General features: G+C 71.3%; 55 protein-coding genes and 1 pseudogene (1 of these 56 cut by a window edge). 32 read left to right on the top strand and 24 right to left on the bottom strand.

All coding sequences use genetic code 11. The features are described 5' to 3' along the window. Positions 1–180: 180 nt before the first annotated feature. From ACX6XY_RS08420 to ACX6XY_RS08405, 4 genes and pseudogenes are all read left to right on the top strand, one after another. The gene (locus tag ACX6XY_RS08420) at positions 181–1350 is read left to right on the top strand and encodes a helix-turn-helix domain-containing protein (RefSeq protein WP_460327942.1); all 1170 of its coding nucleotides are present in this window, start codon (positions 181–183) and stop codon (positions 1348–1350) included. A gap of 221 nt (positions 1351–1571) precedes the next feature. Beyond that, the gene (locus tag ACX6XY_RS08415) at positions 1572–1733 is read left to right on the top strand and encodes a hypothetical protein (protein WP_460327941.1); all 162 of its coding nucleotides are present in this window, start codon (positions 1572–1574) and stop codon (positions 1731–1733) included. Then, a pseudogene (locus ACX6XY_RS08410) lies at positions 1730–1879 on the top strand (hypothetical protein); the annotation flags it as partial. The gene ACX6XY_RS08415 and the pseudogene ACX6XY_RS08410, both read left to right, overlap by 4 nt. Next, positions 1880–2032 (top strand): hypothetical protein, encoded by a 153-nt coding sequence (locus ACX6XY_RS08405; RefSeq protein ID WP_460327947.1) that lies wholly within the window; start codon positions 1880–1882, stop codon positions 2030–2032. Positions 2033–2253: 221 nt separating this feature from the next. On the opposite strand, the gene ACX6XY_RS08400 is transcribed toward ACX6XY_RS08405, so the two are convergent. After that, complete coding sequence (locus ACX6XY_RS08400; protein ID WP_460327940.1) at positions 2254–2823, bottom strand: CGNR zinc finger domain-containing protein; 570 nt, start codon at positions 2821–2823, stop codon at positions 2254–2256. A gap of 280 nt (positions 2824–3103) precedes the next feature. On the opposite strand from ACX6XY_RS08400, the gene ACX6XY_RS08395 reads away from it, so the two are divergent. Further along, positions 3104–4261: an RNA-guided endonuclease InsQ/TnpB family protein gene (locus ACX6XY_RS08395; protein WP_460327939.1), complete on the top strand. Its 1158-nt coding sequence runs from the start codon at positions 3104–3106 to the stop codon at positions 4259–4261. Between the two features lie 70 nt (positions 4262–4331). On the opposite strand, the gene ACX6XY_RS08390 is transcribed toward ACX6XY_RS08395, so the two are convergent. Both ACX6XY_RS08390 and ACX6XY_RS08385 read right to left on the bottom strand, forming a co-directional pair. Further along, entirely contained in the window at positions 4332–4694 is a 363-nt protein-coding gene (locus tag ACX6XY_RS08390) for a DUF1330 domain-containing protein (RefSeq protein WP_460327937.1), read from the bottom strand. A gap of 112 nt (positions 4695–4806) precedes the next feature. Beyond that, positions 4807–5391 (bottom strand): Uma2 family endonuclease, encoded by a 585-nt coding sequence (locus tag ACX6XY_RS08385; RefSeq protein ID WP_460327936.1) that lies wholly within the window; start codon positions 5389–5391, stop codon positions 4807–4809. A gap of 175 nt (positions 5392–5566) precedes the next feature. Here ACX6XY_RS08385 and ACX6XY_RS08380 point away from each other — a divergent pair, with 175 nt between their 5' ends. The 5 genes from ACX6XY_RS08380 to ACX6XY_RS08360 all read left to right on the top strand — a co-directional run bounded on the left by ACX6XY_RS08380 (position 5567) and on the right by ACX6XY_RS08360 (position 11391). Then, on the top strand, positions 5567–7201 hold the full coding sequence (locus tag ACX6XY_RS08380; protein ID WP_460327935.1) for a peptide ABC transporter substrate-binding protein: 1635 nt from the start codon (positions 5567–5569) through the stop codon (positions 7199–7201). A gap of 85 nt (positions 7202–7286) precedes the next feature. After that, complete coding sequence (locus tag ACX6XY_RS08375; RefSeq protein ID WP_460327934.1) at positions 7287–8210, top strand: ABC transporter permease; 924 nt, start codon at positions 7287–7289, stop codon at positions 8208–8210. Continuing rightward, the gene (locus ACX6XY_RS08370; RefSeq protein WP_460327933.1) at positions 8203–9192 is read left to right on the top strand and encodes an ABC transporter permease; all 990 of its coding nucleotides are present in this window, start codon (positions 8203–8205) and stop codon (positions 9190–9192) included. Before ACX6XY_RS08375 ends, ACX6XY_RS08370 begins: the two co-directional genes overlap by 8 nt. An 8-nt stretch (positions 9193–9200) precedes the next feature. Continuing rightward, a complete protein-coding gene (locus tag ACX6XY_RS08365; protein WP_460327932.1) occupies positions 9201–10178 on the top strand; it encodes an ABC transporter ATP-binding protein in 978 nt (325 codons plus the stop codon). Then, positions 10171–11391 carry an ABC transporter ATP-binding protein gene (locus ACX6XY_RS08360; protein WP_460327931.1) on the top strand — a complete coding sequence of 407 codons (1221 nt, stop codon included), beginning with the start codon at positions 10171–10173 and terminating at the stop codon, positions 11389–11391. The genes ACX6XY_RS08365 and ACX6XY_RS08360 overlap by 8 nt, the downstream gene beginning before the upstream one ends. A gap of 196 nt (positions 11392–11587) precedes the next feature. Here ACX6XY_RS08360 and ACX6XY_RS08355 read toward each other — a convergent pair whose 3' ends face one another. The 6 genes from ACX6XY_RS08355 to ACX6XY_RS08330 form a co-directional block, all read right to left on the bottom strand. Next, the gene (locus ACX6XY_RS08355; RefSeq protein ID WP_460327930.1) at positions 11588–12667 is read right to left on the bottom strand and encodes an ABC transporter ATP-binding protein; all 1080 of its coding nucleotides are present in this window, start codon (positions 12665–12667) and stop codon (positions 11588–11590) included. After that, positions 12660–13652 (bottom strand): ABC transporter ATP-binding protein, encoded by a 993-nt coding sequence (locus ACX6XY_RS08350; RefSeq protein WP_460327929.1) that lies wholly within the window; start codon positions 13650–13652, stop codon positions 12660–12662. Before ACX6XY_RS08350 ends, ACX6XY_RS08355 begins: the two co-directional genes overlap by 8 nt. Before the next feature lie 11 nt (positions 13653–13663). After that, positions 13664–14629 (bottom strand): ABC transporter permease, encoded by a 966-nt coding sequence (locus ACX6XY_RS08345; RefSeq protein ID WP_460327928.1) that lies wholly within the window; start codon positions 14627–14629, stop codon positions 13664–13666. After that, the gene (locus ACX6XY_RS08340; protein ID WP_460327927.1) at positions 14622–15551 is read right to left on the bottom strand and encodes an ABC transporter permease; all 930 of its coding nucleotides are present in this window, start codon (positions 15549–15551) and stop codon (positions 14622–14624) included. Before ACX6XY_RS08340 ends, ACX6XY_RS08345 begins: the two co-directional genes overlap by 8 nt. Before the next feature lie 78 nt (positions 15552–15629). Beyond that, positions 15630–17288, bottom strand: coding sequence for a peptide ABC transporter substrate-binding protein (locus ACX6XY_RS08335; RefSeq protein ID WP_460327926.1), 1659 nt, complete (start codon positions 17286–17288; stop codon positions 15630–15632). Between the two features lie 289 nt (positions 17289–17577). Next, a complete protein-coding gene (locus ACX6XY_RS08330; RefSeq protein WP_460327925.1) occupies positions 17578–19764 on the bottom strand; it encodes a S9 family peptidase in 2187 nt (728 codons plus the stop codon). A gap of 197 nt (positions 19765–19961) precedes the next feature. Between ACX6XY_RS08330 and ACX6XY_RS08325 the strand changes: the two genes are divergently transcribed. The 4 genes from ACX6XY_RS08325 to ACX6XY_RS08310 all read left to right on the top strand — a co-directional run bounded on the left by ACX6XY_RS08325 (position 19962) and on the right by ACX6XY_RS08310 (position 23838). Continuing rightward, positions 19962–20156 carry a hypothetical protein gene (locus tag ACX6XY_RS08325; protein WP_460327924.1) on the top strand — a complete coding sequence of 65 codons (195 nt, stop codon included), beginning with the start codon at positions 19962–19964 and terminating at the stop codon, positions 20154–20156. A 35-nt stretch (positions 20157–20191) separates the two neighbouring features. Further along, complete coding sequence (gene mshB, locus ACX6XY_RS08320) at positions 20192–21121, top strand: N-acetyl-1-D-myo-inositol-2-amino-2-deoxy-alpha-D-glucopyranoside deacetylase (RefSeq protein ID WP_460327923.1); 930 nt, start codon at positions 20192–20194, stop codon at positions 21119–21121. Next, positions 21118–21519 carry a DUF6113 family protein gene (locus ACX6XY_RS08315; protein WP_460327921.1) on the top strand — a complete coding sequence of 134 codons (402 nt, stop codon included), beginning with the start codon at positions 21118–21120 and terminating at the stop codon, positions 21517–21519. The genes mshB and ACX6XY_RS08315 overlap by 4 nt, the downstream gene beginning before the upstream one ends. Positions 21520–21681: 162 nt before the next feature. After that, complete coding sequence (locus tag ACX6XY_RS08310; RefSeq protein WP_460327920.1) at positions 21682–23838, top strand: hypothetical protein; 2157 nt, start codon at positions 21682–21684, stop codon at positions 23836–23838. Positions 23839–23947: 109 nt separating this feature from the next. On the opposite strand, the gene ACX6XY_RS08305 is transcribed toward ACX6XY_RS08310, so the two are convergent. Further along, a complete protein-coding gene (locus ACX6XY_RS08305) occupies positions 23948–24778 on the bottom strand; it encodes a SirB1 family protein (protein WP_460327919.1) in 831 nt (276 codons plus the stop codon). A gap of 57 nt (positions 24779–24835) precedes the next feature. Further along, on the bottom strand, positions 24836–25903 hold the full coding sequence (locus ACX6XY_RS08300; RefSeq protein ID WP_460327918.1) for a GNAT family N-acetyltransferase: 1068 nt from the start codon (positions 25901–25903) through the stop codon (positions 24836–24838). 140 nt (positions 25904–26043) lie between these two features. Between ACX6XY_RS08300 and fdxA the strand changes: the two genes are divergently transcribed. Next, the gene (gene fdxA / locus ACX6XY_RS08295) at positions 26044–26364 is read left to right on the top strand and encodes a ferredoxin (RefSeq protein WP_460327917.1); all 321 of its coding nucleotides are present in this window, start codon (positions 26044–26046) and stop codon (positions 26362–26364) included. Between the two features lie 117 nt (positions 26365–26481). Continuing rightward, positions 26482–27603 carry a bifunctional succinyldiaminopimelate transaminase/glutamate-prephenate aminotransferase gene (locus ACX6XY_RS08290; RefSeq protein WP_460327915.1) on the top strand — a complete coding sequence of 374 codons (1122 nt, stop codon included), beginning with the start codon at positions 26482–26484 and terminating at the stop codon, positions 27601–27603. 158 nt (positions 27604–27761) lie between these two features. Here the strand turns inward: ACX6XY_RS08290 and ACX6XY_RS08285 are convergent, their stop codons facing one another. Together ACX6XY_RS08285 and ACX6XY_RS08280 are read right to left on the bottom strand one after the other, a co-directional pair. Next, complete coding sequence (locus ACX6XY_RS08285; RefSeq protein ID WP_460327914.1) at positions 27762–28220, bottom strand: ATP-binding protein; 459 nt, start codon at positions 28218–28220, stop codon at positions 27762–27764. 301 nt (positions 28221–28521) lie between these two features. Further along, positions 28522–29526, bottom strand: a complete 1005-nt coding sequence (locus ACX6XY_RS08280) for a heavy metal transporter (RefSeq protein WP_460327913.1) — start codon at positions 29524–29526, stop codon at positions 28522–28524. Positions 29527–29628: 102 nt separating this feature from the next. On the opposite strand from ACX6XY_RS08280, the gene dapE reads away from it, so the two are divergent. Both dapE and ACX6XY_RS08270 read left to right on the top strand, forming a co-directional pair. Continuing rightward, positions 29629–30732 carry a succinyl-diaminopimelate desuccinylase gene (dapE, locus tag ACX6XY_RS08275; RefSeq protein ID WP_460327912.1) on the top strand — a complete coding sequence of 368 codons (1104 nt, stop codon included), beginning with the start codon at positions 29629–29631 and terminating at the stop codon, positions 30730–30732. Positions 30733–30851: 119 nt separating this feature from the next. Then, positions 30852–31601, top strand: coding sequence for an LOG family protein (locus ACX6XY_RS08270; RefSeq protein WP_460327911.1), 750 nt, complete (start codon positions 30852–30854; stop codon positions 31599–31601). A 109-nt stretch (positions 31602–31710) separates the two neighbouring features. On the opposite strand, the gene folP is transcribed toward ACX6XY_RS08270, so the two are convergent. Next, entirely contained in the window at positions 31711–32595 is an 885-nt protein-coding gene (gene folP / locus ACX6XY_RS08265; protein WP_460327910.1) for a dihydropteroate synthase, read from the bottom strand. A gap of 96 nt (positions 32596–32691) precedes the next feature. On the opposite strand from folP, the gene ACX6XY_RS08260 reads away from it, so the two are divergent. Further along, entirely contained in the window at positions 32692–33141 is a 450-nt protein-coding gene (locus tag ACX6XY_RS08260; RefSeq protein ID WP_460327946.1) for a DivIVA domain-containing protein, read from the top strand. Then, complete coding sequence (locus tag ACX6XY_RS08255; RefSeq protein ID WP_460327909.1) at positions 33138–33755, top strand: DNA-3-methyladenine glycosylase I; 618 nt, start codon at positions 33138–33140, stop codon at positions 33753–33755. Before ACX6XY_RS08260 ends, ACX6XY_RS08255 begins: the two co-directional genes overlap by 4 nt. A 171-nt stretch (positions 33756–33926) precedes the next feature. On the opposite strand, the gene chcB is transcribed toward ACX6XY_RS08255, so the two are convergent. Continuing rightward, entirely contained in the window at positions 33927–34727 is an 801-nt protein-coding gene (gene chcB / locus ACX6XY_RS08250; protein ID WP_460327908.1) for a 2-cyclohexenylcarbonyl CoA isomerase, read from the bottom strand. 353 nt (positions 34728–35080) lie between these two features. Between chcB and ACX6XY_RS08245 the strand changes: the two genes are divergently transcribed. After that, positions 35081–35248: a DUF3117 domain-containing protein gene (locus ACX6XY_RS08245; RefSeq protein ID WP_460327907.1), complete on the top strand. Its 168-nt coding sequence runs from the start codon at positions 35081–35083 to the stop codon at positions 35246–35248. Positions 35249–35344: 96 nt separating this feature from the next. Here the strand turns inward: ACX6XY_RS08245 and ACX6XY_RS08240 are convergent, their stop codons facing one another. Next, positions 35345–36049, bottom strand: a complete 705-nt coding sequence (locus ACX6XY_RS08240) for an O-methyltransferase (RefSeq protein WP_460327945.1) — start codon at positions 36047–36049, stop codon at positions 35345–35347. 142 nt (positions 36050–36191) lie between these two features. Between ACX6XY_RS08240 and sigE the strand changes: the two genes are divergently transcribed. From sigE to ACX6XY_RS08215, 5 genes are all read left to right on the top strand, one after another. Then, positions 36192–36974: an RNA polymerase sigma factor SigE gene (gene sigE, locus ACX6XY_RS08235; RefSeq protein WP_460327906.1), complete on the top strand. Its 783-nt coding sequence runs from the start codon at positions 36192–36194 to the stop codon at positions 36972–36974. Beyond that, entirely contained in the window at positions 36971–37972 is a 1002-nt protein-coding gene (locus ACX6XY_RS08230) for a zf-HC2 domain-containing protein (protein ID WP_460327905.1), read from the top strand. Before sigE ends, ACX6XY_RS08230 begins: the two co-directional genes overlap by 4 nt. 108 nt (positions 37973–38080) lie before the next feature. Next, positions 38081–39742, top strand: coding sequence for a S1C family serine protease (locus tag ACX6XY_RS08225; RefSeq protein WP_460327904.1), 1662 nt, complete (start codon positions 38081–38083; stop codon positions 39740–39742). 172 nt (positions 39743–39914) lie between these two features. Further along, positions 39915–40445 (top strand): sec-independent translocase, encoded by a 531-nt coding sequence (locus ACX6XY_RS08220; RefSeq protein WP_460327903.1) that lies wholly within the window; start codon positions 39915–39917, stop codon positions 40443–40445. Positions 40446–40704: 259 nt separating this feature from the next. Further along, positions 40705–41316: a hypothetical protein gene (locus ACX6XY_RS08215; RefSeq protein ID WP_460327902.1), complete on the top strand. Its 612-nt coding sequence runs from the start codon at positions 40705–40707 to the stop codon at positions 41314–41316. A 134-nt stretch (positions 41317–41450) separates the two neighbouring features. On the opposite strand, the gene ACX6XY_RS08210 is transcribed toward ACX6XY_RS08215, so the two are convergent. Genes ACX6XY_RS08210 through ACX6XY_RS08200 form a run of 3 tightly spaced genes read right to left on the bottom strand, consistent with a single transcriptional unit; the run spans position 41451 to position 44511 of the window. Beyond that, on the bottom strand, positions 41451–42599 hold the full coding sequence (locus ACX6XY_RS08210; protein ID WP_460327901.1) for an Mrp/NBP35 family ATP-binding protein: 1149 nt from the start codon (positions 42597–42599) through the stop codon (positions 41451–41453). A gap of 42 nt (positions 42600–42641) precedes the next feature. After that, positions 42642–43235, bottom strand: a complete 594-nt coding sequence (locus ACX6XY_RS08205; RefSeq protein ID WP_460327900.1) for a DUF1003 domain-containing protein — start codon at positions 43233–43235, stop codon at positions 42642–42644. Then, entirely contained in the window at positions 43225–44511 is a 1287-nt protein-coding gene (locus tag ACX6XY_RS08200; protein WP_460327899.1) for a magnesium transporter MgtE N-terminal domain-containing protein, read from the bottom strand. The genes ACX6XY_RS08205 and ACX6XY_RS08200 overlap by 11 nt, the downstream gene beginning before the upstream one ends. A gap of 195 nt (positions 44512–44706) precedes the next feature. On the opposite strand from ACX6XY_RS08200, the gene ACX6XY_RS08195 reads away from it, so the two are divergent. Continuing rightward, a complete protein-coding gene (locus ACX6XY_RS08195) occupies positions 44707–45498 on the top strand; it encodes a hypothetical protein (protein ID WP_460327898.1) in 792 nt (263 codons plus the stop codon). 6 nt (positions 45499–45504) lie between these two features. Here the strand turns inward: ACX6XY_RS08195 and ACX6XY_RS08190 are convergent, their stop codons facing one another. Both ACX6XY_RS08190 and ACX6XY_RS08185 read right to left on the bottom strand, forming a co-directional pair. Continuing rightward, entirely contained in the window at positions 45505–46059 is a 555-nt protein-coding gene (locus tag ACX6XY_RS08190; RefSeq protein ID WP_460327897.1) for a hypothetical protein, read from the bottom strand. Positions 46060–46156: 97 nt separating this feature from the next. After that, positions 46157–47284 (bottom strand): magnesium and cobalt transport protein CorA, encoded by a 1128-nt coding sequence (locus ACX6XY_RS08185; protein WP_460327896.1) that lies wholly within the window; start codon positions 47282–47284, stop codon positions 46157–46159. 403 nt (positions 47285–47687) lie between these two features. On the opposite strand from ACX6XY_RS08185, the gene ACX6XY_RS08180 reads away from it, so the two are divergent. From ACX6XY_RS08180 to ACX6XY_RS08165, 4 genes are all read left to right on the top strand, one after another. Then, a complete protein-coding gene (locus ACX6XY_RS08180; protein ID WP_460327895.1) occupies positions 47688–48290 on the top strand; it encodes a suppressor of fused domain protein in 603 nt (200 codons plus the stop codon). Positions 48291–48510: 220 nt separating this feature from the next. Continuing rightward, positions 48511–49152, top strand: a complete 642-nt coding sequence (locus ACX6XY_RS08175; RefSeq protein WP_460327894.1) for a DUF6758 family protein — start codon at positions 48511–48513, stop codon at positions 49150–49152. Between the two features lie 203 nt (positions 49153–49355). After that, positions 49356–50219, top strand: a complete 864-nt coding sequence (locus tag ACX6XY_RS08170) for a PHP domain-containing protein (protein ID WP_460327893.1) — start codon at positions 49356–49358, stop codon at positions 50217–50219. 163 nt (positions 50220–50382) lie between these two features. Further along, positions 50383–50988, top strand: coding sequence for a MarC family protein (locus ACX6XY_RS08165; protein ID WP_460327892.1), 606 nt, complete (start codon positions 50383–50385; stop codon positions 50986–50988). A 123-nt stretch (positions 50989–51111) separates the two neighbouring features. Here the strand turns inward: ACX6XY_RS08165 and ACX6XY_RS08160 are convergent, their stop codons facing one another. Further along, positions 51112–51261 (bottom strand): hypothetical protein, encoded by a 150-nt coding sequence (locus ACX6XY_RS08160; protein WP_460327891.1) that lies wholly within the window; start codon positions 51259–51261, stop codon positions 51112–51114. A gap of 163 nt (positions 51262–51424) precedes the next feature. Between ACX6XY_RS08160 and ACX6XY_RS08155 the strand changes: the two genes are divergently transcribed. Continuing rightward, complete coding sequence (locus tag ACX6XY_RS08155; protein WP_460327890.1) at positions 51425–52348, top strand: NYN domain-containing protein; 924 nt, start codon at positions 51425–51427, stop codon at positions 52346–52348. Between the two features lie 40 nt (positions 52349–52388). Here the strand turns inward: ACX6XY_RS08155 and ACX6XY_RS08150 are convergent, their stop codons facing one another. Both ACX6XY_RS08150 and ACX6XY_RS08145 read right to left on the bottom strand, forming a co-directional pair. Beyond that, positions 52389–53246: an alpha/beta fold hydrolase gene (locus tag ACX6XY_RS08150; protein WP_460327888.1), complete on the bottom strand. Its 858-nt coding sequence runs from the start codon at positions 53244–53246 to the stop codon at positions 52389–52391. A gap of 139 nt (positions 53247–53385) precedes the next feature. After that, positions 53386–55086, bottom strand: the 3' portion of a protein-coding gene (locus ACX6XY_RS08145) for a DEAD/DEAH box helicase (protein WP_460327887.1). Its footprint extends 411 nt past the window's final position; 1701 of the gene's 2112 nt are visible here — the last part of the coding sequence; the start codon falls outside the window, past its right edge — the gene reads right to left on this strand; it ends in the stop codon at positions 53386–53388.

Below are 55086 nucleotides of genomic sequence, written 5' to 3'. Positions count from 1 at the left end.
TAGCCGCAAACGGAACGCCCGTGCCCAGACAGGTGATCTCTGTCTGGGCACGGGCGTTATGCGGACTCAGTTTCGCCGCGGTCGACTCTCGACGGCGCGCCCCGTGGCCGCTCCCGTGCTGGGGCTGCCTGCGGGGCCGTCGCCGTATCCGGGGCTGCCTGTCGGGCGTACGCTCGACCCATGAGCACTGCGGGGCAGAGGGTCAAGGAAGTCCGCAAGCGTCGCGGACTGTCTCAGCGGGAGTTGGCGGACGCGTCGGGGGTGTCGCTCTCAGCTATCCGGAAGCTCGAACAGGGCGAGCGGGAGACAGCGCGGCTGGAGACGCTGCGCAAGTTGGCGCACGCACTCAGGGTGCCCACCATGCGGCTTGCTGGTGGACCGAATCCGGAGGACGCCGACGCGGGGACGGTGGACCGCTGGGCGGCCGTCAGGAGTGCGTTGGAGTGCCCCCCGGTTGTGGCGGGCTTGGACGACGAGCCACCGAGTGTCAGGGGCGTACGGGCGGCACTGCGCGAGGCAGAGCCCCTGTTTTCGGGTGATCGGTTCGCTGCCCTGTCCGTGATGCTGCCGTCCCTGCTGCGAGACGCCGAAGCACTCGGCCCCGAAGGACGTAGCGTCCGCGTGCGGCTCTTGCAGCTCGCCGGATGGCTCATGGTCCAGACGCGCCAGTTCAAAGCCGCAGAGACAGCCCTGGAGCGCGCCCTAGACGACTCTGCGGACCGCATGGAGGGCGCAGCCACGGTCAACACGCTGTGCTGGCTGTTGCTGCGTCAGGGGGAGTTGGGCAAGGCGTACGACCTGGCGGTGAAGTGGGCCGACGAGATCGAGCCCCGCATGTCCCGCGCGACCCCGGCCGAGTTGTCCTCGTGGGGTTGGATGCTGCTCCGGGTATCCGCTGCGGCCGTCCGGAACTCCCAGCCCGGAGAGGCTGAGGACGCATTGAAGTTGGCCACGGCGGCAGCCGTCGCCCTGGGCCGGGAGTACGCACCGGAGAACGATTTCCTGCGGACGTTCGGGCCAACCACGGTTAAGTTCAAGGCGGCGGAGAACGCTGGGGTTATCGAGCGGCCCGACATGGTGTTGCGCATCGCTGAGCGCGTTCCCGTGTTCGCCCTCAAGCCCACCAGCAACAACCGCAACCGTCACTTGCTGGACGTGGCCGACGCGTACGCGAAGACAAGCAACTACGCCGATGCCTTCGGGAAGTTGGAACAGATCAACGCCGACTCTCCCGAGTGGCTGCCGAACCAGCGATACGCCCGTGACATTCTCGGGCGGTTGATCAGCGGACGGCGGACGTTGACAGCGGAGATGCGGGCCATGGCCGACGTGGTGGGTCTGCCTCTGTAGGCGCTGTGGCACTTCTCGCTATCGGTTATCCAAAGTGCCACAGACGAACGGTAGTTGGCGTTCCAAGGTGGTTGCATTGGACCACTGAGGGGACGCCGACTATGGCTCGCAGAGCAGACGCAGGCCGACAATGCGGGTGGGGTCTTACCGACGCGTCGTCAGGGATAGAACGCGTATGGGTCCCTGGCCTTGGCATGCTGGTCAAGGACACCCATCGGGGCATGGTCGGTACGGCTGTCGGCTGGGACGGCCCCACGGGCACGGTGACACTCTCCCCGTTGGACGGCGACGGGGAGCAGTGGGAGACCGCCGAGTACAAGCCCCCGAACGAGGTTGACCGGCTTTGCGCCCGCATGATCATGGCCAAGGCTGGCAAGCGATGACCGCCCGCGCTGTGATCCGGCATGTTCAGCACAGCATCGGCACGCACCCGCGAGGAGAGATCACGGTCACGGCCCGCTGTCTGGACGGGGGTTGCGGTTGGACGTTGGCAGCGACGGCGGACCTCAAGGCGGCTGATCTTGCACAGATGACCCACACCGGTCGGACGGGTCACCCGACGTTCGCCCGGACCTTCCAGGACGTGGCCCTTGTGCGCCGCCTGGACCTGAACGAGGGGAAGCGGGAGATCCCGCGCCTTCCGGCCGCTGAGGAGTCACAGCACGAGCGCGCAGCCCATTGACCCCTCGTCCGGATGGGGCGCAAGCGCCCGCCTCGGTGGTGGAAATCCTGGACAGGTCGAGCGGCCGGGGCGGGCCGTCGGCTTCCCTGTGCCCGTTCTCGGCCCAGGCCTTTTCGCAGTCTCAGCTCTGTTCCCCTCGAACTCCCCGTTCGTACCTGAGCGGCGCTCGTCCTCAAGCGCCGGACGGGCTGCATTGACTGGGCCCCTTCGCCTTGCGCTCCTCAGTTTCTGTGGCGTGCGTAGTGCCGCTGGGCCTTCGCCCTGTTGCCGCAGCCGGCCATCGAGCACCAGCGGCGGGTGCCGTTCTTGGACACGTCGTAGAAGTGCAGGATGCAGTCCTGGTTTCCGCAGGCCCGGATGCGGTCCGGGCGGTCCGCGAGGAGCCGCAGGTAGTCCGCGACCGCCGCCCAGCCGGGCAGTCGGCCGGGTGTGTCCATCTCCACGGCGGTGCCGGGGCCGTCCGCGTCGAGGACATGGCGTACCCAGCCGTGCGTGAGGACGGCGTTGACGGCCTTGACCGCCGCCGCGGTCGGCCGGCCTGGGCTCGCGACGGCCTCGTCCAGTGCCGCGCGGGCCTGGAGCACCTGGTCCAGCGTGCCCTGGTCGACGGGCACGGGCCGGTCGCCCAGGGACTCCCGTACCGCCTCCCCGGCGAGCCAGACGGCGAGTCCGTCCACGGAGTCCAGCAGGTCATGGCGGCCCGTGCCGTCGATCCAGCGGGTGTTCAGCAGGTCGATGGCGAGGGGCTCGCCAGTCAGCGGCCTGGGGTCGGCCTCGGGGGGTGGCGACACGGTTCAGGTCCTTCCTGCGCGGCGGGCTGTGCGGCTCTCCATCCACGATAACCGGTCACTCATTGATCACCGGTTATAGGTCGAGGTTCTCACCTCGAAAGTAAGTTTCACCTGTCTCCTTCGAGGGTGCCCCGTCCTTTAGGGCGGGAGGAATCGAAGCCCCTGCGGAGCAGGGCAAGGGGCGGGGTTTCGCCCTCGGGGCGGAAGGCCGTTGAATCCGGACTGCCCGCAGGAGCCCATGAGTTGACTTGCCGATCAAGGGACTACTAGTGTCACTTGCGTGAAGATCACCGCGCGGGTGAAGTTGTTGCCTGCGTCCGCTCACGACGCGGACGCACTGGCGGCGACCCTGCGCGCCTGCAACCGGGCCGCGAACGCAGCCTCCGAGGTGGCGTTCGCCAAAGACCTCAAGCGCCGCAACGTCCTCCAGGACGCGGTGTACCACCGGATCAAGGCTGACTTCGATCTCGGGGCGCAGGCGGCGGTGCGCACGGTCAAGAAGGTGTGCGACGCCTACGCCACGCTCAAGGCCAGCCTGCGGGCCGGGAACCACGGTCCGGAAGGCTCCAAGCGCCGGGCCAAGACCGAGTCGAAGCCGATCCGTTTCCGAGAGGCGTCGGCGCAGCCGTACGACGACCGGATTCTGACCTGGAACCTCGACACCCGCACCGTCAGCATCTGGACGGTGGCCGGGCGGCTCAAGGGCATCCCGTTCGTCTGCTCCGGGGAAGCCATGCGGCTTCTCGCGCAGCGCAAGGGCGAATCCGACCTGGTGATGCGGGACGGCATGTTCTTCCTCATCGCGACCATCGACGTCCCCGAACCCGAAGCGTTCGAGCCGAAGGGCTTCCTCGGCGTGGATCTCGGGATCGTCAACATCGCCACCACCAGCGACGGCCGGATCATGTCCGGCCGTCAGGTCAACAGGTACCGGCAGCGCAAGCGTGACCTGCGCTCGAAGTTGCAGAAGAAGCGCACCAAGTCCGCGGCACGTGTCCTCAAGCGCCAGCGGCGCAAGGAGGCCCGGTACGCGACCCAGCGCAACCACATCATCGCCAAGAAGCTCGTCGCCACCGCTGAACGCACCTCCCGCGGTATCGGTCTGGAAGACCTGACCGGTATCCGCCAGAGGGTTACGGCCAAGAAGGACCAGCGGGCACGGCTTTCCTCGTGGGCGTTCGCCCAGCTCGGCTCCTTCGTGGAGTACAAAGCACGGCGGGCCGGTGTGCCCGTGGTCCATGTGGACCCGCGCAACACCTCCCGCCAGTGCTCCGAGTGCTGGCACACCCACCGGTCCAACCGGATCGACCAGGCACGGTTCGTATGCAAGTCCTGCGGGACGACCCTGCACGCGGACCACAACGGCTCCCGCAACATCGCCCATCGGGCCGATGCCGCGTGGCAGCGGGGCGCAGTCAACCGCCCCAGAACGTCATAGGCGTTCCGGACGCAGGGTTCCATAGTGGGACATCAGCTTTCCGTCTCACTCTGCCTGCAAACCTCCCCCCTCAGGGGGAGGTAGTTGACGTGGTTGGCAGCGCGTCCCGGACCGCCTGCGCGGCCGGGGCCGGGTCGTAGTCCTCGGGGACGCCTTCGACCAGGATGATGTCGCCAGCGATGTGCCGTGACCGCAGCGGCGCGATCTCCTGGTACGCGGGGGAGTCCCACCAGGCCCGCGCCTCGGCGATGCCGGGGAAGCCGATCATCACGACATGCCCCGGCCAGTGGCCCTCCTTCACCTCGTGCGGCGTGGCGTGCACCAGGAAGCGGCCGCCGTACGGCGCGAAGGTGCTGGTGATGCGCTCCATGTACTCGGCGACCTCCGCGTGCGGCGCGGCGTCCTGGAGTTGGGCTATGGCGTAGGCGGGCATGGCGGTCCTTCCGCTCGGTCGGCTCCGTGCACCGGCGATCATGGCAGGCGGCCGGGAGCGGGGTCGATGACCTCGGAGGTAAGAGCCAGGGCCCTACGCGCTGGGGAGCACCTCAGCGCGGGGCGCTCCCCGGTTTCCCGTAGCGGCGGAACTCGTCGGTCGCCACCGCCCAGGGCCCGAATGGCACCGTGTCGCCGAAGATGTACGCGTCCTTGCGCAGGTAGCGGTCATGGCAGGGCTCTGAATGCACCTCGATGGTGCCGGTGCGCGGGTCCACGATCAGGTAGTGGCCGATGCCCATCGCGGGGTACTCGGTGAGCTTCTCGCCGTAGTCGTTGTTCGGGTTCGACGGGGAGACGATCTCGATCACGGCCAGCACCTGGGTGGCGTCGACGGTGAGGCCTTCTTCGTCGAGTACGGCCTCGGGGATCACGATGGCGTCGGGGCGGCGCATGCGGCCGATGGAGGGGTGCTCTATCTCGGGACCGTTTGCGCAGATGTAGCCAGGATGGGTGGCGGCGAGCTGCTCATCGAGCTGTTTGCAGATGCGGCGGACCGTGCCCTCGTGCCGTTTGGAGGGGCACATCATGGCGAGAAACGGCCCCGAAGGCCCGATCTCGACGCTCCACGCCCCCTCAAGGCGCTCGGCGTAAGCCGAGAGGTCCTCGGCGATCGCGCGCATCTTCGCGTAGTCCATACGTCGAGGGTATCGGGAGCGGGCTGCGTCCAAGGTGCTTCGTCGGTGTGCGCTCGGGTGTCCGGGCGGTTCTGCGGAGCAGAGCACGCGAACGGCGGCGTCCGGCGTGCGCAGGGGAGACCTGTGGGGTGTATTGGGGCCTAAGTCGGACTTAGGGACCTGAGGAGGCACCCCCATGCGTGGAGCCACGCACGCCAAGTGGGCCGCATGCGCGGTCGCCGTAGCCCTGGCCGCGACAGCCTGCGGCGGTGACGACGGCGGCGGCAGTGTCGGCGGTGACGGCTCCGGGATCGTGCGGTCTTCCTGGGGTGACCCGCAGAACCCGCTGGAGCCCGCGAACACCAACGAGGTGCAGGGCGGCAAGGTCCTGGACATGATCTTCCGGGGCCTGAAGCGGTACGACCCGGAGACCGGCGAGGCCAAGGACATGGTCGCCGAGAGCATCGAGTCCGACGACGCGCAGAACTTCACCGTCACCCTGAAGGAAGGGTGGAAGTTCAGCAACGGCGAGGACGTCACCGCCAAGTCGTTCGTCGACGCCTGGAACTACGGCGCCCACATCGACAACACCCAGAACAACGCGCCGTTCTTCTCGAACATCGTCGGGTACGACGACGTCCACCCGGAGTCCGGCGCGGCCAAGGCCGAGACGATGTCCGGGCTGAAGGTCACGGACGACCTCACCTTCACCGTGGAACTGAAGGAGAAGTTCTCGACCTGGCCGGAGACCCTCGGCTACCAGGCGTTCGTGCCGCTGCCCGAGGCCTTCTTCAGCGACCACGACGCCTGGCTGGCCAAACCCGTCGGCAACGGGCCGTACGTCGTGGACTCGTACGCCAGGGGCTCCGAGATGAAGCTCCGGAAGTGGGACGGCTACACCGGGGACGACGAGGCGCAGAACGGCGGGGTCGACCTCGTCGTCTACACCGACAACAACACCGCCTACACCGACCTGATGGCGGGAAACCTCGACCTCGTCGACGACATCCCGGCCCAGCAGCTGAAGAACGTCGAGGGCGACCTCGGGGACCGGTACATCAACCAGCCCGCGCTCATCATCCAGACCCTGGCCTTCCCGCTCTACCAGGACGACTGGAACAAGGACGGCATGGAGAAGGTGCGGACCGGGCTCTCCAGGGCGATCAACCGCGAGGAGATCACCAAGCAGATCTTCCAGGACACCCGCACCCCGGCCAAGGACTGGACCTCCCCGGCGCTCGGCGAGGAGGGCGGGTACGACGACGGCATCTGCGGCGACGCCTGCGAGTTCGACCCAGACGAGGCGAAGAAGCTGATCGAGGAGGGCGGCGGACTGCCCGGCGGGAAGGTCACCCTCACCTCCAACGTCGACACCGGGTCGCACCGCCAGTGGATGGACGCCGTCTGCAACAGCATCAACAACGCCCTGGACGAGGGGACCGTCTGCACCGTCAACCCGGTCGGGACGTTCGCCGACTACCGCAACCAGGTGACCACCGACAAGATGACCGGGCCGTTCCGCGCCGGATGGCAGGCGGACTACCCGCTCATCCAGAACTTCCTGCAGCCGCTCTACTACACCGGCGCCTCGTCCAACGACGGGAAGTTCAGCAGCAAGGAGTTCGACGACCTCGTCGACAAGGCCAACCAGGAGTCCGACGAGAAGGCCGCCGTCGAGACCTTCCAGGAGGCCGAGAAGGTACTCGCCGAGCAGATGCCCGTCATCCCGCTCTGGTACCAGAACGGCAGCGCCGGCTACTCGGACCAGGTCTCGGACGTGGCCCTGAACCAGTTCAGCGTCCCGGTGTACGAGGAGATCAAGGTCAAGTGACGCCGTATCGGCCGCGTATCAGCCACTGATGACGGTATGTCACGCCCACTGACCGCACTCACTCGGTCCTAGCTCCGGAGCCCTCATGGGACGCTATGTGATCCGGCGGCTGCTCCAGATGATCCCGGTGTTCATCGGCAGCACGTTCCTGATCTTCTTCATGGTGTACGCGCTCGGCGACCCGGTCGCGGCCCTCTTCGGCGACAAGGCGCCCGACCCCGCCACCGCCGCCCGCATCCGCCAGGAACTCAACCTCGATGAGCCGCTGTGGAAGCAGTACTTCCTCTACATGGGGCAGATCTTCCAGGGGGACTTCGGCACCGCCTTCAACGGCCAGAAGGTCACCGAACTCATGGCCAGCGCCTACCCGGTGACCGTGCGGCTGACCCTGGTGGCCATCCTGATCGAGCTGATCGTCGGCATCGCGCTCGGCGTCGCCAGCGGACTGCGGCGCGGGCGGGTCGTGGACAACTCGGTGCTGCTGATGACGCTGCTCGTCATCTCGATCCCGACCTTCGTCACCGGGTATGTCCTCCAGTTCCTGCTGGGCGTGAAGTGGGGGGTCATCCGGCCCTCGGTGTCGTCGGACGCGCCGTTCAGCGAGCTGCTGCTGCCCGGCGTCGTCCTCGCCCTGGTCTCCCTCGCCTATGTCACCCGGCTCACCCGCACCTCCATCGCCGAGAACGTACGCGCCGACTATGTGCGCACCGCCATCGCCAAGGGGCTGCCCAGACGCCGGGTGATCAGCCGCCATCTGCTGCGGAACTCACTGATCCCGGTGGTCACCTTCATCGGCGCGGACATCGGGTTCCTGATGGGCGGCGCCATCGTCACCGAGAAGATCTTCAACATCCACGGCGTCGGCTTCCAGATCTACCAGGGCATCCTGCGCAACAACGCCCCCACCGTCGTCGGCTTCGTGACGATCCTGGTGATCGTCTTCCTGGTGGCGAACCTGCTCGTCGACCTGCTGTACGCGGTCCTGGACCCGAGGATTCGCTATGCCTGAGGCGTACGACCCGGAAGAGATCAACCGGCAGGCCGTCTCACCGGCCGGAGCCGGAGGACCTATGGACCTCGCCATGGACGAGGCCGAGACCCTGGAGAAGACCCCCGGAGGCCCCGAAGGCACCGGACCCGCGGGCAAGCCGCGCAGCCTGTGGTCCGACGCCTGGCACCAACTGCGCCGCAGCCCGATCTTCATCATCTCCGGGCTGCTGATCCTCTTCCTCATCGTCATCGCGATCTGGCCGGGGCTCATCGCCAGCGGCGACCCCAACTTCTGCCAGCTGTCCCGCTCCCAGGAGGGTGCGTCGCCAGGCCACCCCTTCGGGTTCAACACCCAGGGGTGCGACGTCTACACCCGTACGGTGTACGGGGCGCGCGCCTCGATCACCGTCGGCATCTGCGCCACGCTCGGCGCGGCCCTGCTCGGCTCGCTGCTCGGCGGCCTGGCCGGGTTCTTCGGCGGCTGGTGGGACGCGCTGCTCTCCCGTATCGCGGACATCTTCTTCGGCATCCCGGTGATCCTCGGCGGCCTGGTCTTTCTGTCGGTGGTCACCAGCTCCACGGTCTGGCCGGTGGTCGGGTTCATCGTGCTGCTCGGCTGGCCGCAGCTCGCGCGCATCGCCCGCGGCTCGGTGATCACCGCGAAGCAGAACGACTACGTCCAGGCCGCCCGCGCGCTCGGCGCGGGCAGCGGCCGGATGCTGCTGCGGCATGTCGCGCCCAACGCCGTCGCCCCGGTGATCGTCGTGGCGACCATCGCGCTCGGTACGTACATCTCGCTGGAGGCCACCCTGTCGTTCCTCGGCGTCGGGCTCAGGCCGCCCACCGTCTCCTGGGGCATCGACATCTCCAACGCCGCCCCGCAGATCCGCAACGCCCCGCACATGCTGCTGTGGCCCGCGGGCGCGCTGAGTATCACGGTGCTCGCCTTCATCATGCTCGGCGACGCGGTGCGCGACGCCCTCGACCCGAAGCTGAGGTGACCGGGGCCATGCTGCTCGACGTACGCGACCTGTATGTGGAATTCCGTACGAGGGACGGGGTCGCCAAGGCCGTCAACGGCGTCAACTACTCGGTGGACGCGGGCGAGACGCTGGCCGTGCTCGGCGAGTCGGGCTCCGGCAAGTCGGTGACCGCGCAGGCCATCATGGGCATCCTGGATATTCCGCCCGGACGGATCGCCGGTGGCGAGATCGTGTTCCAGGGGCGGGACCTGCTGACTCTCAAGGAGGAGGAGCGGCGGAAGGTCAGGGGCGCCGAGATGGCCATGATCTTCCAGGACGCGCTGTCCGCGCTGAACCCGGTGCTCTCGGTGGGCGACCAGCTCGGCGAGATGTTCATCGTGCACCGGGGGATGTCCAAGAAGGACGCGCGGGCCAAGGCGATCGAGCTGATGGACCGGGTACGCATCCCGGCCGCCAGGGAACGGGTCGGCCAGTACCCGCACCAGTTCTCCGGCGGCATGCGCCAGCGCATCATGATCGCCATGGCGCTGGCCCTGGAGCCCGCGCTGATCATCGCCGACGAGCCGACCACCGCGCTCGACGTCACCGTGCAGGCCCAGGTGATGGATCTGCTCGCGGAGTTGCAGCGCGAGCTGAACATGGGGCTGATCCTGATCACCCACGACCTGGGCGTGGTCGCGGACGTCGCGGACAAGATCGCGGTGATGTACGCGGGGCGGATCGTGGAGCAGGCGCCCGTCCACGAGATCTACAAGGCCCCCGCGCACCCGTACACGCGCGGTCTGCTCGACTCGATCCCGCGCCTGGACCAGAAGGGCCAGGAGCTGTACGCGATCAAGGGGTTGCCGCCGAACCTGACCGCGATCCCGCCCGGCTGCCCCTTCAACCCCCGCTGTCCACGGGCCCAGGACGTGTGCCGCACCGACGACCCGCCGCTGGCCGATGTGGCCAAGGACCGGCAGAGCGCGTGCCACTTCTGGAAGGAGACGCTGCGAGATGCCTGAGCTCACCAAGGAGGCCGAGCAGGCCGCCCCGGTCGGCGACGGCGAGCCGATCCTCGAAGTACGCGGCCTGGTCAAGCACTTCCCGCTCACCCGCGGCATCCTCTTCAAGAGGCAGATCGGCGCGGTCAAGGCGGTCGACGGCGTCGACTTCTCGCTCTACCAGGGCGAGACGCTCGGCATCGTCGGCGAGTCCGGCTGCGGCAAGTCGACGGTGGCCAAGCTTCTGGTGAATCTGGAGCGGCCGACGGCGGGTGAGATCCGCTACAAGGGCGAGGACATCACCCGGCTGTCGGGGCGGGCGCTGAAGGCGGTGCGGCGCAACATCCAGATGGTGTTCCAGGACCCGTACACGTCCCTGAATCCGAGGATGACGGTCGGGGACATCATCGGGGAGCCGTACGAGATTCACCCCGAGGTCGCCCCGAAAGGCGACCGGCGGCGCAAGGTCCAGGACCTCCTGGACGTGGTGGGGCTCAACCCGGAGTACATCAACCGGTATCCGCACCAGTTCTCCGGCGGGCAGCGCCAACGCATCGGCATCGCCCGCGGCCTGGCGCTGAATCCGGAGATCATCGTCGCCGACGAGCCGGTCTCGGCGCTTGACGTGTCGGTGCAGGCGCAGGTCATCAACCTCCTGGACACGCTCCAGAAGGAGTTCAATCTGTCGTATCTCTTCATCGCCCACGACCTGTCGATCGTGCGGCACATCTCCGACCGGGTCGGCGTGATGTACCTCGGCCGGATCGTGGAGATCGGCACCGACGAGCAGATCTACGACCATCCGACGCACCCGTACACGCAGGCGCTGCTCTCGGCCGTACCGGTGCCGGACCCGGCGGCGCGTGAGCACCGGGAGCGCATCATTCTGGCCGGGGACGTGCCGTCCCCGGCGAACATCCCCTCCGGCTGCCGCTTCCGCACCCGCTGCTGGAAGGCCCAGCAGCGGTGCGAGCTGGAGGTGCCGCTGCTGGCGGTCCCGGCGGAGTTCCGGCTCACGGAGGGGCCCGCCGCGCATCCGTCGGCCTGCCATTTCGCGGAGGAGAAGCAGGTCGTACCCCCCGAGGGGCAGACACGGGCCGAGACGGAGACGCGAGTCGAGGAGCAGACCCTGCCCGAGGAGGGGCAGGGCCGAGAGGGCCAGGCTGGGGGGCGGCCGGGCCAGGAGGGCTCGGCCGGGGAGGGGACCGGCGACCGAGGTCCGGGCGGCGGCTGAGGCCGCCGCAGGCAACGGCGGCCTGCCCCGCGACGCCCGGCCCGCACGCTCGCCGCACCGGGTGAAGACCCGAGTACGTCCCGTACGAGGGCCTTCGCCCGGCACACCGAGAGCACGCACCGCGAGACGTCAGCTGCTTCGCGGCGGGCGCGGGGCCGCCCTCGGGCGACGACGGGACTTCCGGAACCCGCCCTGGTCAGGCCGGGGTCGAGGCCGGATCCGGGGCCGGGCCCCCGGACCGGGTCGGCACGGCCTCCGGGAAGTGGCAGGCGGTCAGGTGGCCCTCGCGGCTGCCGCTGACCCGGACCAGCGGCGGCGCCTCGTCCGCGCACCGCTGCTGGGCCTTCCAGCAGCGGGTGCGGAAGCGGCAGCCGGACGGCGGGTTGGCCGGGGAGGGGACGTCACCGGTCAGGATGATCCGCTCGCGGCGTTCGCGCAGCGCCGGGTCGGGCACGGGGACGGCCGACAGGAGGGCCTTGGTGTACGGGTGGCGCGGGCGGTCGTAGATCTGCTCGTCCGTGCCGATCTCGGCCAGCTTCCCGAGGTACATCACGCCGACCCGGTCGGAGATGTGCCGCACGATCGACAGGTCGTGGGCGATGAAGAGATACGACAGCTGGAACTCCTGCTGGAGCTTCTCCATCAGGTTGATGACCTGCGCCTGCACGGAGACGTCGAGGGCGGAGACCGGCTCGTCGCAGATGATGATCTCGGGGTTGAGGGCGAGTCCGCGGGCGATGCCGATGCGCTGGCGCTGCCCGCCGGAGAACTGGTGCGGATACCGGTTGATGTACTCCGGGTTGAGCCCCACCACGTCCAGGAGGTCCTGGACCTTGCGCCGCCGGTCGCCTTTCGGGGCGACCTCGGGGTGGATCTCGTACGGCTCCCCGATGATGTCCCCGACCGTCATCCTCGGATTCAAGGACGTGTACGGGTCCTGGAACACCATCTGGATGTTGCGCCGCACGGCCTTCAGCGCCCGCCCGGACAGGCGGGTGATGTCCTCGCCTTTGAAGAAGACCTGACCGGCCGTCGCCTTCTCCAGGGTCATCAGCAGGCGTGCCACGGTGGACTTGCCGCAGCCGGACTCGCCGACGATGCCGAGCGTCTCGCCCTGGTAGAGCGAGAAGTCGACGCCGTCGACCGCCTTGACCGCGCCGACCTGGCGTTTGAACACGATGCCCAGGGTGAGCGGGAAGTGCTTGACCAGGCCGTGTACCTGGAGGATCGGTTCGGCGGCGCGTGGCCCGCCACCGGTCTTGGTGAGCTCAGGCATCTCGCAGCGTCTCCTTCCAGAAGTGGCACGCGCTCTGCCGGTCCTTGGCCGCGTCGGCCAGCGGCGGCACCTCCGTACGGCAGCGGTCCTGGGCCCTGGGGCAGCGTGGATGGAACGCGCAACCCGTCGGCACCCGAGCCATGTTGGGCGGCAGGCCCTTGATCGCGTACAGCTCCCGGCCCTTCTGGTCCAGGCGCGGGATCGAGTCGAGCAGGCCGCGCGTGTACGGGTGCGCGGGGCGCGCGTACAGCTCGTGCACCGGGGCGGTCTCCACGATCCGGCCCGCGTACATCACCGCGATCTTGTCCGCGACGTCCGCGACCACGCCCAGGTCATGGGTGATCAGGATCAGGCCCATGTGGTATTCGCGCTGCAACTCCGCGAGCAGGTTCATGACTTGGGCCTGCACGGTGACGTCGAGGGCGGTGGTCGGCTCGTCGGCGATGATCAGGTCCGGTTCGAGCGCCAGCGCCATGGCGATCATGATGCGCTGGCGCATGCCGCCGGAGAACTGGTGCGGGTAGTCGTTCACTCGCTGCCTGGCCGCCGGGATGCGTACCCGCTCCATCAGCTCGACGGTCCTGGCCTTGGCCTCCCGGCGGGTCGCGCCCTGGTGGACGCGGTACATCTCGCCGAGCTGGTAGCCCACGGAGAGCACCGGGTTGAGGGCGGACAGCGCGTCCTGGAAGATCATCGCGATCTTGCGGCCCCGGATCGACCGGCGCTCCTCGCCGGACATGGTGAGCATGTCCTCGCCTCGGAAGGCGATCCGGCCCCGCGGGATGTGTCCGGGAGGCATGTCGAGGATGCCCATGACCGCCTGCGCGGTCACCGACTTGCCGGAGCCCGACTCGCCGAGCACGGCCAGCGTCTCGCCCGCGTCCACCGAGTAGTGCACGCCGTTGACGGCCTTGATCACCGCGTCTCGGGTGCGGAACTCGACGTGCAGGTCCCGGACTTCGAGCAACGGGGGGTGCGTCGTCACGTAGGTCTCCCTCAGCGCAGCTTGGGGTCGAGTGCTTCGCGGACCGCGTCGCCGAGCATGATGAACGCCAGGATCGTGAAGCTGAGGATGACGCCGGGCCACAGCAGCACATGCGGGGCGGTACGGATCTGGTCCTTGCCCGCGCTGATGTCGACGCCCCAGGACACGGTCGGCGGCTGGAGCCCGATGCCGAGGTAGGTGAGCGTCGCCTCCGCCGCGATATAGCCGCCGAGCGCGATGGTCGCCACGACGATCACCGGGGCGACCGCGTTCGGCAGGATGTGCCGCAGCAGGATCCGCCAGGTGCCCGCGCCCAGCGCCCGTGCGGCCTGCACGTAGTCGGACTGCTTCACGGTGATCACCGAGCCGCGCATCACCCGCGCCACCATCGTCCAGCCGAAGATCACCAGGGCGGTGACCACGACGTAGACCGTACGGGTCTGCAGCGCGACCAGCACGACCATGGCGCCGAGCAGGAACGGGATGCCCAGGAAGACGTCGATGAACCGGGAGATCAGGGCGTCCGCCCAGCCGCCGAAGTACCCGGCCAGCATGCCCGTCACCCCGCCGAGCAGGGTGACGATCAGGGTGGTGAGGACGCCGACCGTGATGGAGGCGCGGGCGCCGTAGATCATCCGGGTGTAGATGCTGTAGCCCTGGCCGTCGTAGCCGAGCCACTCCGGCTGGAAGACGGCCCCGAACTCCGGTTCCTTGAGGAACTTGTCCAGGTCGGCGGCGCGCGGGTCCCCGCTGGTGAACAGCGCGGGGAAGAACGCCATGAGCAGCAGCAGGAGGATCATTCCCGCGGATATCAGGAACACCGGCTTGCGGCGCAGGTCGCGCCAGGCGTCCGACCACAGGCTGTGCGGCCTGCCCGGCGCGGGTTCGGCGGCGTCGCCGCCGGCGTCGGCGCCGGTGGACCCGAGGGGGGTCCGGGTCCCGGCGGTCCGCGGGCCGCGCTTCGTCAGGTCAGGCATAGCGAATCCTCGGGTCCAGGACCGCGTACAGCAGGTCGACGGCCAGACTCACCACCAGATAGATGATGACGATCAACGTGACGATGCCGACGACCGTGGAGCCCTCGCGCCGGAACAGCGCCTCGAACATCTCACTGCCGATCCCGTTGACGTTGAAGATGCCCTCGGTGACCACCGCGCCCGCGAGCAGCCCGCCGATGTCCACACCGAGGAAGGTGACCACCGGGATCATCGAGTTCCGCAGCAGGTGCATGCGCAGGATCCGCGTCCGGGGCAGGCCCTTGGCGACCGCGGTGCGCATATAGTCCGCGCGCAGGTTCTCGGCGACCGAGGTCCGGGTCAGCCGGGCCACGTACGCCAGTGACAGCGAGCCGAGCACCAGCGCGGGCAGCACCAACTGGCCCCAGTCACCCGAGTCGTTGACGACCGGAGTGACCCAGCCGAGCCGGTGCCCGAAGAAGAACTGGGCGAGATAGCCGAGCACGAACACCGGCACCGAGATGAACAGCAGGGTGAGAAACAGCACGAGGGTGTCCACGGCCGTTCCGGCCCGCAGCCCGGCGAGCGTGCCGAGCGCGACGCCGATCACCACGGTGAACGTGAACGCGAGGAGCGCCAGGCGCGCGGTGGTCGGCAGCGCGTCCGCGATGATCTCCGAGACGGGTATCTGGTTGGCGATCGACTCGCCGAAGTCGCCCTGCGGAAGCCCGGCCAGATAGTCGAGGTACTGCTTCCACAGTGGCTGGTCGAGGCCGAGATCGCGGCGCATCGCCTCGATCTGGGCCGGGTCGAAGGACTGGTCTCCCCACAGCGCCCGCACCGGATCGCCGGGCAGGGCGTACATCATGAGGAAGACCAGCAGGGTGACCCCGATGAACACCGGGATCATCTGGAGCAGGCGGCGTGCGACATAGCGCCCCATCCGTCCTCCCTGACAGACTCCGGGGACGCCCCGGCGGCCGGGGCGTCCCAGCTGGGACCGAGCCTCAGGCTCCGACGGCTACTTCTTGACCTCGACGTCCTGCACGATGGCGAAGTTCGCCAGGTCGAACGTCACGTTCTGCACCTTGGTGCCGTGCGCGGCGTTGGTCTGGTAGTAGAAGAGCGGAATGGCGGGCAGCACGCCCTCCTCGAACATGGTCTTCTCGGCGTCCTGGTAGGCCTTGACGGTCTCCTCCAGGCTCGCGGCCCGGTCGCCCGCCTTGAACAGGTCGTCGACCTTCTTGGAGTTGAACTTGCCGTAGTTGGCGCTGGCCTTGGAGTGGTAGAGCTCCTTGAGGAAGTTCACGTTGATCGGGTAGTCGAGCACCCAGCCGCCGCGGTAGAAGGTCTTGACGTTTCCGGCCTCCCGGACGTTCAGGTCGGTCTGGAAGTCCGGCTTGGAGTCGCCCTTGCACTCCACGTCGATGGCCTGGCGGATGCTGTTGCAGACCGCCTCGACCCACTCCTTGTGGCCGCCGTCCGCGTTGTACTGGATGAAGATCTCGTTGTTCGGGACGCCGCCGCCGTCCGCGATCAGCTTCTTCGCCGCGGCCGGGTCGTACGTGGTGAAGTCGCCCGCGGCGCCCTCCACATAGCCCTTGACGTTCGGCCCCACCAGGCTGCTGGCCGGGACGCGGGAGCCGCGCAGCACGGTCTTGGAGATCTGCTCGCGGTTGATGGCCTGCGAGATGCCCTGGATGATCCTCGGGTCGACGTTCTCCCAGCCCTTGGCCTTGAAGTTCAGCTGGAGGCTCATGATCCCGGCCATCGGGGCGTCGACGGGCGTGACGCCCTGGTCGTCGTGGTACTTGGGCAGGTCGCGCGGCGGGACCGTGGTGATGATGTCCACGTTCCCGGACTTGACGGCGTCGTACTCCGCTTCCAGCGTCTGGTAGTTGACGTACTCGACGCCGCCGTTCTTGGCCTTGTCCGGGCCCGTGTAGTCGTCGAAGCGCTTGACCACGATCTTCTTCTTGCGGTCCCAGCTGACGAACTCGTACGGGCCGTTGCCGACCGGCTTGGTGCCGTACGCCTTGGGGTCGTCGTAGAACGCGCTGGGCAGCGGCGAGAACGCGTTGTACGCCAGCTTGTAAGCGAAGTAACTGACGGGGCCGTTGAGTTCGACGGTGAAGGTGTGATCGTCGACGACCTTCAGCCCGGCCATCTTGTCGGTCTTCGGCTTGCCCTTCTCCGGGTGGACGTCCTCGTAGCCCTTGATGTCGGAGAACCAGAAGCTGTTCTTCTGGTCGTTCTCGATGTTGGCGCTCCAGTTCCAGGCGTCGACGTACGACTGCGCGGTGACGTCCGAGCCGTCGTGGAACTTCCAGCCCTTCTTGAGCTTCACGGTCCAGGTGGCGGCGTCGTCGGACTCCACCGACTCCGCGTTGACCATGACCAGTTCGCTCTTCTCGTCGTAGTCGACGAGCGGCGAGAACAGACCCTTGATGACCTGGCCGCCCGCCGTGTCCTGGGAGTTGGCCGGGTGCAGGGTGGCCTGCGGCTCGCTGTTGGCGAGCCGGACGATCCCGTTCGGGTCGACCGCGCCGCCCTTGTTCCCCGTGTTGCCGTCGTTGTCGCCCGGATCGTCGCCCCCGCCGCCGCTGCTACAGGCGGCGGTCGCGGCCAGGGCCACGACGATCGCGCTCGCCACCCACCTGGTGCTCGTCTTACCGCGCATGGATTCCTCCTCGTGAGAGTCGATCCGCACTTTCGGTATATCCTAGAGATCCAGTTCCCGAAGATCCTGCCCCGGAGATCCGATTCCGGAGGTTCAGTTCCTGGAGAACCGTTTTCGGAGTGAGCTGACCGGACTCTGACGCCGCGTCGATGACCCAGTCAAGGGGTGGGTGGGGGCGTGGCGGAAATCAACGAGTTCTTGAGCAAAGGGATTTCCGATCGACGCGGCGGCGTGATTGACGACGGCGGACAGCCGTGTCCTCAGGCCTTCAGGCTTCGCCCCGCAGGCCTCAGACCCGCAGGCCCAACGACCGCTTCAGGAAGTCCACCTGAAGCAGCAGCAGGTTCTCCGCGACCTGTTCCTGTGGAGTCATATGGGTCACCCCGGACAGCGGCAGCACCTCGTGCGGACGCCCCGCGGCCAGCAGCGCCGACGACAGCCGCAGGCTGTGCGCCATCACCACGTTGTCGTCGGCGAGTCCGTGTACGAGCATCAGCGGGCGGGCCGGTTCCACGGCGCCCGACAGGCCCTCGTCGGTGACCAGCGAGTTCGCGGCGTACACCGCGGGACGCTCCCGCGGATCGCCCAGATAGCGCTCGGTGTAGTGGGTGTCGTACAGCCGCTGGTCGGTGACCGGGGCGCCCACGATGCCCGCGTGGAACACATCGGGCCTGCGCAGCACCGCGAGCCCCGCCAGATAGCCCCCGAACGACCAGCCGCGGATCGCGACCCGCGACAGGTCGAAGGGGAAGGCGTCCGCCAGCGCCCTGAGCGCCGCCACCTGGTCGTCGACCACCACGGCGGCGAGATCGCCCTGAATCGCCTTCTCCCAGGCGGGGGTGCGGCCCGGAGTGCCGCGGCCGTCCGCGATGAGCACCGCGAACCCCTGGTCGGCGAACCACTGCGAGGTCAGATACGGATGGTGCGCGGCGACCACGCGCGCGTGCCGCGGACCGCCGTACGGGTCGAGCAGCACCGGCAGCGGGCCGTCCGACGCGCGGTACCCGGTGGGCAGCAGCACGGCGCACGGGATGCGCCGCTCGCCCGCCTCGGTGAGCGTCACGCGCGGGGTGAGGCCCGGCCGCTCAGCGTGCGACGCGACGACGGCCGCCTGCTTGCCGCCGGAGAGCACCCGCACCTGTGCGCCGGGGTACTCGGGGCGCGCGGACACCAGGACAGTCACCTTGCCGGACCGCACGGCCGAGTGCACTCCGGGCTCCGGTGAGATCCGCTCGACGCCCAGCTCGTTGACCCGGTAGACATGGGTCTCGCCGATCTCGGAGGCGGGCGCCTCGCCGCCGGCGGACGCGGCGATCAGCACGTCGTCGTCCGCCACGTCCAGCACCGCGCGTACCTGCAAGCGCGGCCCGGTCAGCGGCCGTTCGCCGACCGCCAGCACCCGCGCGCCGCCCTCGTCCGCGATCCGCACCAACTGTCCCGACGGCGTCCAGGCCGGTACGCCGGGCGACAGCTCCAGCCAGTCCCGGTCGCCGGACGCCACGTCGGCGTGCACCATCCGGGTCTCGCCGGAGTCCGGGTCGACGGCCAGATACAGCTGCCCGCGCTGGTCCCTGGACTGCACCAGGAGCAGCGGCGCGCCCGCGGCCGACCAGTGCGCACGGGCCAGGTACGGATAGCGCGCCCGGTCCCACCCGACCTCCCGGCGGGAGCCGTCGAGACCGAGCACGAACAGCCGCACCTCGGCGTTGGGCGTCCCCGCCGACGGATAGGCGACCGGCACGGGCTCGCGGTCCGGATGCGCGGGATCGGCGATCCACCAGCGTTGCACGGGGGTGTCGTCGACTCGGGCGACCAGCAGCCGGTCCGAGTCGGGCGACCACCAGTAGCCGCGCGTACGGTGCATCGACTCGGCCGCGACGAACTCCGCGAGGCCGTAGGTCACACGCCCGGCCGCGGCCCCCGCCTCTGACTCTGCCTCTGACTCCGGCTCCGGCTCCGCGAGAGCGCGGTCCGCCTCGCCCTCCGCGCCGACCACCCGCAGCGCGCCCTGGGCGACGTACGCGACATGGCGCCCGTCCGGCGAGGGGCGCGGGTCGATCACCGGCCCCGGCACGGACAGCTCGCGGACGGTCCCGTTCCGCAGCTGAGCCGTGAACAGCCGCCCCGAGAGCGTGAACGCGGCCAGCTCCACGGCCGCGTCCGTGGCGTATCCGACGATTCCCGCGCCGCCCTCGCGGCTCCGCTCCCGGCGTGCCAGCTCCTCGGCCGACAACTCCTCGGCCCGCCCGCCCAGCAGCACCGCCGGGTCGGCCACGACCCGCTCCCCGCCGCCGCTCGAGTCCGGCGCGTCAACGTCCAGTACCCACAGCCGGTGGGACCGATCGGTACCGGACCCGGAGCGGAGGAACGCCACCCGAGCACCGTCGGGTGACACCGTGAACGCGTGCGGGGCGCCCAGCGTGAAGCGCTGGGTGCGGGCCTGACGGCGTGGGAAGGAGTGCTCTCCGGAGGTCATTCCCCGAGGCTACTGATCCGGAGACGGTCATGCGCCCCTCGTGCTGCGATGCACCGATCCATGCGTACACACGGAAAGTTATGATCGATAGCGTTCGGTGGGTATACCTCTGCCGGCGCGTGTGTTGACGTACGACCCTTTGTCGCTCGGGCTGTTGTCGTTACCGGATGTTCCGGCTGTGTTGGAGGTGGGCTGCCGTGGCGCTCTCGATCTCGGCGGTGGTGCTGTTCCTGATCCTCGTCGTCGTACTGATCAAGAAGTCCGGCCTGAAGGCGGGGCACGCGATCGTCTGCGTCCTGCTCGGCTTCTATCTGGCCAGTTCCTCGGTGGCCCCCACTATCAACGAGTTGACGACCAACGTGGCGGGCATGATCGGGGACATCAAGTTCTGACCCGCTTCGAGCCGGCGGGCTCGTAGGCTGGGGGCATGACCGAACTGCCCGAGCGGCGTCTGCTCCTGGTGCACGCCCACCCCGACGACGAGTCGATCAACAACGGCGCCACCATGGCCGCGTATGCCGCGGACGGCGCCCAGGTCACCCTGGTGACCTGCACACTCGGCGAGGAGGGCGAGATCATCCCGCCCTCGCTCGCGCATCTCGCGGCCGACCGGGACGACGCGCTGGGCGCCCACCGGGCCGCCGAGCTCGCCGCCGCGATGAAGGAGCTCGGGGTCACCGACCACCGCTTCCTCGGCGGCCAGGGCCGGTACCGGGACTCCGGGATGCTGGGCGCCGAGCAGAACCACCGCGAGGGCGCGTTCTGGGCCGCCGACGTGGACGAGGCGGCCGCGCCGCTCGTCGGGATCGTCCGCGAGGTACGCCCCCAGGTCCTGGTCACCTACGACCCCGACGGCGGGTACGGCCACCCCGACCACATCAAGGCGCACCGGGTGGCGACCCGCGCCGTCGAGCTCGCCGCCGAACGGGCCTTCCGGCGCGATCTGGGCGACCCGCACACCGTCGCCAAGGTCTACTGGAACCGCGCGCCGCGCTCGGCGGTCGAAGGGGCCTTCGCGCGGCTGCCCGAGCGACTGGCGGCGTCACCGTTCACGCGGGCGGCGAGCGTCGGTGACGTACCGGGCGTGGTGGACGACGTACGGGTGACCGCCGAGATCGACGGACGCGGGTTCGCGGCGGCCAAGGCGGCGGCGATGCGCGCGCACGCCACCCAGATCGAGGTGGCGGGACCGCTGTTCGCGCTCTCGAACGAGCTGGCCCAGCCGCTTTTCGCGACCGAGTACTACGAACTGGTGCGGGGCGAGCGGGGGTCGGCGCCCGGCGAACGGGAGACGGACCTGTTCGCGGGCCTCGGGCTCGGCCCCGGCCTGGGCTCGGGAACGGAGGCGTCGTCATGAGTGCGCCCGGTGGGTTTCTGACCCAGCCGCCCAAAGCGGGACGTATCGCGGCATACGTGATGTTGGCGGTGCTCGGGGTGCTGGCGGGCGTCGCGGGTGCGCTGGTGCAGGCCGCCTGGTTCCCTGGAGGGCTGCTGCTCGCGCTGGTTGGCGCGACCGGGGTGTTCCTGGGCGGGGCGCGCTCGCTCGGCGGCCAGGGCGGTGTGCTCGCGCCCGCGGTGGGCTGGCTGCTCGCGGTGGTCCTGCTGACGACCAGCAGGCCCGAAGGCGACTTCGTGTTCGCCGCCGGACTGGGCACGTACCTCTACCTCCTGGGCGGGATCGCGATCGCTGTGATGTGCGCCACGGTCTGGCTGCCGCGGCGACCAGCGGAGCCCACGGCCCGACTTGGGAAGTGACCTACCGCTTCGGCCCCCGCGCGGTACGGGTTTGGCGGCGGTCAGGGCGAGAGGGCCGGGCGCGGCCAGTATGGTGGTGCGCGCCGCCGAGCTGCCCGCGCAGGGTGTTGTGACCTGAAACTTGGAATTGGCGGGCGGCGGAGCCGATCGGGAGAACCTGCCTTGAGTCGTGAAACTGACAGTTCGTCCTCCGGGCCGCAGAGGCGCGGGGGTGCCGCGTACCCGTCCGGGACACCGCCGTACGGATCGCCCGCGGGCGCCCGCGAGCCGGGGACGGGGGTGGACGCGGACCAGCGGGCCGCCGAGACGCGGCCCGACGAGTCCTCAGAGACGCAGACGACGCTGACTACACGCGTCCGGATCAACATCCCCGGTTCGCGGCCGATTCCGCCCGTGGTGATGCGTACACCGGTGAACGAGGGCGACAAGTCGGGCTCGGGGGCCGGGGACACGGGCGCGCCCGCTCCGGCCGGCTCGGCGGGCGGCGCGGGGCGCGCTTCGGGGGGTGCCTCAGGGGGCGTCTCGGGGGGTGCGTCCGCGGGCTCCGCGCGGAGCGACCAGACGGCGGGCGGCTCGGGCGGCGTGAGCGCGGCTGGCGCCGGGGCGGCTTCGGCTTCGGCGTCGGCTGACGGTCCGGCCGAGGGGAAGGCGAGCGACTGGTTCTCGCCTCGCAAGCCGCCTGCCCCCGCGCGGGGCTCCGGCGGCGCGCCGGGCGGTCCGGGCGGTCCGGGCGGCTCAGGTGGTGGCCCCGGCGGCCCTGGCGCGGGTGCGCCGGGGAGCGGCGTACCTGGGGCTGGCGGTCCGGGTGCTGACGGTCTGGGCGGCCCTGGCCCCGGCGGTCCGGGTGGCCCCGGCGGTTCCGGCGGTCCGGGTGCTGGCGGTCCGGGTGGTCCGGGTGCTGGCAGTCCGGGCGGTCCGGGTGCTGGCGGTCCGGGTGGTCCGGGCGGTCCGAGCGGTCCGGGTGTTGACACGCGTGGCTTCGATACGCACGGCTCCGGCGGCGCCTCCCAGCACGGCGGTCCCCCTTACGGCCCCGGCAACGGCCAGCCCACGGGCCCGACCACGGGTCCCGTCACCGGCGAAGGCCCCGGCTTCCGGCAGGACGGCGGCACGCCCGCTGGCGGTACGCCCGCGGGCGTACCGCCCCGGATGAGCGACGACACCGCACAGCTCACCCCGCAGCCCCCGGCCCCGGTACCGGCCCCCGGCCCCGGTGGCCAGGTCTCCGGCGACACCCTGAACAGCGGCATCCCCACGGCCCTGCCCGCCCAGGGCGCGTTCCCGCCCGGTCCGCAGGACGGACCTCCGGCGCGTCCGGGCCTGGACGCGCCGCGGCCGTCCGCCCCCGCCAGCCGGGCCCCCAAGAAGAAGGGCCGCAGCAAGCTGATGCTCGCCGGGGTCGGCGTGGTCGTCATCGCCGGCGGCCTGTACGGCGCCGGGCTGCTGATGAACCACTCGGACGTGCCCAAGGGCACCACCGTGCTCGGCGTCGACATCGGCGGCGGCACCCGCGACGACGCCGTCAAGAAGCTGGACGCCGCGCTCGGCGAGCGGGCGACCCAGCCCATCGAGCTGTCCGTGAACGGCGAGAAGGCCGAGCTGACGCCCGCACAGGCGGGGCTCAGCCTCGACGACCAGGCCACCGTGCGCGCGGCCGCGGTCAGCGACTACAACCCCGTGTCGGTGGTCGGCTCCCTGTTCGGCGGCGAACGGACCGTGGACCCGGTCATGCCGACCGACGAGGAGAAGCTGGCCGACGCGCTGGAGCGGGTCGTCGGCGGCCAGAACCCGGCGAACGAGGGCGGCATCAAACTCGAGGCGGGCAAGGCGGTCCCCGTCTACGGCAAGCCCGCCAACAAGGTGAACATCCAGGGCGCCGTCACCGCCGTGCGCGCGGCCTACCGGGCCCAGGTGGAGACCGGCCAGCGGCGGCCGGTCGAGCTCCCCGTGGCGACCACCGACCCCAAGGTCACCAAGGCCGAGGTCGACCGCATGATGAAGGAGTTCGCCGAGCCCGCGATGTCCGGACTGATCACGGTGCGCGCGGAGACCGGCCAGACGGTGTCGTTCAGCCCGGAGAGGTCGATTCCCAAGTTCGTGAGCGTGGTCGCCGACAAGGACGGCAAGCTCACGCAGAAGTACGACCTGGAGGCGCTCCAGGACCTGTACGGCACGATCTTCGACGGCGTGCTGATCACCAAGGCCGACGGCAGCAAGAAGCAGCTCAGCCCGCAGGAGGTGGCCGCCGCCGCCGGGCAGGCCATGCTCGGCAAGACGCCTCAGGAACGGATCGTCACCATCCCGACGAACCCGAACTGAGCCGCCGCGCGTACGCCGCCGCACCGCGCTGCCCGTACCCGCCCCCCGTGTCGCCGCCCCTTCGGCACCCTCCTGCCGAAGGGGCGGTCCGCCGCGTGCCGTGGGGAGATCAGTTGAGCATCGCGCGCGCCTCCCGAGCCTGCCGCCGGACGCGTTCGGCCGCCTGAGCGTCGACCGCGTCCACCACCTCGGCGTACGCGTCCAACTCGGCCGCGCCGGTACGGAACTCGCCGCGCCGCACCAGCAACTGGGCCCGCTCATAGCGCAGTCTGGCCGGATGCGAGGGCAGCAACAGCGACAGGTCCACCGCCCACAGCGCCACGTCGGAGTGCTCGGGACGGGCCGCGGCCCAGGCACGGATGTTGTTCAGCACGCGCAGCACGATGTCCAACGGGTCGGCGGGCCCCAGCGCCGACGGGTCGAGCGACGCCCCGGTGGCCCCCGCGACCAGCAGCTCCGCGTCGCTCCCCGACAGCACCCGCCCCCGGTCGAAGGGGTCGGCGAGCACCTGGTCGTCGGCGGGCCCGAACCCGACCACGAAGTGTCCGGGCAGCGCCACCCCGTACACCGGCGCGCCCGCCCGCCGCGCGACCTCCAGCCACACCACGGACAGCAGGATCGGCAGCCCGCGCCGCCGCCGCAGCACCGTGTGCAGCAGCGAGGACTCCAGGCGCCGGTAGTCGGCCGGTGAGCCCCCGAAGCCGCAGCGCTCGCCGAGCAGCTCGGCGAGCACCCGCGCCCACGCGCGGGGACCGCCGGGCCGGAACGGCAGCAGCCCGGCGAGCCGGTCCAGCTCGATCTGCGCCGCGTCGATGCCCGCCTCGTCGAGCGCCGGGTCCGCCTCCGCGCCCACCAGCAGACAGAGCAGCGCCAGATCGGGACGCTCGGACCTGGCTTCGTCGGCGAACCGCTGCCGCCGGTCGGGCGTGGGAGTGCGCATACGTGTCGGTTCCTTCTCTCTGTGCCTGTCCGTCTCTCCGCGCCAGTCCGTGTCTGCCTAGTCCGTCGTGTAGTGGTGGTAGCGGTGGTGGGGCGCGAAGCCCATGCCGTCGTACAGCCGCAGGGCGCCCTCGTTGTCCGTCTCGACCTGGAGCCAGGCCGCCGACGCGCCCTCCTCCAGGGCGCGTCGGGCGAGCGCCGCCATGACCGCCGTGGCCAGCCCCTGGCGGCGCTGCTCGGGCGCCACCTCGACCGCCATGAACCCGGCCCACCGGCCGTCCACCACACACCGCCCGATCGCCGCGGGGACGTCCCCGGTCTCGCCCGGCACGGACGCGAACCACACCGACGGGCCGCTCGTCAGCACCTTGGTCACCACAGCCTCAGGAGCTCCGGACACTCCGAACCGCTGGTAACGGCGCAACCACCCCGCGTCGACCGACCGCGACAGCCGCACCCGCGCCGCGTCCGGGCTGTCCAGGTCGCCGATCGCCGCGAGCGCGCCGACCAGGACCTCGGCGCTCACCGCGCGCGTCCAGCCGCGCCGCTCCAGCTCCGCGCCGAGCAGCTCCTGCGTACTGTCGTCGGCGCCCGTGGCGATCTGGAAGTACGAGGGCAGCCCGCGCGCCCCGTACCAGTCGCGTACGAGGCCCAGCGCCTCGTCCAGCTCCCGGCCCGGATCACCGAGCGGCAGCACCGAGTTGGCCCGCCGGGTGAAGCCCTCCCGTCGCCCGGCCACCGCCCCTCCAGGACGCGCCTCGCGCGGCGCCTCCTGGACCGCGGCCCGCAGCTCCCACCCGCCGAGCCACTCGTGCTCCACCGGCTGCCACGCGCGCGCGGTCACCCGCGTGAGCTCCGTGAAGGAGGCGGCGGGGCCCCGCCGCCGCGCGGGGGCGGCGGGCACCGTTTTTCCGGCCACCAGCGCGGATTCCGCGATCTGGACACGCCCCCCGGACTTTCGTGTGAGGAACAGCACACCGTCGTCCCAGGATGTGAGCACCCCTACCGCGTCAGTGAACTTCCCGCCCGTCTCCCCAGAGTTGGTCAGGTAGCGAACGGACACGCGTTTGCCCACGTCAGCGGCGGTAATGTGGACTTCAAGGCGGCCGCCTCCGATGATTTCCACAGCTCGGTCCACCCCTCCTGTTCGGATCTTGGCCAGGAACGGAGATACTAGGTGCGGGCATCGACGACGCCGCGCTCCCGCGCGCCAGGCGGCGGAGCCTGAGGAGGCCCGCCGGCGCCCTATCGAGGAGGAACGACAGCGTGACCTACGTCATCGCGCAGCCTTGTGTCGACGTCAAGGACAAGGCGTGCATCGAGGAGTGCCCGGTCGACTGCATTTACGAGGGCAACCGGTCCTTGTACATCCACCCGGACGAATGCGTCGACTGTGGAGCCTGTGAGCCGGTTTGCCCGGTCGAGGCGATCTTCTACGAAGACGACACTCCTGAAGAGTGGAAGGACTACTACAAGGCGAACGTGGAGTTCTTCGACGAGCTCGGTTCGCCTGGTGGTGCCAGCAAGCTCGGCCTGATCGAGCGGGATCACCCGTTCATCGCCGGGCTTCCGCCGCAGAACCAGTAACACGGCCGCTCGCGCCGCCTCGGTCCCGTACGGCACCCACCGCCGTACGGGACCGAGGCGTTTGCGCATCGAGCTCCGGCACCCGTACGCCCGTCCGATACAAGAAAGTTGCCCCCTGTGTCTCCTGGCTCTCCTGCCTCTCCCGCCTTCGCGGTGTCCGGCCGCCTGCCGGTCTTCCCCTGGGACAAACTGGAGCCCTACAAGGCCACCGCCGCCGCGCACCCGCGGGGCATCGTGGACCTGTCGGTCGGCACGCCCGTCGACCCGGTGCCCGAGCTGATCCAGCGGGCCCTGGTCGCCGCCGCGGACTCGCCGGGCTATCCGACGGTGTGGGGCACCGCGGAGCTGCGGGACGCGATCACGGGCTGGTGCGGGCGGCGGCTCGGGGCGCGCGGGCTCACGCATCGGAACGTGCTGCCCGTGGTCGGCTCCAAGGAGCTGGTGGCCTGGCTGCCGACCCAGCTCGGCCTCGGTCCGGGCGACCGGGTCGGCTATCCGCGGCTGGCCTACCCCACGTACGAGGTGGGCGCCCGGCTCGCACGGGCCGAGTACGTCTCGTACGAGGACCCGACCGAGCTCGACCCGGACGGCCTGAAGCTCCTCTGGCTCAACTCGCCCGCCAACCCCACCGGCCGGGTGCTGGCCAAGGACGAGCTGATCCGGATCGTGGCCTGGGCGCGCGAGCACGGCGTCCTGCTCGTGTCGGACGAGTGCTATCTGGAGCTGGGCTGGGAGGCCGAGCCGGTCTCGGTGCTGCACCCGGACGTCTGCGGCGGCTCGTACGAGGGCCTGGTGGCCGTCCACTCGCTCTCCAAGCGCTCCAACCTGGCCGGGTACCGCGCCGCGTTCCTCGCGGGCGACGCGGCGGTGCTCGGGGAACTGCTCCAGATCCGCAAGCACGGCGGGATGATCACGCCCGCGCCGGTGCAGGCCGCCACGATCGCCGCGCTCGGGGACGACGCCCATGTCGCCGAGCAGCGCGCCCGGTATGCGGCCCGCCGCGAGGCGCTCCGGGACGCCCTGCTGAAGCACGGCTTCCGTATCGAGCACAGCGAGGCGAGCCTGTATCTGTGGGCGACCCGCGACGAGTCCTGCTGGGACACGGTGGCCCAGCTCGCCGAGCGGGGCGTGCTGGTCGCTCCGGGCGACTTCTACGGACCGGCGGGGGAGCGGTTCGTGCGGGTGGCGTTCACGGCCACGGACGAGCGGGTCGCCCAGGCGGTCGAACGCCTGAGGTAGCCGAGCGCCTGGGGTAGCCGAACGCCTGACGCCTGGGATTAGGGGCGTGGCGTGGCAGCACGCATGGAGCGGGCCCGGAAGCCGCGACTTCCGGGCCCGCTCCATGGGGGCGTATCGGCACGTACCGGGGCGTACCAGGGCGCACCGGGGCGTACGGCTCAGCCGAGCGGGAGGCCGCCGCCCACCGCGTCGGTGGGCACGCCGCCGGTCAGCGCGTCCGTGGGCAGCCCGCCGGTGGGCAGACCGCCCATGAGGCCGCCCTCGGCCGCGGTCTGACCGGTCTCGCCGAGCGTCTCGGCGGCGCTGCCCGCGACGTCGCCGGCCGCGCGCTCCGCGACCGGCGCGGCGGTCGTCACGGCCTTGCCGCCGGTCCTGCCCGCGGCGGGCGTGGCCTTGCTGACGGCGTTGCCGCCGGCCTCGCCCGCCATCTCGCTGACGCTCTGCGCGGTGCCGTCCACGGCCTCGACGGCGTTGTCCAGCTGGGTCAGTCCGCCCAGGTTGGAGGTGTCCGGGAGTTCCGCGGCACTCGCCGAGCCGGCCGCACCGACCGCGGGCACCGCTCCCGCTGCGACGAGCAGCGCGGCCTGGGCGATCCGGCGGGTCAGGGGGAGAGACATGATGCTCCTTAGGACGGAGGAAACATTGGCGTACGGACGCCGTGACTACCGCCCGAAGCCGGGGAAGGTTGCGGCGAGGCAACGTAAAGAGTTGGTAATGCATCGCATTATCACTTGCGGATAAAGGTGGACAAGCGGGACGGAGCGCGAGGGTCCCGCTGAGGCCCTGAGGGGGCTCACAGGCCGGTGTTTCCAAGGGTTCTGCCCGCTGAGGGCAGGGGCGCGGCGCTGGTGTCGCACGGATGTCGCGGAAACGTCGCCTTCGCGTGCTCGGCGTCCCTCTGCCGGGTGAACGCCGGTACTACCGGGCCATGACGATCAGGACCTCGTCGGCCTCGGCGCGACCGTTCGTCTTGCGCCACTTCCGGCCGGATTCCTCGCCGGTCCACTCCCGGCCCGCGTAGGCGACCCGCTCGATGTGCAGGACGGACGACTGCGCCACCGCCCACTGCGCCACCTCCCAGCCGCGCCGCGCGTCCGCGCCGTCGCCGCCGTCCGCCGCGGGCACCGGGACCGCCACGGTGCGCGACGGGTCGGCGGCCCCGGCGGCCCGGCCCGCGTCACCCGCGTCACCCGCGGCGCTCGCGTCACCCGCATCGCCCGCGCCGCCGCCCTTGGCGTCGGCCTTGGCGTCGTCCGCCGCCCCGGTGCGCGGCAGCACGTCGCGCCCGAAGTCGCGGACCAGCGCCTCACGCACCCGCGTCGCGTCGCCGCTGGCCGAGCCCACGCTCACGCCGCAGGTCAGCGACGCGGCGGCGCGGCCGGTCAGGGCCGCGGCCAGCAGCGTCGCGTCCGGCTCGTGCTTGGCGTACGCCTGCGGGAAACCGCTGCGCTGCACCCGCTGCGCGGCGTCCGTCAGCGGCAGCCGCGTGTACCCCGGAATCTCCGCCAGGTGCTCGTAGAACTCCCCGGCCGCGTACGCCGGGTCCATGATCTGCTTCCTGGTGCCCCACCCCTGCGAGGGGCGCTGCTGGAACAGGCCGAGCGAGTCCCGGTCGCCGTAGTCGATGTTCCGCAGTCCGGACTCCTGCAGCGCGGTCGCCAGCGCGATCGTCACGGCGCGCTCCGGCATCCCGCGCGAGGTGCCGACCGCCGAGATCGTCGCGGCGTTCACCGCCTGGTCGACCCCGAACTCGTAGGTCGCGCCGTCACCGGCGGCGGACACGACGACACACCGGGGGGAGGGCCTGCCGCCGCCCGCGTAGTGGGCCGCCAGATAGCCCGCGAGCGCCAGCAGCACGGCGACGGCGGCCCCGGTTCGCAGGAGGCGGCCGCGCCCGAAGGAAGAGGAGGGCTGCTCGGACACCGGCCTACCGTACTGGAGTCCGGGATACGGCCAAAGCTCGGCACTGGAGTCCGGGATATGGCTGAAAGCTCGGCGAACTGGCGGGAACGCTAGGGTCGACGCATGCCAGACACGCCGCTTGACACCTCGCCTGACACGCCGCTCGACCTCACCCAGGACGCCGCGCGACTCACCGCGCGGCTGGTCGACTTCCCCTCCGTGAGCGGCCAGGAGAAGTCACTCGCCGACGCGATCGAGGCCGCGCTGCGCACCCTGCCGCACCTCACGGTCGACCGCTACGGCAACAACGTGGTGGCCCGTACGCACCTGGGCCGCGCCGAGCGGGTGGTGCTCGCCGGGCACATCGACACCGTGCCGATCGCCGACAACGTCCCGTCCCGGCTCGACGAGGACGGCGTGCTCTGGGGCTGCGGCACCTGCGACATGAAGTCCGGCGTCGCCGTCCAGCTGCGGATCGCCGCCACCGTCCCCGAACCCAACCGCGACCTCACCTTCGTCTTCTACGACAACGAAGAGGTCGCCGCGCACCTCAACGGCCTGGGCCATGTCGCCGCGGCACACCCCGACTGGCTGGCGGGCGACTTCGCGGTCCTGCTGGAGCCGACGAACGGCGAGGTCGAGGGCGGCTGCCAGGGCACCCTGCGGGTGCTGCTGCGCACCAAGGGGGAGCGCGCGCACTCCGCGCGCGCCTGGATGGGCTCCAACGCCGTCCACGCGGCCGCGCCGATCCTGGCGAAGCTCGCGGCGTACGAACCGCGCACACCGGTCGTGGACGGACTCCGGTACCACGAGGGGCTCAACGCCGTGGGCATCGAGGGCGGCGTCGCCACCAACGTCATCCCGGACGCCTGCACCGTGACCGTCAACTTCCGTTACGCCCCCGACCGCAGCGAGGACGAGGCGCTCGCCTTCGTCCGGGACTACTTCGCGGACTGCGAGATCGACGAGTTCGTCGTCGACGACCACACGGGCGGCGCCAGGCCCGGACTCACCCACCCGGCCGCCGCGGCGTTCATGGCGGCCGTCGGCGGCGAGGCACGGCCCAAGTTCGGCTGGACGGACGTCTCCCGGTTCAGCGCGCTCGGCGTGCCCGCGGTGAACTACGGGCCGGGGGAGCCGCTGCTCGCGCACAAGGCGGACGAGCGGGTACGGGCCGCGGACATCCCGGTCGTCGAGGAGCGACTGCGCGGCTGGCTGACGGCCTGAGGGACGCGCCGCCCAAGGGCCCGCACCCCGGCCGTCACCAGCGCGTTTCCGGTAATTCCGCCCCTGATCACCTTTGGCGACCTACGCTGAACCAACACCGTCAGCGGAAGGGGATCTTCATGGGCAGTCCGGAAGCGCAAGGGCCGCCGGAGGAGCAGTACATGGGCCCTGTGGTGCGACGGCGCGAGCAAGTCATGCCCGGCACCACGGACCAGCGGCTGCTCGACTCCATGGGCGACTCGGCGTGGTTGCACACCGACCCCTGGCGGGTGATGCGGATCCAGTCGGAGTTCGTCGAGGGCTTCGGCGCGCTCGCCGAACTCCCCAGCGCGATCAGCGTCTTCGGCTCCGCGCGCACCCAGCCGGGATCGGACGAGTACGAGACCGGGGTGCGCCTCGGCAAGGCGCTCGTGGAGGCCGGGTTCGCGGTGATCACCGGCGGCGGTCCCGGCGCGATGGAGGCCGCGAACAAGGGGGCGCGGGAAGCCCGCGGGATCTCGGTCGGGCTCGGCATCGAGCTCCCCTTCGAGCAGGGTCTCAACCCGCACGTCGACATCGGGGTGAACTTCCGCTACTTCTTCGTCCGCAAGACGATGTTCGTGAAGTACGCGCAGGGGTTCGTGGTGCTGCCGGGCGGACTCGGCACCCTGGACGAACTCTTCGAGGCGCTCACCCTGGTCCAGACCCGCAAGGTCACCCGCTTCCCGATCGTGCTGTTCGGCTCGGCGTACTGGGGTGGTCTGGTCGACTGGCTCCGCGACTCGGTGGTCGCCCAGGGCAAGGCGTCGCCGAAGGACCTCCTGCTGTTCCACGTCACGGACGACGTGGACGAGGCGGTGACCCTGGTGACCAAGGAGGTCGCTCGCTGAGCCCGGTCGCCCGCTGAGCCGCCATTCGAGACCGGAAGAAAAAGAACAAGCTGAGAGCCTGTCTTTGAGCCCAGGGAATCCGGGGCCCTACCGCCCCGCCCCGCTCCGGTCAGGCCAGCCCGCGCCGGGCCACGGCCGGTGCGCGGTGGCCCTGGATGGACGCCACCATGTCCAGCACCTGCCGGGTCTCGGCGACCTCGTGTACGCGGTACACCTGCGCCCCGAGCCACGCCGAGACGGCCGTGGTGGCGAGCGTCCCCAGGACCCGCTCCTTCACGGGCCGGTCCAGCGACTCGCCCACGAAGTCCTTGTTGGACAGCGAGACCAGCACGGGCCAGCCGGTGTCCGCCATCTCCCCGAGCCGCCGCGTCGCCTCCAGCGAATGCCGGGTGTTCTTGCCGAAGTCATGCCCCGGATCGATCAGCACGGACTCCCGCGGCACACCGAGCGACACGGCACGCTCGGCCAGCCCGAGCGTCACCCGCAGGATGTCGGCCATCACGTCGTCGTAGGCGACCCGATGCGGCCGGGTCCGCGGCCGCGCGCCGCCCGCGTGGGTGCACACCAGACCCACGCCGTGCCGGGCCGCCACCTCGGCGAGCCGCGGATCGACCCCGCCCCACGCGTCGTTCAGCAGATCGGCCCCGGCCGCGCAGACCGCGTCGCCGACGTCGTGCCGCCAGGTGTCGACGCTGATCACCACGTCCGGGTGCCGCCTGCGCACCTCGGCGACGAACCCGACCGTGCGCCGTGCCTCCTCCTCGGCGGTCACCTCCTCCCCCGGACCGGCCTTCACCCCGCCGATGTCGATGATGGCAGCGCCCTCTGACACCGCCTGCTCCACTCGGGCGAGCGCGGGCTCGTCACGGAAGGTGGCGCCCTGGTCGTAGAAGGAGTCCGGGGTCCGGTTGACGATCGCCATGATCACGGGCTCGTGCGCGCCGAACTCGCGCCGCCCGAGCCGCAGCGGACTGTGCGTTCCCGCGCTCTGCATCCCCTGGTTCCTCCTCGCATCGGTCGCCTGACCCTAACTGTCGGTGCCGCGTGGCACGATCGGACCCGAACTGTCGAAATGGCGCGCTCCAGGGAGATGCACGTGTTCTGGTTCCTGCTCATCGCGCTCGTGGTGGTGATCGCCGCGGTCACCCTGGCCGTGCTGGGCGGCGGCGAGTCCGCGCCGCTCCCCGAGGCGCAGCCCGAGCTTGTCGCGAGCCCGCTGCCCGCGGACCGCCCGGTCGGCTGGGCCGACGTACAGGCGCTGCGCCTGCCGATGGTGCTGCGCGGCTACCGCATGGCGGACGTGGACGACGCGCTCGCCCGCCTCGGCGCCGAGCTGGCCGAGCGGGACGCCAGGATCGCCGAGCTGGAGGCCGCGCTGGCCGGGTCCCAGGCCGCGGCGGTCAGCGGCCCCGGCCTCTTCGACGGCTACCGGCCGCAGGACGCCGTCCCCGGCCCCGCCACCTCGACCGCCGCCCCCGCGCCGTCCGCCCTGTCCGGCCCCGCAGACCCGGCCGCCCCGTCCGAGGAGCCCCGGTCATGAGCGCCGCGCTCGCGGGGCCCGACGGCACACCCCGCTGCCCCTGGGCCCTCTCGGCGGACGACTACATCGCGTACCACGACGACGAGTGGGGCCGTCCGGTCCACGGCGACGACGCGCTCTTCGAGCGGCTGTGCCTGGAGGCCTTCCAGTCGGGCCTGTCCTGGATCACGATCCTGCGCCGCCGCGAGGGCTTCCGCCGCGCCTTCGCCGACTTCGCGATCGGCTCCGTCGCGGCCTTCACGGAGCGGGACGCGGAGCGGCTGCTCGCCGACCCCGGCATCATCCGCAACCGCGCCAAGATCGAGGCGGCACTCGCCAACGCGAAGGTGCTGGCCCAGTGGCCCGCGGGCGAGCTCGACGCGCTCATCTGGTCGCATGCCCCCGATCCGGCGACCCGGCGGGCCCCGCGCACGCTCGCGGACGTACCGGCGATCACCGACGAGTCGAAGGCCCTGGCCAAGGCGCTGAAGGCACGCGGCATACGGTTCGTCGGCCCCACGACGGCGTACGCCCTGATGCAGGCGTGCGGCCTGGTGAACGACCACGTCGCCGACTGCGCCTGGCGCACCGCCCCGAAACCCGCCCCCGCGACCAGCGCCAAGGCCACGCCCTAGGTCCTGTCTTCAAACTCCCGTCGTCGCCCGGAGGGCGGCCTCGCGGCGTCAGGTGCGTGCTCTCGGCGTGCCGGGTGCGGGCCCTCGTACTGGACGTACTTGGGTCTGCGCCCGGTGCGGCGAGAGTGCGTGCATGGCGTCGCGAGGCAGACGGGAGTTTGAAGACAGGGCCTAGCGGCCCAGGTACTTCGGGCGTTCCTTGGCGATGAACGCCTGTACCGCGATCGTGTGGTCGGCGGACGCCCCGGCCCGGCTCTGCAGCTCGTCCTCCTTCTCCAGGGTCTCGGCCAGCGTGTGGCCCGCCCCGTACGCGAGCGACTCCTTGATCGCCGCGTAGGCGAGCGTCGGCCCCTCGGCGAGCTCACGGGCCGTCTTCGCGGCCTCGGCGGCCACGTCGGCCGCGGGTACCAGCCGGTTGGCGATGCCCAACTCGTACGCCTCCTGGGCCTTGACGGAGCGCGGGAACAGCAGGAGGTCGGCCGCCCGGCCGGGACCCACCACGCGCGGCAGCGTCCAGGAGATCCCGGAGTCCGCGGTCAGCGCGACCCCGGCGAACGAGGTGTTGAAGGAGGCGGTGTCCGCGACGACGCGATAGTCGGCGGCCAGGGCGAAGCCGAAGCCCGCGCCCGCGGCGACGCCGTTCACCCCGGCGACCACCGGCTTGGGCATCTCGGTGAGCGCCCGGACCACGGGGTTGTAGTGCTCGCGTACGGTGCTCATCGTGTCGTCGCCGCCGGACTCCTGGGCGGCGGTCAGCGTCCCGATGTGCTCCTTGAGGTCCTGCCCGACGCAGAAGGCCCTCCCGGTCGCGGTCAGCAGCACCGCGCGCACCGCGGGATCCGCCGCGGCCGCCTGGGCCGCGTCCCGCAGGGCGACCTTGGCCTCCGTGTTCATGGCGTTCATGGCGTCGGGGCGGTTGAGCGTGATCGTCGCGAGCCCGTCGGTCACCTCGTAGAGCACGGTGTCGGCCATGGAAGGGGTCCCCTTTGTCATGTGTGTCGAGTGCGTCTGGTTCGTCGAGATCAAGTGTGTGCAGAGCACAGCATGACCGACACCGGATGCCTCGGGCAGACGCTGGAGGGTGTGACCTGCGTCAAACGGCGTGTGCCGGTACCGGTGGGCGCGGGGGCGCGGTATCGCGACCGCATCGCCGAATTGAGTGGTTTTGGTCAGGTGCGTTGCGCAAGCGATACGGACCGATGTTGTTCATCGGGTCCGGCGATGCGGGATAATGACCTGGAAGCAATGTGTTCGATGCCGGTGTCAGAGCACCTTTTCATGGGGCCGCCGGCTGCGATGAGCTGGTTTCAGGAAGGGGAACGAGCATGGCGGCCATGAAGCCGCGGACGGGCGACGGCCCGCTCGAGGTGACCAAGGAGGGGCGGGGCATCGTCATGCGCGTTCCGCTCGAAGGCGGCGGTCGGCTTGTCGTCGAGCTGACCCCGAATGAAGCCGAGGAGCTCGGTGAGGCCCTGAAGAAGGTCGTCGGCTAGCGGCAGCGCCCTTCAACCTGCCACTGCCCCGGCACGCTGACAGCGTGCCGGGGCAGTGGCACGTCTGGGGCGGCCTGGCCCGCTCGGGGCGTGCGGTCAGCGCCGTACGGCGCAGAGCAGCCCGTCGCCGACCGGCAGCAGCGAGGACACCAGGTCGGGGCTCTCCCGCACGGCGCGCAGCAGCTCCCGCACCCTGAGCACCTCGGCCGGCTGCGGCCCCGAGTCCACCGTGCGGTCGTCCGCGAAGACGCCCTCGAAGCAGACCAGACCGCCAGGTCGCAGCAGGCGCAACGATTCAGCGAGATAGTCCGGGAACTCGAACCGGTCGCCGTCGCAGAACACGAGGTCGTAGCCGCTGTCCGCGAGCCGGGGCAGCACCTCCAGGGCGCGGCCCGGAATGAACCGCGCGCGGTTGCTGGCGAACCCGGCGTCACGGAAGGCCTGGCGGGCGAACTGCTGGCGCTGGGGCTCGACGTCGACCGTGGTCAGTACGCCGTCGGGGCGCATGCCGTGCAGCAGATGGATGCCGGACACGCCGACCCCCGTCCCGATCTCGGCCACCGCCTTGGCGTCCGTGGTCGCCGCGAGCATCCGCAGCGCGGCGCCGGTGCCGGGCGACACCGCGCGCAGCCCTGCCTCCACGGCCTGGTCCCTGGCCCGGAGCAGCGCTTCGTCCTCGGCGACAAAGGCGTCGGCGAACGCCCAGCTCGTCTGCCGGTTGGCGGTAATGAGCCTCTCCTGTCCCCGTGTTCGGCGGTGATGCGGCGGTGTGCGGCGGCCTTGACCTGCCCGTGACTGTATCCGTTGGCGCTGGGAACCCGCAGATGGGACCGGGCGTTATGGAGAGGTGAGGGAGAAGCGCACCGTCAGCGGTGCCGAGCCACAGCGAGAACTTCCAAATTCACGTAAAAACGCTTATCCGGAGCTAACGGGCGAGGTGGTTATGGTAGGGGCTCCACTGGACACCACCAGAGCCGACAGGGGAGGTGCGGCTGCGACCGGTGACCGGGGCGGAGCGCCGCGCTGGCGGCGCCTTCTCAGGTCGGCGGGCGAGCCGAAATCCGTGACTGACAACGCTGACGTCCGTTCCCGCTTTCCCGACTCCGCACAGACCGCGACCTTCGCCGCAGCCGCGGATTCGCAGGCGTGGACTCCGCCCACCTGGGAGGAGATCGTCAGCACGCACAGCGCACGGGTCTATCGCCTCGCCTACCGCCTGACGGGCAACCAGCACGACGCCGAGGACCTCACCCAGGAGGTCTTCGTCCGCGTCTTCCGCTCGCTGTCGACCTACACGCCCGGCACCTTCGAGGGCTGGCTGCACCGCATCACCACCAACCTCTTCCTGGACATGGTCCGGCGCAAGCAGCGCATCCGCTTCGACGCGCTCGGGGACGACGCCGCCGAGCGGCTGCCCAGCCGGGAGCCGTCCCCGCAGCAGGTCTTCCAGGACACCCACTTCGACGCGGACGTGCAGCAGGCGCTGGACACCCTGGCGCCCGAGTTCCGCGCCGCCGTGGTGCTCTGCGACATCGAGGGGCTGTCGTACGAGGAGATCGCGGCGACCCTGGGCGTCAAGCTCGGCACGGTCCGCAGCCGTATCCACCGCGGCCGCTCCCAGCTGCGCAAGGCCCTGCAGCACCGTTCGCCCCAGGCCCGCGCCGAGCGCCGCTCGCTCGCGGTCGCGGGCGCCGGGGTGTTGGAGGGAGGGGGCGCGACCGCGTGAACGGCTCCTGTCCGACACCTGCCGAGCAGCACCTCGGGGACCGCCTCGCCGCCCTGGTGGACGGCGAGCTGGGCCATGACAGCCGCGAGCGGGTCCTCGCGCACCTCGCGACCTGCCCCAAGTGCAAGGACGAGGCCGACGCTCAGCGTCGTCTGAAGACCTATTTCGCCTCCACCGCGCCGCCGGGCCCGTCCGCGAGCTTCCTGGCACGCCTCCAGGGACTCCCCGCCGACGGCGACGACGAAGACCGGGGCGAACCCGGCGCGCCGCCCCTAGGCGGCCTGCTCGCCGACCGCGCCTTCACGGCGCGGGCCGACGGCGTCTTCGGCCTGCGCCAGGACCGGTTCGGATACGACCACTCCGACGCGCACGGCGAGATACTGCCCGGCGCGGCGCATGCGCGGGGCTTCCGCATCCACGAGGTCGGCCGGTCCGCCTCGCCCGAGCGCTCCGGCGGTTCGCGCGGTCGCCGGTTCGCCTTCGCGGCCGCAGGGGCGATGTCGCTGGCCGCGATCGCGCTCGGCGGGGTGTCCACGGGCGTTCCGACCGCGGCCGAACCAGTCGAGCCGCGGGGCGCCAAGGCCAGTCCGCAGCAGCGGGCGCCCAGCGGCGTCTCCGCCGCCAGCAGCGGCGAGACCCAGCGCCGCCGGGGCGGCGGCCTCTCGTCCGTGTCGCAGGGGCAGCGGTCCGGCGCGCTCGCCGCACCGGTCGCCTCGCCGGGCATCGGGGGCCCCGCGGTACCGGGAACGCAGCAGCAGCGACAGCCGCGCACGCTGACGGGCCCGTATGCCGCACCCTCCCTCGCGGACGGCGGATACGCGCTGCCCGCCACGGACACCGCGCTCTGGCCGCTGATACGCACGGCCGCCGAGACTCCGCTGTATCCGAGGCATCCGCTGCATCCGACCACCGTGCCGGGTTCCCCGCCCGCTCCCGGCGGCACACCGTCACCCTCGGCGTCGGCGTCGGCCGGAGATGCGCGGGCGGCCGGCCGCTGACCGGCGCTGACCGCGGCCTCGTAAACCTGATTGAATTCTCGGTGGGCGTGCCCGCCGACGCGGGGGTGAGGCCCGAAGGCCGCGCCGTGCACCAGCTGTGGGGAGAAGATGGACGAGGGGAAGCCCGCCAGGGCGAAAGCGGATTGGTGGAGCCGACCCCGGCAAGGGCAGCCGGGCGCCGCCGCTGAGCCGTCCACGGACCAGCCGACGGACCAGCCGACCGCAGCGACGGAGGGCGTGACGGACGCCCCCGCCGCCGAGGAACCCGCCACGGACGCCGCCACGGACGCCGGAGACGAGGCCCCCGCACCGGGGGCCGAGCGCCGTCCGCTGCACGCCCCCGACCGGTACGGCACCCCGCCCTACGGCGAGCCGGGCCCCTGGGCCCCCGCGCCGCCCGTCCAGCATCCGCGGGCCACCCCGGCGCACGGCACCCCCGTACCGCCGCACGCGGGCCAGCCGGAGGCGGGACACCCCCCGGCCGACGGCCTGGGGCCGCACGGCCACCCCGCGCCGCCCCCGGACCCGGCACACCCCGCCAGCACGCCCACCGGGGGTGCCGGCATGCCCGGCGCGCCCTGGCAGCAGTACGACCCGTGGAGCACCCCGCGGCCGCAGCCGCTGCTGCCCCCGGCGGGCGCCGGATCCGGGGCCCCCGCCCGCAAGCGACGTCCCGGCGCGCTGCTGGTCGGCGCCCTCGCCATCGCCCTGCTCGCGGGCGCCGTCGGCGGCGGGGTCGGCGCGTATGTGGAGCGCAACGGCGGCATCACCGACGTACGCCTCCCGCAGGCCGACGCCGAGGACGTCAAGCGCCCCCCGGAGAGCGTCGCGGGCATCGCCGCGAGCGCCGTGCCCAGCGTGGTCACCCTGCATGTCAGCGGCGGCGGCGCGCAGGGCACCGGCACCGGCTTCGTGCTGGACGACAAGGGGCACATCCTCACCAACAACCACGTCGTCGACCCGGCGGGGTCGGACGGCCGGATAACGGTCACCTTCAGCGGCGGCGAGAGCGCCAAGGCCCGGCTCATCGGCAAGGACGCGGGCTATGACCTCGCCGTCGTCCGCGTCACCGGAGTCTCGGGCCTCAAGCCGCTGCCCCTGGGCAACTCCGACAGCGTCCAGGTCGGCGACCCCGTGGTGGCCATCGGCGCCCCCTTCGACCTGTCGAACACCGTCACCTCGGGGATCATCAGCGCCAAGGGCCGCCCGATCACCGCGGGCGGCGACGGCAGCGACATGTCCTATGTCGACGCCCTGCAGACCGACGCCCCGATCAACCCCGGAAACTCCGGTGGCCCGCTGGTCGACTCCAAGGCGCGGGTGATCGGCATCAACAGCGCCATCCGCTCCGCGGGCGGCGGCTCCGACCCGGAGGGCGGCGGCGCGCCGGCCGGTTCCATCGGCCTGGGCTTCGCGATCCCCGTCAACCTCGCCAAGCGGGTCGCCGAAGAGCTGATCAACACCGGCAAGGCCACCCACCCGGTGATCAAGGTCACCCTGGACACCCGGTTCACCGGCGACGGCGCACGGGTCGCCGACGAGACACGGGACGGCGGCCCCGCGGTCGAACCAGGCGGCCCCGCCGACCAGGCCGGGGTCAGGGCGGGCGACGTCATCACCGCCGTGAACGGCCAGCGCATCCACACCGGGCAGGAGCTGATCGTCAAGATCCGCGCGCACCGTCCGGGCGACAAGCTGGAGCTGACCCTGGAGCGGGACGGCGACAAGCGGACCCTGTCCCTGGAGCTCGGCTCCGCCGACGCCGGGTGAACGGCCAGGACAGTACCGGCCGGGCAGCGCCGCCCGGTACTGTGGACCAGCCCGTGTCTCACCGACTCGGGACCGATCGACTTGAGACCGATCGACTTGAGACCGGGCGACTCGGGACCGGGCGACTCGGGGCCAGCTGCCCACGGCCGCGGACATCGAAAGGGGCCACCAGGTGTTCAGTGACATAGGCGGACTTGAGGTACTGACGCTGCTGGTCCTCGCCGTGCTGCTGTTCGGCCCGGAGAAGCTGCCCAAGGTCATCCAGGACGTCGCGGGTTTCATCCGTAAGATCCGCGCCTTCTCAGACAGCGCCAAGCAGGACATCCGCAGTGAACTGGGTCCGGAGTTCAAGGACTTCGAGTTCGAGGACCTGAACCCCAAGACGTTCATCCGCAAGCAGCTGGACAGCGACGAGCTGGGGCTCAAGGAGATCCGCAACGGCTTCGACCTGAAGAAGGAGATGGCCGAGGTCACGGACGCCGCACACAGCCTCGACCCGAACCGGCCGCACCCGTCCGCGGGCTCGGGCGGCACCCCGGACCTGACCAAGCCCGGCGCCCCGGAGCCCGCCGGGCCCAGCGGCCCCGACCTGCGCAAGAGCGAAGGCCCCGACCTCCGCAAGAGCGAAGGCCCCGACCTCCGCAAGGATGGCGCGAAACCAGCCCCGGTCGAGCCCCCGCCGTTCGACTCGGACGCCACCTGAGCCCCGCGCACGGTGGTACATGGGCCCAGCGCACGGTGGCGCACGGGCCCGGCGCACGGTGGCGTGAGCCTCTCGCGCGGTGGCCGGTGAGTGACCCCGCTGTGACCCCGCCGGTGGCCGGTGAGCGACCCGCACAAGACGGGAAGCTCCGCCCCCGGCGGCTGGTGTGGCTATTCTGCTCTGTTGTCGTCCGGACTCAGGACGCCCGAGGGGGGCGGGCCGCTCCGGACCGACGGACACCGAGGAGGCGGCCGGGTTGATGGAGACGAAGAGTCAGACAGGAGCGAGCGCGGTCGACGGCTACTTGCTGGCGCCCTTCCCGTGGTACGGCCTGGACGAGGCCTTCACGGGCCCGCGCTGGCTGATGCAGGTCGGCAGCGCCGCCGACGGCTCCGTGGCGCACGGCTCGACCGGACACGGCGACGAGCCCGCGCTGCGCACCGAAGGGAGCTCCCAGCGGGACCGCTTCGCGGTCGTGGTGACCGTGCCGGTCAGCCCGGTGCGGCGCAGCACCGACGGCACCGGCGTGGTGGACGCCACCTCGGTCTCGTCGGCGGCCTGGCTGGCCGGAGTCGGCCTGCTCAGCTTCACCTGGCCGGGCCAGATGGACCACGCGCTGCGTGACGACTGGCTCGACCAGCAGACCGAGACCGCGTGGGTGCTGGCGGACGATCTGCTCAGCGCCGACTGGACGACCCTCTCGCTGCCCGTGGACGGCGTCCCGACGCCGTTCCACTACCGGGAGTCGGAGTTCGGCTGGGTGCTCGCCGGGTCCACCGAGTCCGGCGTCCACCTGGGCGCGTACGGGCGCGGCATGAGCGCGTACGGTCTGGGCTTCTCGGCGGTCAAGGACATCACCGACTACGCGTGAGCGGGCGGTACGCGCCCGTACGGCACCGGGGCCGTCCCTCACGGAGAGGGACGGCCCCGGCCGCGTACCACCGGCCCGGAACCCGCGCGATCAGAACGGGTTCAGAAAGGGTTCAGAGCGTGGTCCGGGCGTGCTCAGAACTTGTTGCGCGGGGTGACCCCGAGCGACATGCCCGCAAGACCGCGCTGCCGCCCGCCCAGCTTCCCCGCGATCGTCCGCAGCGCGGAGCCCGCCGGAGAGTCCGGGTCGCTCAGCACGACCGGCTTGCCCTCGTCGCCGCCCTCGCGCAGCCGTACGTCGATCGGGATGGCGCCGAGCACCGGAACCGTGGCGCCGGTGGTCTTGGTCAGCCCCTCGGCGACCTTCGCGCCCCCGCCGGTGCCGAACACGTCCACCATCTCGTCGCAGTGCGGGCAGGGCAGGCCCGACATGTTCTCCACCACGCCCACGATCTTCTGGTGGGTCTGCACGGCGATCGCCCCGGCCCGCTCGGCGACCTCGGCCGCGGCCTGCTGCGGGGTGGTGACCACCAGGATCTCGGCGTTCGGCACCAGCTGGGCCACCGAGATCGCGATGTCGCCGGTACCCGGCGGCAGGTCGAGCAGCAGCACGTCCAGATCGCCCCAGTAGACGTCCGCGAGGAACTGCTGGAGCGCGCGGTGCAGCATCGGGCCGCGCCACACCACCGGGGCGTTGCCCGGCGTGAACATGCCGATCGAGATCACCTTCACGCCGTGCGCCGACGGCGGCATGATCATGTTCTCGACCTGGGTCGGGCGGCCGTCCGCGCCCAGCATGCGGGGCACCGAGTGACCGTAGATGTCGGCGTCCACGACGCCCACCTTCAGCCCGTCGTCGGCCATCGCCGCGGCCAGGTTCACCGTCACCGACGACTTGCCGACCCCGCCCTTGCCGGAGGCGACCGCGTACACCCTGGTCAGCGAGCCAGGCTTGGCGAACGGCACCTCGCGCTCGGCGGTGCCGCCGCGCAGCGAGCTGGCGAGCTCGCGCCGCTGCTCGTCGCTCATCACGTCCAGCGTGACGTCCACGCGCGCGACGCCCTCGACGGCCGCGACGGCGTCGGTGACGTTCTTGGTGATGGTCTCGCGCATCGGGCAGCCGGAGACCGTGAGGTAGACCGTGACGGCCACCGCGCCATCGGCGCCGATCTCCACCGATTTGACCATGCCGAGTTCGGTGATCGGCCGGTGGATCTCGGGATCGTTGACCGTCGCGAGTGCCTCGCGCACCGCTTCTTCGGTCGGATACGTGTCGGTAGCCATACAGAAATAGTACGGCGGTGTCCCGGCCGCGCTTAAGGTCCGTCAGCGGTCGCCTTCGTCACGCCGCACCGCCGCCTCGGACGGGAACCGTGTGCGCCGCTCGTCCAGGTCCCTGACCAGGTCCTGGAGTTCGGAGCGGATCCAGTCACGGGTCGCGACCTCGCCGAGGCCCGCCCGCAGCGCGGCGATCTCCCGCGTCAGATACTCGGTGTCCGCGATGGACCGCTCGTTCTGCCTGCGGTCCTGCTCCAGGTTGACCCGGTCCCGGTCGTCCTGCCGGTTCTGCGCGAGCAGGATCAGCGGGGCGGCGTACGAGGCCTGGAGCGACAGCGCCAGAGTCAGGAAGATGAACGGGAACTCGTCGAAGCGCAGCGCCTGGGGCGCCCAGATGTTCCAGGCGATCCACACGATGATGACGGCCGTCATCCAGACGATGAACGTCCCGGTGCCCAGGAACCGCGCGATCTGCTCCGACATCCGCCCGAACGCGTCCGGGTCCCACTCGGGCAGCACCCGGAACCGGCGCTGGGGCAGCGGCTGGTCGAGCCGCACCCGCGAGCGGTGCCGCGCGCCCGCGGGCCCGGCGGCGCGCTCCCGCTGCTCGCCGCGGTCGCCGTACCCGTACTCACCGCTCATGCGGGGCCCCCTGAGTTCCGTGCGCCGACTCCTCGAACTCGGTCTCACGCCAGTCGTCGGGCAGCAGATGGTCGAGTACGTCGTCGACCGTCACCGCGCCGAGCAGCGACCCGCTCTCGTCCACGACCGGCGCCGCCACCATGTCGTACGCGGCGAAGAAGCTGGTCAGCGAGGTCAGCGGGGTATCCGGCGCCAGGGTCTGCAGATCCTTGTCGAGCATCGAGCCGACCAGCGTGAACGGCGGGTCGCGCAGCAGCCGCTGGAAGTGCACGGTGCCCAGGAACTTGCCCGTAGGCGTCTGGTCGGGCGGTCGGCACACGTACACCTGCGCGGCCAGCGCGGGGGACAGGTCGGGGTTGCGCACCCGCGCCAGCGCGTCGGCGACCGTGGCGTCCGGCGGCAGCACGATCGGCTCGGTGGTCATCAGCCCGCCCGCCGTGCGCTCCTCGTACGCCATCAGCCGCCGTACGTCGGTGGCCTCCTCGGGGCGCATCAGCGTGAGCAGCCGCTCGGTGTCCTCCTCGGGCAGCTCGGAGAGCAGGTCGGCCGCGTCGTCCGGGTCCATCGCCTCCAGAACGTCGGCGGCGCGCTCCTCCTTGAGCTTGCCGAGGATCTCGACCTGGTCGTCCTCGGGCAGCTCTTCGAGCACGTCGGCGAGCCGCTCGTCGTCCAGAGCGGCGGCCACCTCGGCGCGGCGCTTGGGGGAGAGGTGGTGCAGCACGTTGGCGAGGTCGGCCGGGCGCAGCTGCTCGAAGGTGGCCAGCAGGCTCTCCGCGCCCTGCCCCTGCTCCTCCAGCGAGAACCCGGTGACCGCCGACCACTCGACGGTCACCGTCTCCCCCTTCCGCCGCAGCGCACCCCCCTTCCCCTTCCGGACGAAGACCCGGTCGATCTCCCAGTCCCGGCGCGCGGGCAGCTGCTGTACGGAGACGTCCAGGACGGTGACCTCCTCGCCGGAGTCGAGCAGCCGTACCCGGCGGTCCAGGAGCTCGCCCAGCACCAGCCGTTCGGTGGGGCGCTGCTCGAAGCGCCGTACGTTCAGCACGCCGGTGGTGATGACCTGGCCGGACTCGATGCCGGTCACGCGGGTCATGGGCAGAAAGATCCGGTGCCGGGTGGAGAGCTCGACGACGAGCCCGAGCAGCCGGGGCGGACGCCGCCCCACCCGGAGCATGGCGACCAGATCGCGCACCCGGCCCACATAGTCGCCGCCCGGATCGAAGGCCGCGGTACCGGCGAGATGCGACACGAAGACCCGAGGGGCGCCCGCCGCCATGCCGCGCTCCTCCCTGCTTCCGGTTTCCGGCCTGTTTCTGCCGTTATGTTCTCTAATCCGGGATTCAGGCTAGCCCGTCCCGGTCGGATGCGCCCCGGTGGAGCGTCTGGACGGCTCTCTGCCGAGTGGCGTAGGCGGCACGGGTACGCTGCCGTACTGCCGCCCCGGACACCCCCATGAGAGGCAGTGCCGCACGTGATCGCTATCCCGCAGCGCCGTTCCCGACGCAGCGCCGTTGTGCGCGCGGTGTGTGTGGGGCTGGTCGCCGGGCTCACGGGGCTCACGGGGCTCGTGGGGTGCAGCAGCAGCGCCCCGCCGCCACCGAGAGCCGATCCGGACGAGGGGACCAACGGCATCGGCAGGCTCTCCGCGACGAAGATCCAGAGCAGGACGCTCAGCGCGGCCGCCGCTGCGGACTCGGTCCGGCTGTCGGGTGCGCTGGTCACCAAGGGGCAGACCTACAAACTGGAGATGTCGCTGACCAGCGAGGGCGGCAGCGGTGAGGTCACGTCCAAGGACCGGACGTTCAGCCTGCTGCGGGTGGGCGAGCACCTCTACCTGAAGGCCGACGCCGCGTTCTGGACCGCCGTCGGCAAGGACGGCGACACGGGCAAGAGCGCGGGCGGCGCGTCGGACAAGCTCGACGGCAAGTATGTGAAGGTGCCGCAGGGCGACCCCGCGTATCAGCGGCTGAGCGGGTTCACGGACAAGAAGACCCTGCTCAAGGGCCTGCTCACGCTGCACGGCAAGCTGGCGACGGGCGAGCGCTCCGAGGTCGACGGCCAGCGCGCCATCAGGATCAGCGGAGACGCCGGGGCGGGCGGAACGCTCGCCGTGTCCCTGGAAGGCACGCCGTATCCGCTGCTCTTGGAGCGGGCCGGAGGCGCGGGCTCACTGCGCCTCACGGACTGGGGCGAGGACTTCGCCCTGAAGGAGCCGAGCAAGGACGAGACGGTCGACTACGGCCAACAGCTGCCGACGTCCTGACACGCCTTAGGTCCTGCGGCGCTTGGCGCGCTTCGCCAGGAGCCGGGGGAGCGCCTCCGGCGCCGGCTGGCGAGTGGTCGCGGGGGTGGCCGCCGGGGGCTCCGCCAGCGACCCGGACGGCAGGTCCGTCGATACGGCCTCCGGCTCCAGGCGCAGCACCCGGCAGTCGCGGGCCCAGCGCTCGGTGAGCTGGTCGGCGTCCACCGCGTTCAGCCGCTTGCCCTGGAGCTCGGCGACGGCCGCGTCCCAGGCGTCCGACCGGGGCGCCAACTCGACCGCCCGCGCGGTCCAGGCGACGATCCGGCCGCCCTTGTCCTTGCTGCGCACGGTGACCGCCACGGTCGCCCCGTCGGCGATGCCCGGCAGCGGCTGCTCGCCGGGCCCGTCGCCCACCACATGCGCCGCGCCGCCGTGCCACACGTGCCACAGCGCACGCTCCCGCCCGGCGCCCCGCACCCAGATCAGGCCGGACTTCTTGGTCGCCTCCTCGGCCAGCGCCCGGTCCAGGAGCGGCGCGGGAGTCGGCGCGGGAGTCGGCTCGGCGTCCGGTACGGCAGTCATGCGCGCAGCTTAGCCACCGGCCGGGCCGCACGGCAGGCGGGAGTACGACGCTCAGGCGGGAGTCCGACGGCAGGGCGTCTCGGGAGACGCCCCCGGCTCAGAGCCAGCCGTTGCGCTTGAGGGTGCGGTGGATGACCAGGCAGGTGCCGATGATCCCGGCGAGCACCATCGGGTAGCCGTACTTCCAGTGCAGCTCGGGCATGTGGTCGAAGTTCATCCCGTACACCCCGCAGATCGCCGTGGGCACCGCGATGATCGCCGCCCAGGACGTGATCTTGCGCATGTCCTCGTTCTGGGCGACCGTCGCCTGCGCCAGGTTCGCCTGGAGGATCGAGTTGAGCAGCTCGTCGAAGCCGAGCACCTGCTCCTGCACCCGCGCCAGGTGGTCGGCGACGTTGCGGAAGTAGTTCTGGATCTCGGGGTCGATCAGCCGCATCGGCCGCTCGCTCAGCAGCTGCATCGGGCGCAGCAGCGGGGTGACCGCCCGCTTGAACTCCAGTATCTCCCGCTTGAGCTGGTAGATCCGCCCCGCGTCCGCGCTGCGCGAGCTGCCCTTGCGGTGCGCGGAGAAGACGTCGATCTCGACCTCGTCGATGTCGTCCTGGAGCGCGTCGGCGACCGCGAGGTAGCCGTCCACGACATGGTCGGCGACGGCGTGCAGCACCGCGGACGGCCCCTTGCCGAGCAGCTCGGCGTCGTCCTGGAGCCGGTGCCGCAGTGCCCGCAGCGAGCCCTGGCCGCCGTGTCGCACGGTGATGAAGAAGTCCCGTCCGGTGAAGCACATCACCTCGCCGGACTCCACCACCTCGCTGGTGGCGGTGAGTTCGTCGTGCTCGACGTAGTGGATGGTCTTGAAGACCGTGAAGAGCGTGTCGTCGTACCGCTCCAGCTTGGGCCGCTGGTGGGCGTGTACGGCGTCCTCGACGGCGAGCGGGTGCAGCCCGAACTCCGCGGCGATACCGGCGAACTCGGCCTCGGTGGGCTCGTGCAGCCCGATCCAGGCGAAGCCGCCGTCGCGGCGCACCCGCAGCATCGCCTCGTGCGGCGTGAGCGCGGACTCGCTCTCCAGGCGGCGGCCGTCGCGGTACACGGCGCAGTCGACGACGGCCGTGCCGCCGCCGAGGTCGCGGGCGGGGTCATACGGACTGCCGTACGGGCTGTACGGGGTGCGGCTCTTGCGCAGGGACGGGCGGACGGCGGCACGCAGGTCGCGGATCATCGACATGGCGGTTTCCTTCGCACGCAGCGCGCTGCCCGCGGGGTGGCGCGGCCCGGAGCGGGGACGTACGGCTCACGGCCACGTCGCGGCGGCTTCGCTGCTGACAGAGGTCAAGCACGGAGATCAAGCGGAGACGAGACGCTCTTCCGTCATGCGACGCCTGGCTGCTTCAGGTGTTTACCCAGCTGCGGGCCGGGTAAGGAAAGCCCCGGTGAAAAGAAGCGGTCACCTGGCGGAAGAACGGGTGGTACTGCACGGTCGACTTCGATCCATCAGCCCCACCTCCTCCGGCCGGTCCCCTGTAGGGGAGATCCTCAGCGCGCTGCCCTGACCAGCCGCCAACACTATCAGCCGACCGGCGCGTCAAGGCACCGCTTGGCGGGTTCTGTACGCGTTCTATGCTCGCCGTATGGCTGATGTTCTCGCGCTGGTGGAAGCCCGGCTGCGTACCGCACTCGGTGAGCCCGACGCGCGGGCCGCGGTGACGTTCCTCGGGACCGACCGTATCGAGGTGCTGCGCTTCGCCGGCCGGGACGTCGACTCCGGCGCCGCGCTGGTCAGGTACGCCACGCTGGGGATGTCCGGGCAGCCGATGACCGACCCCGCGGCGGCGCTCGCCGACCCGGTGCGCGGCCCGCGCGCCGAGCTGATCCTGTCGGTGCGGGGCGGCGTCGCCGACACCGACAAGGTGCTTCGGACGCTGGCCGTGCTCGCCGCTTCGCCGCAGGTCGAGGGCCTGGTGCTGGCGCCCGGCGCCTCGCTTGACGTGGGGGAGCCGCTGTGGCCGGGCGCGCGGTTCAGCTCCGTACTGGTCGCGGAGCCCGGCGGCCTGGTCGAGGACCTGGAGCTGCCGGAGCCGATGGACCCGGTGGCCTTCCTGCCGCTGCTGCCGATGACGTCCAACGAGGCGGCGTGGAAGCGGGTGCACGGAGCGGCGGCGCTACAGGAGCGCTGGCTGGCCCACGCGACGGACCTGCGCGACCCGGCACGCGGCTCGGTGTCACTCGACTGACGACCCAGGGCCGGGGCCTGACTCCGGGCGCGCTCGGGCGTCCGGTGCCCGACGGCACCCGGACGGTGGTCGCGGTCTTGACCGGGCGGGCCGGTCAGGCGACCGTGGAAGAGGCGTGGAAGACGCCGGGTCGGCCGGTCGCGGCGGCCCGGAAACGACGGGCCCCCGGACGGGTGATCGTCCTTGACGCGGCGACGGCCGGGGAGGACTGTTGGGCGGTATGAGGGGCGAACCCAGTTGCCCGAAGTGCGGTGGCCGGGTCAGGGCTCCCGGCCTCTTCGCCGACGCCTGGCAGTGTGACGTGCACGGGATCGTGCATCCCCTACAGCCCGTGGTCCCGCCCAGCGTCGAGGCGCTCGGCGTCGTCGTGCACCGTACCCAGGTCCCCGTGTGGATGCCGTGGCCGCTGCCCGTCGGCTGGCTGTTCACCGGAGTCGCCTGCGCGGGCGACGACCGAAGCGGCGGGCGCGCCACCGCCGTCGCCTGCTCGGGGCCGGGGCCGCTCGGCGGGATCGGCGAGTTGGTACTGGTCGCCGAGGAGATCGGCGTAGGCCTGGGCGCGCGGTACGCGGGCATCGAGGGCCCCGACCCCGGCCCGTATCTGAGCGTCGAGAAGCCACCCCAGGCGAAGGTGCTGGCCGCCGGGCGGCCGACTCCGCTGTGGCATGTGTCGGGCGCGCCCGACGACCGGGCGGTCTTCGCCGGTGAGGCGTGCGGGCTCTGGCTGTGGGCGGTGGTCTGGCCCGAGCAGTCGGGCCTGCTGATGTACGACGAGCTGGTTCTGACGGACCTGCGGGACGCGGGCGCGGAGGTGGAACTGGTCCCCTGCGGCGCCCTGTCCCCACGCCTGCTGCACACCTGACGGACCCGCCCGCACCTGGCGGACCCGCCCGCACCTGACGGACCGCCCTCGCGCGCTCGTCCGTCTCCTCTCGTGCCGCCCCCGTCCGGCCCGTGCAGGGCCCGTGTGGGGCTCGGGCGGCGCTGAGGGCTCCGCGCGGACGTTATCCTTGAGCGTTCCCCGTACGTCCCGCCGTACGTCCCGTCAGAGTCTGGAGTAGCCGCGTGCGCGTCGATCTGCACACCCACTCCACGGCGTCCGACGGTACGGACACCCCGGCCGAGCTGGTGCGCAACGCCGCCGCCGCCGGTCTCGACGTGGTCGCGCTGACCGACCACGACACCACCCGCGGCCACGCCGGGGCCGTCGCCGCTCTGCCCCCCGGCCTCACCCTGGTCACCGGCGCCGAGCTGTCCTGCCGCCTCGGCGGCGTGGGGCTGCACATGCTGGCGTACCTCTTCGACGCCGACGAGCCCGAGCTGCTCCGCGAGCGTGAGCTGGTACGGGACGACCGGGTACCGCGCGCCCAGGCGATGATCGGCAAGCTCCAGGAGCTCGGCGTGCCGGTGACCTGGGAGCAGGTCGCGCGGATCGCCGGGGACGGCTCGGTCGGACGGCCGCACATCGCCGAGGCGCTGGTCGAGCTCGGCACCGTACGCTCGGTGTCCGACGCCTTCACGCCCGACTGGCTCGCCGACGGCGGCCGGGCCTACGTCGAGAAGCACGAGCTCGACCCCTTCGACGCGATCCGCCTGGTCAAGGCCGCGGGCGGGGTCACCGTCTTCGCGCACCCGCTCGCCGTCAAGCGCGGCGAGGTGATCCCCGAGTCGGCGATAGCCGAGCTGGCCGCCGCGGGCCTCGACGGGATCGAGGTCGACCACATGGACCACGACCAGCCGACCAGGGCGAGGCTGCGCTCCCTCGCCGACGAGCTGGGGCTGCTGGCCACCGGGTCCAGTGACTACCACGGCAGCCGCAAGACGTGCGTGCTCGGGGAGTTCACCACCGACCCCGAGATCTACGGCGAGATCACCCGTCGCGCGGCCGGAGCGTTCCCGGTCCCCGGCGCCGGGGGACAGGGAGCCTAGGCCCGGTCGGACCTAGGCCCGACAGGGCCTGGGCCCGGTCGGACCTGGGCCCGGTCGGACCTGGTGCCGACCGGCGAGCCGTCGGCATCGCCCCGCTCTGCCCTTCTCCTGCGTTTCCTCCCCTCCTCCTTTCCTCTTCTCGTTTCTCTCGCAAGGCCTCACTGTGTTCGACGCTGCCGTTTTCGGATCCCTGTTTCTCACGCTTTTTGTGATCATGGACCCCCCTGGGGTCACCCCGATCTTCCTCGCGCTGACCTCCGGCCGCCCGGCCAAGGCGCAGCGGAGGATGGCCCTGCAAGCGGTCTCCGTGGCGTTCGGCGTGATCACCGTCTTCGGTCTGGTCGGCCACCAGATCCTGGACTACCTGCATGTCTCGGTGCCCGCGCTGATGATCGCGGGCGGTCTGCTGCTGCTTCTGATCGCGCTCGACCTGCTCACCGGCAAGACCGACGAGCCGAAGCAGACCAAGGACGTCAATGTCGCCCTCGTCCCGCTGGGGATGCCGCTGCTCGCCGGGCCCGGCGCGATCGTCTCGGTGATCCTCGCGGTGCAGAACGCGGACGGGGCCAAGGGTCAGGTCTCGGTCTGGGCGGCGATCGTCGCGATGCATATCGTGCTCTGGCTGGTCATGCGGTACTCGCTGCTGATCATCCGGGTCATCAAGGACGGCGGCGTGGTGCTGGTGACGCGGCTCGCGGGAATGATGCTCTCCGCGATCGCCGTACAGCAGATCATCAACGGGGTCACCCAGGTGATCCAGGGCAGCTGACCGTCCCCGCGCGGAGTGCCCCCCGGATACGCGGAGTGCCCCCGTACGCGTCTGTCGCGTACGGGGGCACTCGGTGCGTTGACGCGCCGCTACGGCGTCAGGCGCTGTGGCGGCGGCGTGTCACTAAGCGGCGTTTCCGGCCGGGCGGATGTAGATCCGCTGGCCGATCGCGGCGGCCTGCCGCACCATCCGGTCGACGGAGGCGGCGTCCACGACGACGCTGTCCACGGCGGCGCCGTTGACGTCGTCCAGGCGCATGATCTCGAAGCGCACAGTGCGTCTCCCTTCGTCTGAGTCCTCGGTGGGTTCGTCAGAGATAACGAGTTGCACCGTACAAACATTCCCTACGCTAAGGAAATCTTTTCCGAAGCTAACTACTCACCGGTAGCGAGATCGCTTGTGCTCGCCGTGTCGCCCCCCGGACAATGGGCGGCATATGAACGACGACCTCCCCGCCGACGCCGGACTCGCGGAGATCAGCGCCCGCATCGAGCGCACCAACGAGCTGCTCAACCGCATGCTCGCCGAGGTGGCCAAGACGCCGTCGACCCATGCGATCTTCGTGGACGCCGGGTATCTGTACGCCGCCGCGGGCCGCCTCGCCGCAGGGACCGAGGACCGCAGGGCCTTCGACCTGGACGCCGAGGGGCTGATCGACGCACTGATCGACAAGGCCCGCACGATCTTCGCGGACAGCAGGCTGCTGCGCGTCTACTGGTACGACGGCGCCCGGCGCCGTATCCACACCGCCGAGCAGCAGTCGATCGCCGAGCTGCCGGACGTCAAGGTCCGCCTGGGCAACCTCAACGCCAGCAACCAGCAGAAGGGCGTCGACTCGCTGATCCGCAGTGACCTGGAGTCGCTCGCCCGGCATCGCGCCATCAGCGACGCCGCGCTGATCGGCGGCGACGAGGACCTGGTCTCCGCGGTCGAGGCGGCGCAGGGGTACGGCGCACGGGTGCACCTGTGGGGCATCGAGGCCACGGACGGGCGCAACCAGGCCGAGCCGCTGCTCTGGGAGGTCGACAGTCAGCGCACCTTCGACCTGGACTTCTTCAAGCCGTACGTCACCCGGCGCACCGCCGTCGCCACGGTTGCCGCCTACGACCAGGCGGCCAGCCGCCCCGCCCGCGACGAGGTGCGGTTCGTCGGCGCCCAGGTCGCCGCTGGCTGGCTCGCCGCCCGTGGCCGCGAGTCGCTGGTCGACCTGCTGCCCGGATACCCCTATCTGCCCGGCGCCGTGGACCAGGAGCTGCTGGTCGAGGCTGAGCGGCTGCTGCAGTACTCACTGCGCGGCCAGGCGGATCTGCGCCGTGCGCTGCGGGACGGCTTCTGGGAACACTTGCGCGCGCAGTACTGACGGCCCTGCCGGGCGTCGCGCGTCAGAGGTGATCCCAGGATCAGAGGCCGTCCCAGAACCGGAGCAGGGCCTCGGCCGTGATCTCGGGGCGGTCGGTGTTGGGGGAGTGGTCGGCGCCCGCGATGACCGTGCGGCGCGCGCCGAGCCGTACCGCCATCTCGTCCAGCAGCGGGACCGGCCAGGTGTCGTCGTGTTCGCCGGACAGCACGTGCTTGGGCAGCGGGACGGCGGCCAGGGCGTCGACCCGGTCCGGTTCGGCGCACAGCTGCCGCCCGGTGGCGGTGAGCTGTGCCGGGCTGTTGCGCAGCCAGCGCGCGCGTAGGTCCGTCGCGTCCCCGTCGGTGTCGGTCTCCTCCGGGGGGTCCATCGCCCGCATCGCCTCCCACAGCTGGGCGAGGTCCATCGTCGTGAGCGCGTCGAGCAGGGCGTTGACCCGCTCCTGCTGGGTCGGCGAGATCCGGGCGGGCCCCGAGGAGACCAGGGTCAGCGAGGCGAACGGCGCGGCGTCGAGCAGCACGGCGGCGCGGGCGATCTGACCGCCGAGCGAGTGTCCCAGGAGATGGAGGGGGCCGTCGCCGTCCAGGGCCGCGGCCTGGGCGAGCACATCGCGCGCCAACTCCTCCTGTGCATAGGCCGATTCGTCGTCCCGTGGGCCGTCGGACTCGTACTGCCCGCGGCCGTCGACGGCGACGCACCGGTATCCGGCCGCGCTCATCGGCTCCAGCAGCGCGATGAAGTCCTCCTTGCTTCCGGTGTATCCGGGCAGCAGCAGGACGGTGGCGCGGGGGCTCGTGGTCGGCTCGGGGTGCGCGTCGAGCACGGCGAACGTGCCGCGCTCGGTGGGGAGTTGGCGGGCGCGGGTGCAGGGGGGCGGGGTGAAGGTCGGTGGCCGGCTCATGGCTTGAGGTTAGGCGGTGAAGATGTCGTCCCCCTATCCCGCCCCTGTCCGAAAGAGGCCGAACGGGAGGCGCTTCCTCGCGCGACGGCGACGGCCCGGCTCCTGGTGCGGAGCCGGGCCGTCGCCATGTCACACGAGATCAGGCCTCGGGCGCGTCAGCCTTCTTGCGCGTGCGACGCCGCACGGGCTTGTCCGCGGCCTCGGCCTCGGCCACGTCCGCTGCCGGGGCCTCGACCTTCTTACGGGCACGGCGTCGGGTGGGCTTGGCGTCGGCGTCGTCGGTCGCCGGGGCGGTGCTTTCGGCTGTGTCGACGGCGGCGGTGGCGGCCTTGCGGGTGCGGCGGCGGGCGGGCTTCGCCTCGGGCTCGTCCGTCGCCGGGGCCGTCGCTGTGGCCGTGCCCTCGGCCGTGTCGGCCGCGGTCTCGGCGGCCTTGCGGGTGCGGCGGCGCGGCTGCGGCTGCGGCTCGGACGCGTCCGGCTCGGCTGCCGGGGCCTCGGCCTTCTTGCGCGTGCGGCGTCGGGTGGGCTTGGCGTCGGCGTCGTCGGTCGCCGGGGCGGTGCCTTCGGCTGTGTCGACGGCGGCGGTGGCGGCCTTGCGGGTGCGACGGCGGGCGGGCTTCGCCTCGGGCTCGTCCGTCGCCGGGGCCGTCGCCGTGGCCGTGCCCTCGGCCGTGTCGACCGCGGTGTCCGCTGCCGGGGCCTCGGCCTTCTTGCGCGTACGACGCCGGGCGGGCTTCGCCTCGGGCTCGGTGGTCGGCTCGGCCGTCGTCACCGCGGCCTCGGCCTGCTCGGTCGCCTGCTCCGGGAGCGTCGCCACCGCGGCGGACGCGCCGACACGGGTACGGCGACGGCGGCGCGGGGTGCGCGGCACGGCCGGGGCGTCGGAGCCCTCCGCGGAGCCCTTCGCGGACTCCGCGCCGTCCGTGGCGGACGGCGTGGCCGACGCGGGCGCGTCCGCGAGCGGAGCGCCGCTCCGCGTACGGCGGCGCTGCCGCGGCGTACGCGTACGCCGCGGGCGCTCCTCCACCGCCTCCCGGCGGGCACCGCGCCCACGGCCGCCGGTCTCACCGAGGTCCTCGACCTCCTCCGCGCGCAGCCCGGCGCGAGTGCGCTCGGAACGCGGCAGGACGCCCTTGGTGCCCTCCGGGATGCCCAGCTCCTCGTACAGGTGCGGGGAGGTGGAGTATGTCTCGGCCGGGTCGTTGAAGCCCAGCTCAAGGGCCTTGTTGATCAGCTGCCAGCGCGGGATGTCGTCCCAGTCGACCAGCGTGACCGCGGTGCCCGACGCGCCCGCGCGGCCGGTGCGGCCGATGCGGTGCAGATAGGTCTTCTCGTCCTCGGGGGACTGGTAGTTGATGACGTGCGTGACGCCCTCGACGTCGATGCCGCGCGCGGCGACGTCCGTGCAGACCAGCACATCCACCTTGCCGTTGCGGAACGCGCGCAGCGCCTGCTCGCGCGCCCCCTGGCCGAGGTCGCCGTGCACCGCGCCGGACGCGAAGCCACGGCGTTCCAGCTGCTCGGCGATGTCGGCCGCCGTACGCTTCGTACGGCAGAAGATCATCGCGAGCCCGCGGCCGTCGGCCTGGAGGATGCGGGAGACCATCTCCGGCTTGTCCATGTTGTGCGCGCGGTACACGAACTGCTTGGTGTTCGCGACGGTCTGGCCCTCGCCGTCGGGCGAGGTGGCGCGGATGTGCGTGGGCTGCGACATGTAGCGCCGCGCGAGACCGATCACGGCGCCCGGCATGGTCGCCGAGAACAGCATGGTCTGGCGCTTCGCCGGAAGCATGGTGATGATCTTCTCGACGTCGGGCAGGAAGCCCAGGTCGAGCATCTC

It is taken from the genome of Streptomyces sp. O3, assembly GCF_054788135.1.
The sequence above is the reverse complement of the archived record's forward strand: the minus strand, read 5'-3'. Positions and strand labels throughout refer to the sequence as shown.

Excerpts from the sequence above, each read along its gene's own strand:
- ACX6XY_RS08185 (WP_460327896.1), bottom strand. The coding sequence starts at position 47,284 with ATGTCGATGATCCGCGACCTGCGTGCCGCCGTCCGCCCGTCCCTGCGC.
- ACX6XY_RS08210 (WP_460327901.1), bottom strand. The coding sequence starts at position 42,599 with ATGGCTACCGACACGTATCCGACCGAAGAAGCGGTGCGCGAGGCACTC.
- ACX6XY_RS08375 (WP_460327934.1), top strand. The coding sequence starts at position 7,287 with ATGGGACGCTATGTGATCCGGCGGCTGCTCCAGATGATCCCGGTGTTC.
- ACX6XY_RS08305 (WP_460327919.1), bottom strand. The coding sequence starts at position 24,778 with ATGCGCACTCCCACGCCCGACCGGCGGCAGCGGTTCGCCGACGAAGCC.
- ACX6XY_RS08365 (WP_460327932.1), top strand. The coding sequence starts at position 9,201 with ATGCTGCTCGACGTACGCGACCTGTATGTGGAATTCCGTACGAGGGAC.
- chcB (WP_460327908.1), bottom strand. The coding sequence starts at position 34,727 with ATGGCCGACACCGTGCTCTACGAGGTGACCGACGGGCTCGCGACGATC.
- ACX6XY_RS08380 (WP_460327935.1), top strand. The coding sequence starts at position 5,567 with ATGCGTGGAGCCACGCACGCCAAGTGGGCCGCATGCGCGGTCGCCGTA.
- ACX6XY_RS08270 (WP_460327911.1), top strand. The coding sequence starts at position 30,852 with ATGGGCAGTCCGGAAGCGCAAGGGCCGCCGGAGGAGCAGTACATGGGC.
- ACX6XY_RS08355 (WP_460327930.1), bottom strand. The coding sequence starts at position 12,667 with ATGCCTGAGCTCACCAAGACCGGTGGCGGGCCACGCGCCGCCGAACCG.
- folP (WP_460327910.1), bottom strand. The coding sequence starts at position 32,595 with ATGCAGAGCGCGGGAACGCACAGTCCGCTGCGGCTCGGGCGGCGCGAG.
- ACX6XY_RS08315 (WP_460327921.1), top strand. The coding sequence starts at position 21,118 with ATGAGTGCGCCCGGTGGGTTTCTGACCCAGCCGCCCAAAGCGGGACGT.
- dapE (WP_460327912.1), top strand. The coding sequence starts at position 29,629 with ATGCCAGACACGCCGCTTGACACCTCGCCTGACACGCCGCTCGACCTC.
- ACX6XY_RS08405 (WP_460327947.1), top strand. The coding sequence starts at position 1,880 with ATGACCCACACCGGTCGGACGGGTCACCCGACGTTCGCCCGGACCTTC.
- sigE (WP_460327906.1), top strand. The coding sequence starts at position 36,192 with ATGGTAGGGGCTCCACTGGACACCACCAGAGCCGACAGGGGAGGTGCG.
- ACX6XY_RS08200 (WP_460327899.1), bottom strand. The coding sequence starts at position 44,511 with ATGGCGGCGGGCGCCCCTCGGGTCTTCGTGTCGCATCTCGCCGGTACC.
- ACX6XY_RS08335 (WP_460327926.1), bottom strand. The coding sequence starts at position 17,288 with ATGCGCGGTAAGACGAGCACCAGGTGGGTGGCGAGCGCGATCGTCGTG.
- ACX6XY_RS08415 (WP_460327941.1), top strand. The coding sequence starts at position 1,572 with ATGGTCGGTACGGCTGTCGGCTGGGACGGCCCCACGGGCACGGTGACA.
- ACX6XY_RS08255 (WP_460327909.1), top strand. The coding sequence starts at position 33,138 with ATGAGCGCCGCGCTCGCGGGGCCCGACGGCACACCCCGCTGCCCCTGG.
- ACX6XY_RS08340 (WP_460327927.1), bottom strand. The coding sequence starts at position 15,551 with ATGGGGCGCTATGTCGCACGCCGCCTGCTCCAGATGATCCCGGTGTTC.
- ACX6XY_RS08285 (WP_460327914.1), bottom strand. The coding sequence starts at position 28,220 with ATGTCTCTCCCCCTGACCCGCCGGATCGCCCAGGCCGCGCTGCTCGTC.
- ACX6XY_RS08345 (WP_460327928.1), bottom strand. The coding sequence starts at position 14,629 with ATGCCTGACCTGACGAAGCGCGGCCCGCGGACCGCCGGGACCCGGACC.
- ACX6XY_RS08390 (WP_460327937.1), bottom strand. The coding sequence starts at position 4,694 with ATGCCCGCCTACGCCATAGCCCAACTCCAGGACGCCGCGCCGCACGCG.
- ACX6XY_RS08330 (WP_460327925.1), bottom strand. The coding sequence starts at position 19,764 with ATGACCTCCGGAGAGCACTCCTTCCCACGCCGTCAGGCCCGCACCCAG.
- mshB (WP_460327923.1), top strand. The coding sequence starts at position 20,192 with ATGACCGAACTGCCCGAGCGGCGTCTGCTCCTGGTGCACGCCCACCCC.
- ACX6XY_RS08260 (WP_460327946.1), top strand. The coding sequence starts at position 32,692 with ATGCACGTGTTCTGGTTCCTGCTCATCGCGCTCGTGGTGGTGATCGCC.
- ACX6XY_RS08370 (WP_460327933.1), top strand. The coding sequence starts at position 8,203 with ATGCCTGAGGCGTACGACCCGGAAGAGATCAACCGGCAGGCCGTCTCA.
- ACX6XY_RS08225 (WP_460327904.1), top strand. The coding sequence starts at position 38,081 with ATGGACGAGGGGAAGCCCGCCAGGGCGAAAGCGGATTGGTGGAGCCGA.
- ACX6XY_RS08190 (WP_460327897.1), bottom strand. The coding sequence starts at position 46,059 with ATGACTGCCGTACCGGACGCCGAGCCGACTCCCGCGCCGACTCCCGCG.
- ACX6XY_RS08385 (WP_460327936.1), bottom strand. The coding sequence starts at position 5,391 with ATGGACTACGCGAAGATGCGCGCGATCGCCGAGGACCTCTCGGCTTAC.
- ACX6XY_RS08150 (WP_460327888.1), bottom strand. The coding sequence starts at position 53,246 with ATGAGCCGGCCACCGACCTTCACCCCGCCCCCCTGCACCCGCGCCCGC.
- ACX6XY_RS08360 (WP_460327931.1), top strand. The coding sequence starts at position 10,171 with ATGCCTGAGCTCACCAAGGAGGCCGAGCAGGCCGCCCCGGTCGGCGAC.
- ACX6XY_RS08245 (WP_460327907.1), top strand. The coding sequence starts at position 35,081 with ATGGCGGCCATGAAGCCGCGGACGGGCGACGGCCCGCTCGAGGTGACC.
- ACX6XY_RS08175 (WP_460327894.1), top strand. The coding sequence starts at position 48,511 with ATGAGGGGCGAACCCAGTTGCCCGAAGTGCGGTGGCCGGGTCAGGGCT.
- ACX6XY_RS08215 (WP_460327902.1), top strand. The coding sequence starts at position 40,705 with ATGGAGACGAAGAGTCAGACAGGAGCGAGCGCGGTCGACGGCTACTTG.
- ACX6XY_RS08180 (WP_460327895.1), top strand. The coding sequence starts at position 47,688 with ATGGCTGATGTTCTCGCGCTGGTGGAAGCCCGGCTGCGTACCGCACTC.
- ACX6XY_RS08205 (WP_460327900.1), bottom strand. The coding sequence starts at position 43,235 with ATGAGCGGTGAGTACGGGTACGGCGACCGCGGCGAGCAGCGGGAGCGC.
- ACX6XY_RS08155 (WP_460327890.1), top strand. The coding sequence starts at position 51,425 with ATGAACGACGACCTCCCCGCCGACGCCGGACTCGCGGAGATCAGCGCC.
- ACX6XY_RS08420 (WP_460327942.1), top strand. The coding sequence starts at position 181 with ATGAGCACTGCGGGGCAGAGGGTCAAGGAAGTCCGCAAGCGTCGCGGA.